We start from the raw sequence: 57671 nt of genomic DNA, 5'->3' as shown, positions 1-57671 counted from the left end.
TCGACCATACGCCGAGTACCGCGGCGGTCTCGAGGTGCCGCCACGACCCGTCGATCTCGATGGCCGCCGCCTCGGCGGGGAGCAGCCCGGAGCGCATGCCCAGGCCGAGCCAATACATCGGGAACAGCTGGGCCAGGCCCTGCACCCAGCCGGGGAGCGCGGTGATCGGGTACCAGATGCCGGAAATGGCGATCAGTCCCATCAGCGGCAGTGTCAGCAGGAAGATGTCGCGGGCGCCGACGATCAGTCCGCCCAGGATGGCGCCGATCGGCAGGGTGGCCAGCAGACCGAGCAGGATCACCCACGCCAGCGTGACCAGGCCGCCGCCGGGCATCGAGAATCCACCGACGATCACGGCACCGATGGTCAGCACCACCACCAGCTGGACGAGTACCGCGGCCGCGGTCGTGCCGATCTTGCCGATGAAGTAGCCGAGGATGCCGTTGGGAATCGTCTTGGCGCGCAGCAAGGTTCCGTCCTCCCGGTCGAGGGCGAGGACCTCGGCGATGCCGTACAGCCCGTTGAACGCGATGATGCTGCCGAGCAGGCCGGGCACCGCGAGTTCACCGAGTGACAGCTCGGTGTCCTGGTAGGTCCGGTCGCGCAGGAAGAAGATCGCTATCAAAAACAGTGTGGGAGTGAGGAACTGGGCCACCAGACTCGTCCCGTTGGTGTAGAGCTGCCGCAGTTCGATCCACATCGCGGCCAGGCCGCCCCTGGCCGCTACCAGCGTGGGATTCATCGCGTGACCTCCTGCAGTGAGCGAACGGGTTCGGCGGCCGTGCCGGATTCGAAACGGCGGACCAGCGCCATATAGGTGTCCTCCAGCGACGCGCGCTGCACCTCGAGGTCCTCGATCAGGTCGCCGTGCTGTTTGAACAGTTCGTGGACGTACTTCGTCGACTCGGTCGTCGTGTGGACGAAACGTTGGCCGTCGCGGGTCCAGCGCACCTCGGCCTCGCCCGCGGTGGCGGCGCTGAGCTCCTCCGGAGAGCCGTCGGCGATGATCCGGCCACCGGCCAGGATCAGGATCCGGTCCGCCAGTTTCGCGGCTTCGTCCAGGTCGTGGGTGGTGAGCAGGACGGTGGTCTCGTCCAGATCGGCCAATCGATGGACCAGATCGTGGAAGTCGCGCCGGGCAGCGGGATCGAAGCCCGCGGTCGGCTCGTCCATGAAGAGCAGTTCCGGTCGGCCGACGATGCCGATCGCCACATCGAGTCTGCGTCGCTGCCCGCCGGACAGGGTGGCGATCTTCGCATCGCGCTGATCGGTGAGCCCGACCAACTCGATGAGTTCATCGGTGTCCCACGGTCTTGTCACCCGGGCCGTGGAATAGGGGCTGTAGTACCCACCCAGATGGCCGAGCAGTTCGGCCACTCGCCATTTCGCGTGGTCACGCCAGGATTGGAGCACCACGCCGATGCGGGCGCGCCAGAGTTCGTCACCGTGTTCGGGATCGGCCCCCAGCACCTCGACCTGGCCGGCCGATCTCCTGCGGAACCCCTCGAGGATCTCGATCGTGGTGGTTTTGCCCGCGCCGTTGGGCCCGAGCATCACGAGCACTTCCCCGCGCTCGGCTTGAAATGTCACATCGTGCAGGACGTCGGTCTCGTCGTACCGCATCCGTAGTTGCGCGACATCGAGAACAGCGTTGTTGTTCGAAGCCATGAGTCCTCCCAGTCATCGACCTTCGATGATTTGTAGCATACGTACTACATTTCATCGTGGCAATGCTTCGCCGAAATGGGACATTCCGAAAACTGTGAGCACTGCTCTTGACTTCGGCTCGTGGAGCGCGCATGCTTGTACTCAACAGAGAGCAGTGCTCACAGTTCAGGAGTGATCAACATGGACAACGCGACCCGCCACCTCCCCCCGACCGGCATCGACCCGATCGTCAACAAGATCGCCAACCTGCTGCCCAGGCTGGGGATCAGCATCATGGGGTCGCGGCTGCTGGCGGTGCGCGGCCGCAAGAGCGGGGAATGGCGCACCACCATGGTCAACGTGATGACGGCCGCCGACGGTGAGCGCTACCTGGTCGCGCCGCGTGGGCACGTCCAATGGGTGCGCAATCTGCGCGTGGCGGGCGATGGCGAACTGCGCCTCGGCCGCAAGACCGAACGGTTCACCGCCACCGAGGTCGCCGACACCGACAAGGTGCCGCTGCTCCGGCTGTACCTGGAGAAGTGGGGCTGGGAGGTCGGCAAGTTCTTCGAGGGCCTCACCAAAGACGCGACCGATGCCGAATTGATCGCTATCGCACCGGGTTTCCCCGTCTTCCGGCTCAGCTAGGGCTTGCTCAGGTATTCGATCGCGGCGGCATAGCCCTGGATGCCGAGGCCGGCGATGACCGCGGTCGCGATCGGGGAGACGAACGAATGGTGCCGGAACTCCTCGCGCGCGTGCACATTACTGATGTGCACCTCGACGATCGGCACCTCCGGGATCACCAGGGCGTCGCGCAGTGCCACCGACGTATGGGTGAGGCCGCCGGGGTTGATGACGATGGCCGACACCTCGCCGCGGGCCTGGTGGATCCGGTCGATCAGCGCGCCTTCGTGATTGGACTGGAACGCGATGACCTTGCGTTCGAATCGGGCGGCGGTCTGCTCGCACAGTGCGACGACATCGTCGAGGGTGTCGGCGCCGTAGATCTCGGGCTGACGGGTACCGAGCATGTTCAGGTTCGGTCCGTTGATTACCAGGATGGGACCAGTGGCCTGCTCGGTTTCCATGCAGGCCACTGTATCCAGGTTGGACCTGTCCCGGATCGTGTGGTGGCTGTGTTTTTGGAGCGCTGGCGCGCTCGAGCGGGCCCCTGGGGGCCCTGATCTTCCCTCCCTCCGGGTACTCCTTCGTCGCACCCTCCGGTCAGTCCAGATCAGGGCGGGGCCCTTTGGGTAGGGACATACGGGCCGTACCCGTTTCGCTGGGGGGCTACAAGCCCGTCGGGCCCTCCGAGCGCAGGTCGTCGACCTTGCGCATGGCTTCGCGGAGTTCGGCCAGCCAGGTTTCGGCGTGTTTGCCTGCGAGTTTGACCGTCCAGGCCAGGGCGTCGGCGCGGGAGCGGGCGACGCCCGCGTCGATCAGGGTGTCGAGGACCTGGCGTTCGGGCTGGCGGAGACGGGTCATCACGGGGACGGCCAGGTGGGTGAACAGGATCCGTTCGCCGTCTACTCGCACGCCCCACGCGACGCTGCGGCCGTAACGCCGCTGGGCCTCGTCGGCGATCTGCATGCGGGCCGGGCGGGTCGACTCGCGGAAGCGGGCCAGCGCGCCTTCTTTCGTGGCCGCCGGGGTGCTCGCGTCGCCGGGGACGGGCAGTTCGCCGACCACGACGATCTCGTCGCGGTCGATCTCGATGTCCACCGGCCCGGTGAACCAGTCGGCGGGCAATCGTCCGGCGAACCAGTCGGGGGCGTCGGCGGGATCGGGAAGGTCGGCTTGCTGCCATCCGCCGGGTCGGCCGAATCCGCGCTCGCGTCGATCGTTCCGCATGGAAATCACCTGCTATCTGTCTTGCGCACGTTGCGTTGATTACAAGATTACGCCGATATCAGCGCGGTGAATTCCGCTCTGCGTGAACGAGCGCGTATCGACTCGGTAAAGGCGATGCCGTGCGTGTGGGCGGAGGCGGCCTGGGTACCCTCGCGTTGAATCGCCGGACAAATGCGAGATCCGCACCACCTGGCGCGGCTGTCGGTACGGTTGACGCAGCAGTTGTTGCCGCTTACTGGGCGAGGTTGGAAAACGGACCCTCATCGGGGCGAGATTTCCGGCACAATCGAGGTGTCGAGGTCGGGGAGTATCCCGACTGACCGGGGCATTGGAGACGGGTCAACTTCCGGTACGGTGGATTTGTTACCGGAGTGGCAAGAGTGAAGAGTGGGCGATATGGATGTGTGGGGATCCCGCCGCTTTCGCGTCCGGGGCGCAATGGCGATCGCGGGGGTTGCGACCCTCGCCATCGCGCTGTGCTCGTGCGGAGTGGGTGGGAAGACGAGCGAGTCGGAGACGGTGGTCCAGCGGTTCACCGAGTACCTCGACGATCAGGACTACGGCAAAGCCGCCGACCTGACCTCGTACCCCGCTGCCGCTTCGGCAACCATGAAGCAAATGTTCGAGGGCCTGCAAACGGGCACCGTCGACTACGAGGCGTCGCAGGTTATCGACCTCGACAAGCAGTCGGCGATCTTCAGCATGGAAGTCGCCTGGAACTTCGGCGAGAAGAAGGACTGGACCTACACACTGCAGGGCACCGTACGCAAGCTCGCCATCGGCTGGCGGATCTCCTGGGAGCCCGCGGTGGTCATGCCGCAGCTGACGAACAATCGCACCGTCAAGCTCGTGCGTACCACCGCGAAGCCGCCGCCCAAGGTTGTCGACCTGCCCGGCGAAACGCTGATGACCGAGCAGACGCTCAACGTCATCAAGATCGACCCGAGCCGCACCGGCGACCTCGTCGGCACCACCAACGCGCTCGCCGACGCCATCGAGCCGGTCGCGCCCCTGATCACCGGGCCGTCGCTGATGCAGCAGCTGGCAGGCTCGCAGGGCAAGCCGATCGTCGCGGTGAACCTGCGTGACGGGGATTTCGCGATCCTGGAACCACGGATGGCCAAGGTGCCGGGTGTGGTGATGGAGAAGCAGCCCAAACTGATCTCGGCCGACCGGCGCACCCGTTCGCCGATGCTCGACGCGCTGCGCGAGGTGTGGCAGGACAGCCTCGAGGCCACCGCGGGCTGGGGTGTGCAGATCTTCGAGGCCGACGGCAGGTTCGTCAACCAGGTGGCTGGATACCAGGGACCGGCCGGGCCGGACATCGCCGCGACGATGGATCAGCGACTACAGCGCGCCGCCGAAGACGCCGTGGTGAGCGCGGGGACCGCGGCCACGGTCGTGGCCATTCAGCCGTCGACCGGCGCGGTCGTCGCGGTCGCGCAGAACTCGTACGCGACGGAGAAGGGACCGATCGCCTTCACCGGACTGTTCCCGGCGGGCGGCACGATGGAGCTGTTCCGCACCGTGGCCGCGGCGATCAAGAACAAGCCGCCGCAGGACGTCACCGTGCAGGAGGCGGCCGAGGCGGCCACCGCGCTCGGCGTCGGCGTCGACTTCAAGGTGGCCGGGCTCGACGAGGTGACCGGGCGGATCAGCACGCCCGGCCGCAGCACCGAGCAGGTGCGTCAGGGTGCGGGCGCCGACGCGGTGCAGGTGAGCCCCTTCGGGATGGCGATCGCCGCGGCGGCCATTTCGCGGGGGTCGGTGGCGCCGCCGATGATCGAGGCGGGCAAGCCGGGCACCACCGATACGCCGGTTCCCGCGCTGCCCCAGCCCGCGGTCGACCGGCTGCGCGCAATGATGAACGAAGGCATCGGCAAGCCCGAAACCGCCGCCCTGCGCGGATTCCGCGATATCACCGCCTTCGCCGCGACGGGCGGCGCCGACGGCTGGCTGCTGGCGACGATGGGCGACCTGGTCTTCGCGGTGCACATCGCCGATGTCGACAGTGGTGACGCCACTTCACGACTCGCGGCCGTGCTGCTGAAATCGCTGGCGACGCCGGAGCCGTAAAAGCGAGAGTTATCACTGCTCAGTGGCTATGAACCCGGTCTCGAAGTCGATCTTGACCGGTTACGCTACGTCGGTGAAGAGATACGCGCCGTTCGGTATCGATGCTCTATTGGTGATCGTCTTCTGCGCGATCGGGAGGCGCAGTCACGACGAAGCCGTCATCGCCGGTCTGCTGAAAACGGTGTGGCCCTTCGGGTTAGGACTGATTCTCGGCTGGATTTTAGCGGTCTACCTCGCACGGAACACGCGGTTCGACGCAACGGCGTTGTGGCCCACCGGAATTCTGATCTGGGCGAGCACCCTGGTCGGCGGGATGGTGTTGCGCGCCATCAGCGGTCAGGGCGTCGCACTGAGTTTCATGATCGTCGCGGCCTGCGTCCTCGCGCTGTTCCTGCTGGGTTGGCGGGCGGCCATTCGCGCGCTGCGTTGATCAGATTCGTCGCTGCTGCTTGAACTCTTGCTCGTATTCTTCGTCGTCGGCCTGTGGTGTGCGGAACAGGAACGCGAAGACGATCCAGCCGACCACGGCGACCAGGATGAAGCTGACCAGCCGGTATACGAACGCGGCCGCGACGGCCTGCGCGGCGGGCAGGCCCGCGGCCGCGGTGAGACTGTAGATCAGCGTCGCGTCCACGTAGACGATGCCGCCCGGCGCGAACGGAATCGACCCCACCGCCTTGCCCGCCGCGAAGGCGATGAGCAGCCCGGACAACTTGGGATCGGCGCCGATCGCGTAACAGGCGGTGCCGAGACACGCCACGTCGGCGAACCGGTGCACCAGCGCCCACACCCCGACGAGCGCCGCGTCCTTCTTCCCCAGATCGACCGACTCGAGTTGCGCCCGGATCTCGGCCAGCTTGGCGATGCCGTGATCGGCGGGTTTCTTCCGCAGCCGATTCACCAGCGCGAGTACCCGCCGCAGCACGGCCTCGAGCGTGCCGGGATGGCGGGCGAGATAGTTGCCTGCGAACACCACCAGGGCGAGGACCACCAGCGAGACGACGAATTTGAAGCCGATTCCCTGTCCGACCAGCGCGGCGCCGGCGATCCCGAGCAGCGCCAGCCCCGCGGCGGCGACCACGCCGGAGAAGACCAGCTGCCAGGAGGCCACGATCGGGCTCGCGCCCCAGCGCCGGGTCTGGCGGTAGGTGAACGCGGTGGAGAAGACCTGTCCGGCGGGCAGCGTCAGCGACATCGCGGTCGCGCCGTAGACCACCGATACCGATTTCCCCTGACTGACGTCCACCCCACCGGCGTGCAGCAGTTGTTTCTGCACCCGCCCGAAACCGCTCATCGACATCGCCTGCAACACGATGCACAGGAACAGCCAGCCCCAGTGGATCTCGGTGAGCGTGCGCCAGGATTCGTGCAGGCGGGGCCACAGGTACACGCCTTCGCCGACGAGCAGCGCGAGGATCACCGCGCCGAGCACCCACTTGACCCACCGAAAGCGGCGGCGGCGGCGCTCGGCCGGTGCGCCTGCTAGGTCGCCGTCGGCCGTCACGGTCTCAGCCTAGTGAACACAGTCGGCTTCCGGCCGTCCGCAGACTGCGCACGGCCGGAGCGAAGGCGCAGGTACGCCCAACGAACGCATCTGTTCTTCCTCGTCCCCGCGCGGCGCGGCGATCGCCGACTTCGGCCAGGCCAGGCGGGTTTTTCTGCGTCTGCCGCGCAATTGGACCTCGTCTCCGGTTATCCAATGTTCTTGCTCGCTTTCGTCGGCGAAGTAGAGCGCGCTGCCCGAAGCGAGAACGCGGCCGGGATGATCTTTGGCCAATTCGGTGAGCCGCGACGCCTCGTTGACGGGGTCGCCGATCACGGTGTATTCGAAACGATTTGCGGCGCCGATGTTTCCGGCCACCGCCAGGCCCGCCGAGACGCCGATGCCGATGTCGAGGCTGGTCACCTCGCGCAGGGCCTCGCGCAAGTCGCGGGCCGCGGCGAGGGCGGCGCTCGGCGCGTCGGGGCGATCCAGCGGGGCGCCGAAGATGGCGAGCGCCGCGTCGCCGACGAACTTGTTGACGAAACCGTGGTGGCTGTCGATCACGTCGACCACCACCCGGAAGAACTCGTTGAGCAGGCTCACCACCTCGGTCGGCGGGCGTTCGGCCGCGGCGGCGGTGGAACCGACCATGTCCACGAACAGCACCGCGACGAACCGGGTCTCACCACCGAGTTCGGTGCCGTAGTCCAGTGCCCGCTGCGCCACGTCCTCGCCGACGTGCTGGCCGAACAGTTCCTGCAGCTTGCGGCGCTTGGCCGCCTCGTCCATCATCCGGTTGAAGCCGACCTGCAACAGCCCGATCTCGCTCCCGTCGTAGACCTCCACCTGCACGTCACGCGAGCCGGCCTGCACCCTGTTGATGGCCTGGGACAACTGCCGCACCGGGTCGGAGATGGAGGAACCGGTCAGCATCGACAGCGCCAGCGCCTGCAGGATCACCACGCCACACAGCAGCAGGATCGAGATCGCGAGCGACTTCGCCGAGAACTTCACGTCCGAGGAGATCTGGGTGACGCACAGCAGCACGATCGCGATGGTCGGCGCGAAGGTGCCCATGCCCCAGGTCATCGCCATCCGGGTGCCGACGCCGGGGGTGAGCGTGTGGTCGAAGGTGCCCTCGGTCAGCGCCTCCGCGGCGACCGGGCGCAGGATGCGTTCACCCAGCATGTAGGTGAAGCCGAACACGATGGTGGCGGCCATACATTCGGTGACGATCACCGCACCCGCCAGTTCGGGCGATTCGGTGATGATCAGTGCGGCCAGGATCCCGCCACCGATGATCCACAGCACCAGGTGCACGATCGACTGCCGCAGCGGCACGTGCAGGGCCGCCATCTGCTCGCGTCTGCTCGGTGGCCCGCCGCGCATCTGCCAGCGCATCACCGGCCGCAGCATGAGCGCCGCGGCGAAGATGCTCAGCACCGCGGCCACCCCGAAAACGAGCAGCGGCGCGAGCAGACCGGTCTGGCGCACCCCACCCGGATCGCCCTCCGGAACCGGCAGGCCGTATTGGATGAAGGCCCACACCAGCACCGCGCCGAAGGCGTTCGCCAGCAGCACAGACGTCAGATACAGCGGCCAGCGCGTTCGCATGGTCTGTTTGACCGCTTCCAGGGGCGCCGACACGACCACCAATCTAGCGTTCGGACCGATAGGCTCTCTCGAGTGACCGACCAGAAGGTAGATTCCGGGACCGCGTCAACGCCGTGGCGCTCGGACGCCGAGGCAGTTCATCCCCTGGTCCGCAAAGCCGCCGCGTGGAGTTGGCGGCTGCTGATCATCTTCGGCGCCCTGCTCGCGGTCGGAATGCTCGTGCAGAAGTTCGCCACGGTGGTGATCCCGCTGGCCATCGCGCTGCTCGCCGCCGCGCTGCTCGCGCCGATGGTCGATTGGATGCAGCGGGTGGGGATTCCGCGTTCGCTGGGCGTGTTCGTCGCGCTGCTGGGGTCGATCGGTCTGCTCGCGGGGGTGCTGACCTTCGTCGTCGAACAGTTCGTCGACGGTGTGCCGGGGCTGTCCAACGAGGTCACCAACAGCGTGCACAAAGTGCAGGACTGGCTGATCAACGGTCCGCCCCATCTGAGCGATCAGCAGATCCGCAGCGCGGGCGACACCATCGTGCGCACCATTCAGGACAACCGCGAGAGCCTGACCAGCGGCGCGCTGACCACCGCCACCGCCATCGGCCACATTCTCACCGGTGCCTTCCTGATCCTGTTCATTCTCATCTTCTTCCTCTACGGCGGAGATCAGATCTGGAACTTCGTCACCCGGATCATCCCCACCGCGCACCGAGAAAAGGTCCGCACCGCCGGTGAACTGGGCTTCGGAACGCTCGTCGGGTTCGTGCGTGCCACCGTCGCGGTGGCCGCCGTCGACGCGATCGGTATAGGAGCAGGGCTGGCGATTCTGCATGTGCCGTTGGCCTTGCCGCTGGCCTCGCTGGTGTTCATCAGCGCGTTCATCCCCATCATCGGCGCGTTCTTCGCCGGGTTCGTCGCCGTGTTCATCGCCTTGGTCACCAAGGGCCTGGTGACCGCGCTGATCGTGCTCGGCATCATCATCGCGGTGATGCAGCTGGAAGGCCATGTGCTGCAACCGCTGCTGCTCGGGCGGGCCGTGAGTATCCATCCGCTGGCCGTGGTGCTGGCCATCACCGCGGGGTTGGTCGTCGGCGGAATCGCGGGGGCACTGCTCGCCGTGCCGTTGATCGCGGTGGGCAACACGGCGATTCGCTATCTGCTCGCCGACAGTCCGGAGGAGGCCTTCGGCGAGCTGGTCGCCACCGAGGAGCGAAAACGGTTCAGCGCCGAACCCGACAAACCGGAACCGCCGGGCCGCTTCGACGTGGCGAAGCGACTGCGCATGGAAGAAGCCGAGTCCGGCGATGCGGACTCACACCGCTGAGCTGAGCTCGGCCGACGCCGCCACCGCGCCGCTGTGGCGGGCGGCGCAGGCGTTTCGGCTGGTCACGCTGCTGTACGCGATCGGTCAGCAGATCGCGTCGGTGTCGTATTACGAGCATCCGCGACTGAGCTGGATGCTGATCGCGGTGATGGCGATCTGGTCGGGCAGTTCGGCGCTGCTGCTGTCGCAGTGGTACTTCCCCGAGGCGACCGGGAAGATCCGCGGCTGGGTGGTGTTCGGCGACCAGGTGGTGACGATCGCGCTGATCGCCTCGACTCGGCTTGTCGCGGACTACGATTGGTACCACGGACATCAGACCCTGCCGACGACGTTGTGGATCGCGAACTCGGTGATCTCGATGGCCATTCTGCGCGGACCTGTCGCGGGTGTTGTCGCCGGACTTGCCATGTCGGCCGTCGTGGTGACCGTGCGGGATCAGTGGGGACAGGACGTCTGGGGCGACGCGACCGCACCGGTACTCGTTTCGGTCGGGTTGGCGCTCGGGTTGGCCGCCAATACCGCTCGACGGGCGCAGGGGCAGCTCGAACGGGCTTTGCGAATCACGGCGGCGGCGCAGGAGCGGGAGCGGCTGGCTCGCGAGGTGCACGACGGGGTGTTGCAGGTGCTGGCGTTCATCAAACGCCGTGGAAGCGAGATAGGCGGGCCCGCAAAGGAACTCGCGCAGCGGGCCGGAGAACAAGAGGTGGCGTTGCGGGTGCTGCTGTCCGAGCAGGCGGAGCTGCCAGATCCGGGGTCGGGCGACGTGGATCTGCGGCCACTGCTGACCGCGCACGCCACGCCGAAGATATCGGTGGCCACGCCGGGCGATCCGGTGCTGGTAGGACGGATGGTCGCCCAGGAGATCGCGGCGGCGGTGAACACCGCGCTGTCGAATGTCTCGCTGCACGCCGGCGCCGACGCGAAAGCCTATGTGCTGCTCGAAGACACCGGTGACGGCTTGGTGGTGAGCGTGCGCGACGACGGTGTGGGGATCGCGACGGGACGGCTGGAAGCGGCCGAAGCCGAAGGGCGGATGGGGGTTTCGCGGTCGATCGTCGGCCGGATCGAGGCGCTGGGCGGCAGTGCCGAGTTGTTGACCGAGGGCGCGGACCTCGGTACCGAGTGGGAATTCCGGATTCCGCGCCATCCGGCGCGCTGAGAAGAGGAGCTGGGCGATGCCGGTGATCACGGTGATGGTGGTCGACGACCATCCGATGTGGCGTGAGGGTGTTTCGCGCGATCTCGCCGAAGCCGGTTTCGAGGTACTGGCGACCGCGGACGGCGTCGGCACGGCCTCCCGCCGGGCCGCGGCCGTACAGCCGGACGTGGTGTTGATGGATATGCAGCTCACCGACGGGAACGGGGCCGCGGCCACCGCCGAAGTGCTGCGGGTGTCGCCGCACAGCCGGGTGCTGGTGCTGTCGGCCTCGGCCGAGCGCGACGATGTGCTCGACGCGATCAAGGCCGGGGCCAGCGGATATCTGGTGAAGAGCGCGTCCGCCGCCGAGCTGATCGACGCTGTGACGGCCACTGCCGCTGGTCAGCCGGTGTTCACGCCCGGGCTGGCCGGGTTGGTGCTCGGCGAATATCGGCGGATGGCGACCGCACCGGCGGCTGCCGATCAGCCGCATCGGCCGTCGTTGACCGAGCGGGAGACCGAAGTTCTGCGGATGGTGGCCAAGGGGTTGTCGGCCAAGCAGATCGCTACTCGATTGAATCTCTCGCACCGGACCGTGGAGAACCACGTGCAGGCGACGTTGCGCAAGTTGCAGCTGGCGAATCGGGTCGAACTCACCCGCTACGCGATCGAGCAGGGGCTCGAGTAGTCGCAGTGATTAGGGGTTTGCCCTGATGTGCTCGGTAGGGGTGTCTGGCTACCCTCGATGACATGGGCGGTCCTGAATCCCTCTTCGTACCCGGTGCCGCGACGGCTGGTCCCGTCGGTGACCGTGAGCTGCGTGTTTCCGATGCCGAACGTGAGCATGTCGGTCAGCTGCTGCAGCGTGCCGTCGGGCTCGGCATGTTGTCGCTCGGGGAGTTCACCGAGCGGATGGACACCGCGCTGGCCGCCAAGACCCGCGGTGAACTCAACGCCGTGCTGGTCGACCTGCCCGGTATGCGGGTGGCGGGCACACCGCAGCCCGCCGCGATGCCGCGCCCACGACACATCCCGGTTCCGGCCGGTGGATCGAATCCGAGCGCGATCCGCAGCCGGTTGTCGGGGGTGCATCGACGCGGGCCGTGGCAGGTGCCGCCGGTGCTGCACCTCAACAACCTGATGTCCGGGGTGACCTTGGACTTCACCGAGGCGGTGATGCAGACGCAGATCGTGGAGATTCAGGTCGACGACTACTGCACGAGCCTCACATTGCTCGTTCCAGCGGCGGCCACCGTCGACCTCAACGGTCTCGATCTGGTGGGGTCCTCGGCCAACAACAAGGTGCGTACGGGGCCGCCGATCGGACCTCTGCACCTTGTCGTACACGGACGTATCCGGTTCGGGTCGGTGACGGCGAAGTATCCGTTGATGGTGCAGTGGCGACGGTTTCTGGGGTCATGATCCCGGGTAGTCGGGGAGACGTCGAGGGCTACCCGGGCTGATTCGGGTAGGAACCGGGGGTTGACGGGGGTTTCTACTCATGTTCGGCGGGTGTCGGGCGCCGACGATGGGGATATGAGTACCGCTATTGATCCCGCGCTCGTAGCGCGGCTCTCGGGGGAGTTCACCGCGCTGGGCGCCAGGATGGGTCAGCTGGGGGGCGATCTGGACGTGCTTTCCGCGCAGTTGCGGGCCGAAGCAGCGCTGCGCGCGGGTGAGGTGGTGCCCTCGAAGTCGAGTGCGCCTGCTGTGGGGCCTGCGGCTGTTGCGGGGTCGCCTGCTGTGGGGCCTGCGGCTGTTGCGGGGCCGCCTGCTGTGGGGCCTGCGCCCGTTGTGGGCCCGCCGACTGTTGCGGGCTTCGGGCCTGGTCACGGCGGTCCGCCTCGGGGCGCTGACCTCGGTCAGGCGGGGTGGGCAGGTGTTGGCCACACAGCGACCTACGCGTCGGCGCATGGAGCGGCTGTGCCCGTGGGCGCGGGGCAGGGGCGTCAGGTTGGGTCCGGGTGGGGGCAGGGAACTTATCCGGCTGGTCGACCCTTCGCGCCGATGCCGATGCCGATGCAGATGCGTGGGCCGGGGCGCGAGGCTCGGGTGCCGTGGTGGCAGCGGGAAGGGGTGATTTCCCGGGTGCTGGCGGTGGCCGGGGTCGGCGTGACCTTGGTCGGCGTGCTGATGCTGCTGGTGTTGGCCGCACAGGCGGGGTTCTTCGGCCCGATAGCGAGAGTCGTTGCTGGGGCGGGTCTTTCGGTGGTGCTCGTCGGCCTCGGGTGGCGGGTTTTCGGTCGGCCCGGCGGCCGGGTCGGCGCAATCGCGTTGGTGGCCACCGGTATCGCCGGGATGTATCTGGATGTCGTTGCGGTGACGGGGTATTACCGATGGGTCCCTGGCGGGGTGGGGCTCGCGGTGGCGCTGGTGGTGGCGTTGATCGGGGTGGGAATCGCGGTGCGGTGGCAGTCGCAGCCGCTGGCCGTGGGGGTGGTGGTGGGGGCCGCGGTGCTGTCACCCGCGTTGACCACCGAGTTGATGTTGCTCGGGTTCCTGGTGGTGTTGCAGGCGGCCGGGGTGCCGGTGCAGATGCGCAGGGATTGGCCGGTGCTCCACGTGGCGCGCACTGTGCCGGTGGTGCTCGCCGTGCTGGGGATGGTGGCGTTCAGCGGGATCGAAGGGGTGATCTCCGGCTCGGAGGCGCAGCAGCGGCAGGGTCTGCTGGTCGCCGCGATCGCCTGTGCGGTGGTCGGTCTGGTCGGCGCGCTGCTCACGGTGCGGCGCAGGCACGATGACATCACCGCGAGTATCACGATCGCGCTGACCGCCCTTCCGGTGCTCGCCGTCGCCGTACTGTTCGACCGAATGGTGAGCGCCTCGATCACCGCGGCTCTGGCCGCTGTCCTGCTCGGCCTCGCGGCCACCGCGGTGATTCCGCGCCTGACGGGAGTGGTCCCCGCCGCGACGCCTCCCCGCCCCGCGAATGCTCCTGATGCCGAGGATGTTCGGCCTGTCGCAGTGTTGCGGATCGCGCGGCACACGGCACTGGTGGCGGGTCTGACCGGTGCCGCAGCTCTGTCGCAGACCTGCGTGGCGGCGACGAGCGGTCACCCTCGACTGCTACCGACCATGCTGTTCGCGGCCGGTCTGGGGTTTCTCGCGGTGGCCGCCGTCAGTCGCACCCGGGTGGCCGCCGGGCTCGGTATCGCGTTCGCGTTGCTCGGTGGGCTGGTGATGCTGGCGACAGCTACGCCGGAAACACTTGCGCTGCAGTGGCTCGCGGAGCGGGAACTCGATGTCGCGACGGCCGTGGCGGCCGTGGTCGGGTTGGGTGTGGCGGCGATGGTGGCGTGGACCGTGCCACGGTTGCCGCGGTGCGACGATCCGGCGCTCGTCACCGGGGTGTGGATCGCGGTGAGTATCGCGGGGCTGTACTACGTGCTGGTCGCCGCGGTGTCCCTCGGCGTATCTCTGGGCGGTGCCGATGGTTTCGTCGTCGGGCACAGCCTCGCGACCATCGTGTGGATGGCGGTGGCCACCGGCTCGCTGTTCTACGGTTTGCGTCGTCTCGCCAGTTCGCCCGCCGTGGCGAAGGTCTGCCTGGTGTCCGGCCTGCTGGTCGCCGCGGCCGCACTGGCGAAACTGTTCCTGTTCGATCTGGCGACACTGTCCGGCCTGGTCCGCGTCACCGCGTTCCTGGCCGTCGGAATCCTGTTGCTGCTCACCGGAACCCGCTACGCACGTGCCTTCGCCGAGGCAGCACCACCGCGCCAGGTCTCCTAGAAACAACGAACCGGCGGGGCTCGAAAGCCCCGCCGGCCGTGTGTCAGCACTGCGAACGTCAGTCGTCCTCGCGTCGGCGCAGCAGTTCGTTCACGCTCACCGTCCGGCCCTCGTTGCCGTGGTGGCGACCCTCGTCCGCGGCCGTACCGCGGCGCGACGAGCGCAGCTGCGCCATCCAGTTCTCGATCTCGTTGCGCGTATCGGCGGGGGATTCCGCTGCGGTGGCATCGGTTTCGGCGGCAGGAGTATCCAGGGACGCATCGTCGGAAGGCTCCGCAGGCGATGCGGGCGGCGTCGGAACAGCGGTGAAACCGGAAGGCGCCTGCCACTGACCGGGGGTGCCGATCTGGTCGGTCGCCGGTGCCTCGCCGGCCGGTTCCCCACTGGCGGCCGATGTTTCGCCGGTTGCCGAATCCGGCTGCCGGGGTGAAGGCGCGGTCTCGGGTCGGACCTCGGTGAATCCGGGCGGCGCGATCTGCGGACGCACCACGTCTGCCGGTCGAGCCGAAGTCGGCCGGTCGCCGGAGGAATCGACGACAGGACGATCACGGTTCGCCTCGTCGGCCGAGGACGGGGTGACCGGAGAGAAGCGAGGTCCGCTGTCCTGGTCGGACGAGGTGAAACCGCGTGGTGTGCCGGGGCCGGTCATGCCGTTGTTCCACGGGGAGCTCGGCTGCGGTTCCACAGGTACTGCGGTGCCGAAGATGCCCTGCGGCGGGATCGGCGACTCGGGTTCCGTTTCCGCGCGAGCCGGACTGCCCTGGTGAGACTCGGCGCGATGCGAGCCGGGCGCCGCTGTGAAGTCAGGGCTCGCTGTATCGACCTCATACGGGCGCGAATCCGTCTCGCGCACAGGGGGATCGGCCTGCTCCGTCGGACGGCTCTGTTCGGTCGGACGGCTCGGCGCGAATGGACGGCTGTGTTCGAACGGACGACTCTGCTCTGACGGACGGCTCGGCTCCGCCGGAGGGGCCGCATCGACCGGATCGGGCGCGGGGGAGTCGGGCGTGACCGGCCTGAGGTTCGACGCGGTCACCGGGCTGAACCCGTTGAAAGTTCCGCTCGACGGAGTCTCGCTCGCAGGCGCGGGGGGTGTCGCGTTCGGGGGCGTGTTCACGATCCTCGGCGCCTGCGGCGGGACGATCCCACGCGGCGGCGGTGTCGCCGTGTTCGGCCTGGCCGGGGGCACAATGCTGGGTCGCGGCGGCGAATCGGCAGGGGGGGTGCCGAATCCGGCGCTGTCGCCGGTCTCGTCGGGGGTCGACACCCGGGGCACCGGCGGAGTCTCACCGATCACGCCGGAGGTGTTGTAGCCCGAAGGCGGCTGTACGCGTTCGGAGCCACGCGGCGGAACCCCGGTGACGATGCCGGGCAGATCGAGGCCGGACCCGGTGTCGACCGGTCCGGGTCGCGAGATCGACGGGCCGGTGGGGGTTTCGGCGGTGCCGTTCGTGCGTCCGCGCCCGTTGGTCGAGCGAGCGGCACCACCGGGGCCGGTTCGGGGATCGCCGAGATCGGCGAGGGGAATGGGGGGTGTGCCGAAGCTCGGCCCCGAATAGCCACGGTCTTCGTCCTCGGCGGTATCCGTGGTCGAATCATCAGGTCCCTGAACGGGATTCGGAGCATCCGGCTTCACGATCGGCAGCACCTGGGTCGGCTCGCCGGAAACGTACTTCGGCAGGTCGGGACCGGAGTCCTCCTGCTTCGCCGTGTCCTCCGGAGCGACTTTCGCCGGCGTACCCGGCTTGACCACGGGCAACTCCCGGGTCGGCTCGCCCGAGGACAACACCGAGGCGCGAGGACGCGTCGGATCGGGCGACATCGGCTGGCGCGAACGGGCAGGTTCGGCGGCGTCGGTGTCGGTGATCTTGTCGATGCGCTGGGTCGGGGCCTCGGCCTCGATCTCGGCGACCGTGCGCGGCCTGCGCGGGGTGCGGGCCAGCTTGGAATCGGGGACCACCGTCATCTGCATGGTCGGCGGGTCGGTGATCGGGGTGGTCTTCACCAGGTCGACCACGCCACCGTGTTCCGGGCGCTCGTCGTCGAGGATGGGTTCGCCGAGGCCGATCTTCTCCTGGATGCGCTTCATCCACTTCGGCGCCCACCAGCAATCGTCGCCGAGCAGCTTCATGATCGCCGGGACGAGCAGCATGCGCAGAATGGTGGCGTCGATGAACAGCGCCGCGATCATGCCGTAGGCGATGTACTGCATCATCACCATGTCGGAGAACGCGAACGCGCCGGTCACCACCAGCAGAATCAGTGCGGCAGCGGTGATGATCCTGCCGGTTTGGGCGGTGCCGATCCGCACGGCTTCGGTGGTCGACGCGCCTTGGGCGCGTGCCTCCACCATGCGGGAGAGCAGGAAGACCTCATAGTCGGTCGACAAGCCGTAGATGATCGCGATGATCAGCATCAAGACCGGTGCGCTGATCGGCTGTGGCGTGAAGTTCAGCACCCCGGCGCCGTGGCCGTCGACAAAGATCCACGTGAGGATGCCGAGGGTCGCGCCGAGACCGAGCGCGCTCATCAACGCGGCCTTGATCGGCAGCACCAGCGAACCGAACGTCAGGAACATCAGCACGGTGGTGGTGACCAGCACGAGCAAGATCATCCACGGCATCAATTCCAGCAGCGTGTCGATGCTGTCGGCCATGAGCGCGGGCTGACCGGTGACGTACATCGTGACGCCGTCGGGTATTTCGATCGAGCGGAGATAGTCGATCGTCGGTTCGGCGCCACCGGTGGGATCGACCAGGGTCGCCGAGGTGCGGAACACCTCGGGGTTGGTCGGCGACTTGACCGGCACCTCGAACGGACCGACCAGCCCGGGAGCCTGGTTGGCTTCCTTCCAGACCTTGCCGATCGCGTTGGTGTTGTCCGAGACGAAGACCAGCTGGATCGGGTCGGTCTTCTTCTGCGGGAAGACTTCGTAGAAGTGCTCGAGTGCGGACCGGGTCGTATTGTCCGGCGGGAGGTACTTCTCGTTGATGCCGCCGAACGCCAGGTCCTTGACCGGGATGATCAGCAACAACAGACCGACGGTGATCGGAATAGCGATCTTGAGCGGGTGCTTCATGACCCAGCGGGTCGTGTTGCCCCAGAAGCCGTTCTCGATCTGCTCGGCGGTCTTGGTCTTGCGGAACCGCTTGAGACCGAGCGCGTCGACGCGGGGGCCGAGGATGCCCAGCATCGCGGGCAGGATGGTGATCGCGGTCAGTGCCGCCAGCGAGACGGCAGCGATGGTGCCGTACGCGACCGACCGCAGGAAGCCCTGCGGGAAGATCAGGATGCCGCCGAGGCTGGCGATGATCATCGTCGCGGAGAAGACAACTGTTCGTCCGGCGGTCATCACCGAGCGCCGCACAGCGGCGGGCGTGCTGTACCCCTCGGCCAGTTCCTCGCGGAAACGGCTGACTATGAACAGGCCGTAGTCGATCGCGAGACCGAGCCCGATCATCGAGACGACGCCGGTGACGAAGATGTTGACCTCGGTGAAATTGGTCAGCACCGTCACGATGCCGGTGGCACCGATGATCGTCAGACCACCGATGATCAGCGGCAGCGCGGCGGCGACGATGCCACCGAAGATGAAGAACAGCAGGATCGCCACCGCGGGGAAGGCCAGCACTTCCATCCGCTTGGAGTCGTGGTCGAGGGTGTCGGTCAGCGTGACCGCGATGGGCTGCAAGCCCGAGACCTCGACGTCGACGCCCGGGATGTAGAAGACGTCTTGCACGGCACGGTAATTGGCCATCATGACCGTGTCGTTGTCACCGGCGATGGCGATCGAGGCGAACGCGTGTTTCTTGTCCTTCGACCCGAACGCCGACGGCACAGCGGGCGCGTCGCCCACCTTCCAATAGGTGCCGTTGATCTTGCCGATCTGATCGGGATGTTCGGCGACAACCCCGGTCAGGCTGGCGACGATCTTCTGCTGGAACTCCGGGTCATCGATCGTTTTGCCCTCGGGGGCGTTGTACATGACGATCACGTCGGCGTTGTGGTCGCGCCCGTATGACCCGTCGGCGATCTCCGCGCCCTTCACCGACTCCGAGCCCGGATCGAACCAGCCGCTCTGAGTCAGGCGGGGGCCGAGCCCCATGCCGTAGGCGCCCAACGCCAACATCGCCGCACCGACGACAACGATGACGACGAAGCGGAACCGGTAGACCAGATCGCCCCAGCGGGTGAACACTTAAGCGACTCCTTGACCAGGGCGAGAAGTGAGTAGCGCAGACAGCGGCCGGAACGGCTGCAGCCAAGCGCCCTCGTCGGGCAGCGACTCGAGACTCACCCGCGGTAGCGGTTCGCGGAACACGCCGGGGATGTCCTCGAGGTCGACGAACCCGAGGGTATCCGAAGTGACCGCCCAACTCGCGTGCTCACGGAATCCGAGCACCTGAGCTGGGATTCCCTTGGCCGCGATGGCTTCCAAGGGTTCACGGAAGGCTTGGCCGTCGGCCGAGGCGACCATGATGCCGGCTAAACCACCGTCGCGTTGCCGGGTCGCGATGTGCGCGAGCATGTCGGCGTCGACATCGGAGTCTTCGTCGATCTTGGGCTTGGCGAACACCGCGAAACCGACATTGCGCAGCGCTTCCACCCACGGGCGGACCACGTCGGCGGTGCCGGGTGCGATATTGGTGAAGACGGTGGCCTCGGCCTCGATGCGCCCCTTGGACGCGACCGAGATCTCGGCGGTGCGGGCCAGCAGCCAGCGGCCGAGGGCGTCGAAGCGGGGGCGATAAGCGGCGGTGGGACGCCCACCGAGGATGGCGCCGAGCCCCATGTCGAGGTTCGGCGCGTCCCAGACCAGCAGGACACGTCGAACATCGGAACCGCTCAACGCCTCGGAACCGGAGCCTGCCTGGGCGGGCACCGGCATCTCGGGGGCGATCTCACTCACGCTCATCTGTCGATCTTCCCCCATATGAACTCGTTGATGGCGCTACCGGCACGCAGGCCTTTGCCTTCGAACTTGGTGACGGGCCGTTCGAAACCGATCGGCGCGGTAGTGCGGTTGGCGGCGCTGTCGCCGCCGGTGGTGTCGTTCAAGCCGGTGAACAGCGGTTCCTTGGAGCCTACTTCGAGAATATGTTCGGCGTAATCCGCGTGGTCGGTGGCCACGTGCAGCACGCCGCCGTGCTTGAGTCTGCTGGCGATCAGGGCGAAGGTCGGCGCCTGGAGCAGCCTGCGCTTGTGGTGGCGGGCCTTCGGCCACGGGTCGGGAAAGAACACCCGAACACCGATCAGCGACTCCGGGGCAACCATGTTCTCCAGGACGTCCACGGCGTCGCCGCGCAGCAACCGGATGTTCTCGATCTCCTCGCGCTCGATCTGCTGGACCAGCTGGGCCAGTCCGGGCTGATACACCTCGATGCCGATGAGATTCAGGTGCGGTTCGGCCTTCGCCATGGCGGCCGTCGCCGTGCCGGTGCCGGTACCGATCTCGATCACCAGCGGCGCCTCGCGCCCGAACCAGGCGTCGGCTTCGACCGGATCGTTGGACACATCGCGCCCGATCACCGGCCAGGTGCGGTCCCATGAGGTCTGCTGATTCGGCGTCAGCGCGCCTCGCCGCGAGCGGAAGCTCGTGACGCGCGGGTACAGCCGGGAGCCGGTGAGCGAGCGCCTGCCCGCGTCGTTCGGCATCTCCGACAGCTTGTGGCTGGTCGGCTCGGCGTGGTTGGCGGCGTCGTTCACGTCGTCCATTGTCCAGCATGCGCGGAGCTACGTCGCAGGCGAGTTCGGGGGACCGCTGATCCGCCCAGGTCGGCAGAAGGTTCGCCCCGCCCCGGCTCGGCGCGGATCTGACACAATGCCCTCCGAAAAGGGGGTGTGCGCAATGCCGACAGCCACTGAATTCGCACAGACACGACCCGCGGACCAGCTCGACGCGCTGATCTCGGTTCTAGGTGCAGGTCGCGGGGGTGATCCGGGGATCGCCGAACAGCTCGCCGCGGCGGCTGCGCGCCGTCGTCGTCCGCTGCACATCCAGATCACCGGGCGTGCGCTGAGCGGGCGGACCACCGTGATGGCCGCGCTGGCCCTGTTGTCGGCGCAGGAGACCGCGCCGGTCGATCAGCCCGAGCTGCCCGACCCGGTCCTCGACGGCGATCTGGTCATCTATGTGCTGGCCGGTGCGCCGCAGGCCGCCGACTACCGCCTGCTCGCGACCGTGCCGCAGGGTCGCGGCGTGGTGGTGCTCAACAAGGCCGACGCGGTGGGCGCGCGCTGGGGCGAGGCCGTGGCCGCGGCACAGCGGCACGCGCAGGAGCTCGGCCTGCCGATCGTGCCGATCGTCGCCTCGGTCGCCGCCAGGACCAGGTCGGGAGCGGTGAGCGCGGAGGATCTGAGCGATCTGCGCAGGCTCGCGGTCGGCCCCGATGTGCCGTCGGTGCTCGCCGCCGATCTGTTCATCGGCGTCGGCTCCGACCAGGAAGCGCGCAGACGGCTGATCGCCAACTGGGATCTCTACGGTGTGGACTGCGCGCTGTCGGCCCTGCGCGCCGATCCCGATCTGCCCGCGTCGGCGATCATCCAGATCTTGCACTCCGCGAGCGGGGTCGATCCGCTGCACAAGCTGGTCCACCGCCGGTACGAGCAGGTGGAAGCGGTGCGCGGCGGCGAACTGCTCGACGAGCTGACCCGGCTGGCCGCCCGCGCGGTCCCCGGCGACGGCGGCCGCGCGCGAGAACTGATCGAGCACTATCTCACCGGAGACGAAGCGCTCTGGGCCGGTCTGTGCGCCGGATTGGCCTGTCCGCAGGTCTCCCACCTGGCCGCCGGCTACCCGTCACCCGCGCCCGGCGACGCCGACGAGGCGCTCGCCCGCGCCACCCGCTGGCGTGCCGTCGTGTCCAGCGACATGCCCCCCGCTGCCCGGCGGGCCGCGCTGCGCGTGCACAACGGCTATGTCAGAGCCTGGGAGCGGATGTCCAGTGCAGGCCTCTGAGGTCCCGCCCGGCCAGCGCTCGGCCGTCGACGCGAGCGGCGATACGAGTGCCGCGTCCGCCGACGACCCCGGTGCCCTACCCGCGGCGGTGGACGCGGTGATCGACCGGTGGAATCCGCAGGGTGGCGCCCTGCTCCGGGCGATGGCCGCCGCGGGGGAGGGCAGCAGCGTCGACTTCTACGCCCCCGACGACGCCAACACCACTCTGCTGCGCACCGAACTCGCCCGCTTCGAACCCCATATCGACCTGGCCGATCCGACCGTGGGCAACGACCCGGCCGCGGCGCTCATCCTCTTCGACGCGGGCAGTGTCCTCGGCGCCGGCATGTTCGCCCTGATCGACCGTCTGCGCGCCGCCGATCAGCGAATCCTGCTCGCCATGAACGGCTTTCACGCCTATCAGGACTGGCGCGCGACCCGCGACCGCAACCTGGAACTGCTCGCCGCGCGCGGCATCACCGACCTCGACATCGTCGCCGTCTCGGCCCGGCTGGCCGCCGCCGCCCGCGCCACCGACGATTCGGCCCTGCTCGATCGCTCCGGCGTGGCCGGACTGCACGCCACCCTGGCCGCGGCCACCGCGAAGGGACCGGCCGACGGTGCCCAGCGCCGCACCGCCGTCCGCACCCGGGTCCTCACCGACACCAGAGCGAGAATCGACGAACAGATCACCGCATTGCGCTCCGGCACGGACACCGCACGGATCAGGGAGGAACGCATCGGACTGGTCGCCGAGCGCGACGGCGGTCGCCAGACCGGTCTCGCCGCCGTGCGCAGCCAGGTGCAGCTCGCCCGCGTCGACCTGACCACCGAGCTCGGCGCGATGGTGCGCGCACTGCACACCCGCTCGCGCGCCGAACTCGACCGCTGCGACCGCGCCGAACTGCGCGCCTACCCACAGCGTTTGCAGCAGGCGGCCGGTGAGCTGTCGGTCTCGGTCGACGCCGTCATCGACGAACGGGTCAGCGAAGCGGCGCGCCGGATCGGTACCGCCGCGCCGACCACCCGGCGCCGCGATCCGGCGCCGCGAGTCGGTCCGGATCCCGGCAAGAGACACCGAGGTGTCGAAGATCACCTCATGATCGCGCTCGGCGCGTCGGCCGGCGTCGGCCTCGGCCGATTGGTCGTGGCGCCGCTGTCGCTGGTCCCGACACTCGACGTGGCGAGCGTCCCGGTGACGCTGCTGCTCGGCGCGGGCGCGGCCTACTGGGTCGTGCGCGCCCGCGGCCAACTCGCCGAGCGCAACCACATGGCCCAGTGGGTCTCCGAGGCATTGGTGAACATCAAAGCCCAGCTCGAACAGCGTGTCGCGGGAGTGCTGGTGGACATCGAGGCCGAATTGGCCGAGCACGTGGTTCGGGAATCGACCGCGCGAGCGGTGGCCGTGGATCGGCGTGTCACCGAACTCGACGCGCTCGCGCGCAGGCTCGTCGCCGAGCGTCCCGCACAGCTGACGGCCTGTGAGCGTGACATCGCCACGCTCGATCGACTGTGAGCGCGGGATTGACCGATACACCGGTGGGTACCTGTTAGGGAGCCCGATGCCATATCGGTCGTCATATCGCGTTAACCTTGAGGCAGGAACCTGGGCGTCCGCTCTTGCCAGTCGATGCGCGGCCACCGTCCGTGTACGGCCTTCCTAGCCGTCTATCGGGGTTGTGCGACGGTTGGTCACTGCGGACGCCTTACCCGCCCATGGTGGCGATCGATGGATCGAACAACCGCCCATCTCAGGAGAGTTTTCATGACCTCAGCGACCATTCCTGGTCTTCGTGGATCCGACGGCACGGCGCCGACCGAGCACAGTGAACTGCTCGCCTGGGTACAGGAAGTCGCAGAGCTCACTCAGCCCGATCGCGTGGTCTGGGCCGACGGCTCCGACGCGGAATGGGATCGCCTGACCACTCAGCTGGTCGAGGCAGGCACCTTCCAGCAGCTCGACGAGAAGAAGAAGCCCAACTCCTTCCTCGCGCTGTCCGATCCCTCCGATGTGGCCCGCGTCGAATCGCGCACCTACATCTGTTCCGCCACCGAGGCCGACGCCGGTCCGACCAACAACTGGGTCGACCCCGCCGAGATGCGCGCCACCATGACCGAGCTGTACCGCGGCTCGATGAAGGGCCGCACCATGTACGTGGTGCCGTTCTGCATGGGCCCGCTCGGCGCCGAGGACCCCAAGCTGGGCGTGGAGATCACCGACTCCGAGTACGTGGTCGTCTCGATGCGCGTGATGACCCGGATGGGCCAGGCCGCGCTCGACAAGCTGGGCGCCGACAAGCCGTTCGTGAAGGCGCTGCACTCCGTGGGTGCGCCGCTGGCCGAGGGCCAGGCCGATGTGCCGTGGCCGTGCAGCGACACCAAGTACATCACCCACTTCCCCGAGGACCGTGAGATCTGGTCCTTCGGTTCGGGCTACGGCGGCAACGCGCTGCTCGGCAAGAAGTGCTACTCGCTGCGCATCGCCTCGGCGATGGCCCACGACGAGGGCTGGCTGGCCGAGCACATGCTGATCCTCAAGCTGATCTCGCCCGAGAACAAGAACTACTACGTCGCCGCCGCGTTCCCGAGCGCCTGTGGCAAGACCAACCTCGCGATGATCCAGCCGACCATCCCCGGCTGGCGCGCGGAGACCCTGGGCGACGACATCGCCTGGATGCGTTTCGGCAAGGACGGTCAGCTCTACGCCGTGAACCCGGAGTTCGGTTTCTTCGGCGTCGCGCCGGGCACCAACCACAGCTCCAACCCCAACGCGATGGCCACCATCGACGCGGGCAACACCGTGTACACCAACGTCGCCCAGACCGACGACAACGATGTGTGGTGGGAGGGGCTCGAAGGCGACCCGCAGCACCTGATCGACTGGAAGGGCAACGACTGGACCCCCGAGTCGGAGGGCCACGCCGCGCACCCGAACTCGCGCTACTGCACCCCGATGTCGCAGTGCCCGACCCTCGCCCCCGAATGGGACGACCCGCAGGGCGTGCCGATCTCGGCCATCCTGTTCGGCGGTCGCCGCAAGACCACCGTTCCGCTGGTGACCGAGTCGTTCGGCTGGGAGCACGGCGTGTTCATGGGCGCCACCATGGGCTCGGAGCAGACCGCCGCCGCCGAGGGCAAGGTCGGCACCGTCCGTCGCGACCCGATGGCGATGCTGCCGTTCCTCGGCTACCACGTGGGCGACTACCTCAACCACTGGATCGACCTCGGCAAGAACGCCGACGCGAACAAGCTGCCGAAGATCTTCTACGTGAACTGGTTCCGTCGTGGCGACGACGGCCGCTTCCTGTGGCCCGGATTCGGTGAGAACTCCCGCGTGCTGGAGTGGATCGTCGGCCGCATCGAGGGCCGCTCGGGCGCCACGGCCACCGCGGTCGGCAATGTGCCTTCGGCTGCCGATCTCGACCTGGACGGCCTCGACGTGGTCGCCGCCGATGTCGACGAGGCACTCGCGGTGAACGCCGACGAGTGGCGCAAGGAGATCCCGTCGATCGAGGAATGGTTCGAGTTCGTCGGCGACAAGCTGCCTTCGGGCGTGCGTGACGAGTTCGAGGCACTCAAGGAGCGCCTGGGCTAGTCGCCCCGCAAACACTGAACCGCCCGTACCGTTTCGGTACGGGCGGTTCTGTTCGTCTCAGGTCGTCGGACGATTTCCACAGTCTCGTTCTGGGTACATCTGTCGGTGTCAGAGAGTCGCGTGTGGCGGCAGCGTTACCTTCGCCTATATTTCCTCTCGAGCTGATACCCCTGCGAGACTCCTGCACCGCCATGCGGTCAACGACGAGATCGACGCTGAGAGGTGGTTTGACGCATGACAGATCTGGTGACCGGATTCGAGTCCGACACCTATTCGAGCACGCCCATGCAGCGCGTGGCGGGCCGACTGGAACGGGCCCTGCCCCCGGGCTGGCGGGTCGAGGTCGTCGACCTACCCGCCCGGGGTGAGGTGGCCGCGCAGCCGGTCCTGCGGGTCCATATGCCGGAGAACTAAGCCGTGGCGTCGGTCCAGCGGAGTGATACGCACGCTGTGGTGTGAGTGCGTATGCCGGACTACTCGGCGGTCCAGCCCATGGGCATGAGGACCGACTTCTGCTCACAGAACGCGTCGAGGCCCTCGGGGCCGTTCTCGCGGCCGATGCCCGAGTTCTTGTAGCCACCGAACGGTGCGGTCGGGTCGAAGGCGTACCAGTTGATCGCGAAGGTACCGGTGCGGATCCGGGCCGCGACCTCGACGCCGTGCTCGATATCGGTGGTCCAGACCGATCCGGCCAGACCGTAGTCGGAGTCGTTGGCGATGGCGATGGCCTCGTCCTCGGTCTCGTACGGGATCACCGAGAGCACCGGGCCGAAGATCTCCTCCTGGGCGATGGTGCTCGCGTTGTCGACGTCGGCGAAGATCGTCGGCTCGACGAACCAGCCGCGGTCCACGCCCGCGGGCCTGCCGCCGCCGAGTACCAGCCGCGCGCCCTCGGCCTTGCCCTTGGCGATGTAGCCCTCCACGCGGTCACGCTGCTTTTCGCTGATCAGCGGGCCGAGCTGGGTGGCGGGATCGGACGGATCACCGGTCTGCATGGTCTTGACGTGCGCGACCAACGCCTCGACGATCTCGTCATAGCGACTGCGCGGCGCGAGGATTCGGGTCTGCGCCACGCAGCCCTGCCCGCTGTTCATCAGCCCGGAGAACGCGAGCACGGGAATGCTCGCGGCGAGGTCGACGTCGGGCAGCACGATGGCGGCCGACTTGCCGCCGAGCTCCAGCGACACGGTCTTGAGCTGCGCACCGGCCAGCGCGGCCAGCTTCCTGCCCACCGGGGTGCTGCCGGTGAAGGTCACCTTGTCGACGCCGGGGTGGCCCGCGAGGTATTCACTGGCCTCGGCGTCGGCGGGCAGCACCGAGAGCACGCCGTCGGGCAGGCCCGCCTCGGTGAAGAGGTCGGCGAGGATGTTCGCGGTCAGCGGAGTCAGTGGCGACGGCTTGAGCACCACGGTGCAGCCGGCCAGCAACGCGGGTCCGAGCTTGTTCGCGGCGAGGAACAACGGGACATTCCAGGCGGTGATCGCGGCGACGACACCGCGGGGTTCCCGTGAGACACGCGAGGTTCCGAACAGGCCGACTCGAGTCTCGTTCCAGGCGAACGTCTTCGCGAGCTCGACGAGGGCGTCGAGTGCCGCGACGGCGGGAATCTGGTTGAGTGTCAAGGCCGCTAACGTCGGCGCGCCCATCTCCGCGGTGAGCGCGGCGAGCAATTCGGGCGAACGCTGCTCGATCAGCCGCGCGACCTTGCTGAGTACCTCCGCTCGTTCCAGTGGAGGCGTTGATGGCCACGGCCCGCTGTCGAACGCGTCGCGCGCCGCGGCGACCGCGGCGTCGACATCGGCGTTCGTTACCGCCGGCACGCTGCCCACGGTCTCCTCCGTTGCAGGGGAGACCACCGAAATGCGGTCACTACCGGCCGGGGTGGTCCACTTCCCGCCGATGAACAGACTGTCGTAGTGCATGAGAACACGTTACAGTTTTGCGGGCGAATTGTCTGCAACCTGTTCTAATTCGCTGCGGCGCAACGACTGTGAAGATGGTGAATTCCAACCTGTCGGTTCGCTTTTCGGGGAAACGCACTATTGCGTTCCGCTGGTGAAAAGGGGATGCTTTAGCTACTGATCAGCTCGCTCGATTCATCGAACATTAACAGCGAATTGGGGAGACCGACTCATGGCTGTGCAAGTGATCGGCCGATCGTTGATGACCAGCGACCAGACCGACCATCAAGCGAAAAGTGTGGGCAGTGGCGGATGGGTTGTCTCATTCCTGCCCGGCCGCACACTCACGATCGAGCAGGCGACTGCCGCTATCCAGGCCGCTGAGGCGGTTGCGATGGTCGGCGCGCTGGCCGATCAGGTCGGCCTGACCACGTTGGAGACCGTGGGCCTGGCGATTCAGGAATCGCCGTGGGTCAGGGTGTTGCCCGAGCCGATGCGGAGGTCGCGGCGCTTGAGCTGGCTGGCGTGATCATGCTTTGGTAGCCACCACCACCAAGTTGCTGACCAGTAACTCGCGAATGACCGGAACTCGGACGAGCCACCAGGCCCAGTGTGGGTGATAACGCGGAAAAATAGTCCGCACGTCGGCTGAAGTCGTTGCTGCCCAGTGCAACCCATCCGCCGCGGTCACCGCGAACAGTGATCGGCCGAACCTGTTCTTCGGTTCGTGTCCGTTCTTGCGCCGGTACCGGCGGGCCGCGTACTCGCCACCGAGGTAGTGCCAGAGGCCGGTCTCGTGCCCACCGAACGGTCCGTGCCACACCGTGTACGAGTACACGATGAGGCCGCCGGGCTTGGTCACCCGCACCATCTCGTCCGCCATCAGCCACGGCTGCGGCACGTGTTCGGCGACGTTGGAGGAGAAGCAGACGTCGACGGAGTTGTCGAGGAACGGCAGCGCCATCCCCGACCCGCGTACCGAACCCGACACCCGCAGCCCGGCCGCGTGCATCTCCGACGGGTCGGGCTCCACCGAGACGTAGCGGGCGCCCACCGCGGTGAACTCGTCGGCGAAGTAGCCGGGGCCGCCGCCCACGTCGAGGACGACGGTGCCGGTGAGGTCGCGGCCGGTGATGTCGGCGTAGAAGTCGCCGATCAGCTGCGCGCTGTCGGTGGCGATGCCGCCGTAGAAACGGGCCGGGTCGGACTGCTCGAAGCGGAAGCTGGTGAGCAGGCGCAGCGAGCGGCGCAGAGAGGCCCGGCGCGCGAACCTCGATCGGTCGCGTCGATGGACGGGCTGCTCGGTTGTCGGCTGGGTGGCGATCGGCACGGGCAGGAGTTTATGGGCAGGCCCTTCGGTCGCGGCTGGTGGTGGGGGCGTTGGGTGGGTGGGTTGGGTTCGTCTTCACGGGGTCGGCTCGGGTGCGACGGGCTGATCTGGGCGGGCGCGGTCGATACAACCGTGTTGCGTGGAGCACACCCGCTAGTGTGGGGGCCGACGTTTGTCTGCCACCGAACCGAATGCGAGCCCCGACCGTGCGTGAAGTCCTCCTACTCTGCTGGCGTGACACCGGGCACCCACAGGGTGGCGGTAGCGAACGGTATCTGGAGCAGGTAGGCGCCCAGCTGGCCGCGCGTGGCATCAAGGTCACCTTGCGTACGGCGGGATACCCGGGCGCCCCCAAGCGTGAGCGGATCGACGGCATCGACATCAGTCGCGCGGGCGGCCGCTTCACCGTCTACCCCCGCGCGCTCGCCGCCATCGTGGCCGGTCGGCTCGGTATCGGCCCACTGCGCGGCCTGCGCCCCGACGTCGTGATCGACACCCAGAACGGCATTCCCTTCTTCGCCACCGCGACGGGTGTGCCCTCGGTGGTGCTGGTGCACCACGGACACCGTGAGCAGTGGCCGGTCGCCGGTCGCCTGGTCGGGCGGATCGGCTGGTGGATCGAATCCACGCTGTCCCCGCGCGTGCACCGCGACAACCAGTACCTCACCGTGTCGCTGCCGTCGGCCGAGGAGCTGTCCGCGCTCGGTGTGGACCGTGAGCGCATCGCCGTGGTCCGCAACGGTGCCGAACCGGTCCCCGCCGCGGTCGTCCCCGGCGACGACGCCACCCGCGCCACCCACCCGCGCATCGCGGTCCTGTCGCGCCTCGTCCCGCACAAGCAGATCGAAGATGCCCTCACCGCGGTCGCCCACCTGCGCGAACGCTTCCCCGACGTGCACCTCGACGTCATCGGCGACGGCTGGTGGGCCCCCAACCTGCGTGCCTGCGCGGACGCACTCGGCATCGCCGACGCCGTCACCTTCCACGGCCACGTCGACGAACGCCGCAAACACGAGATTCTCTCGACGGCCTGGGTCCACGTGATGCCCTCGCGCAAGGAAGGCTGGGGCTTGGCCGTCATCGAAGCCGCCCAGCACGGCGTTCCCACCATCGGCTACCGCAGTTCCCGAGGTCTCACCGACTCCATCGTCGACGGCGTCACCGGCGTGCTGGTCGACGACGCCCCCGCCCTGGCCGCGGCCGCCGGGGACCTCCTGGCCGACCCGGATACCCGCCTGGTGATGGGCGAGAAGGCCAGGGCCCGTGCCAACGAGTTCTCCTGGGAACAGACCGGCGCCGGTGTCTTCGAGGTCCTCGCCGCCGCCGCGCGCGGCCGCACCGTCAGCGGATTGGTCTCCCCGGCCCGGGTCTAGTCGACTCGGTTACCCGCTGCCTCTCGATCTGCTCGCCGGGCGCCCGTCCGGTCCGGGCGCACGGCCGCGGCAATCAGTCCCGTGAGTAGCAGGGCCGCCCAGAGCAGGTGGGCCGCGGCGGAGGTTCGGCGCTGGGCCGGGGTGGCGATGTCGAGCAGGGTGGGGGAAGGCACGCGGTAGAGCGCCAGGTCTTTGTCCTGATACGTCAATTCGGCCGTGGTGAGAGTTTTCTCGGAGGCGCCGAGCGGGCCGGGGGTGGTGCGTTCGATCAGGATCCAGCCGACGCCGAGGGCCGCTAGTTCGGTGGCCGGGGCACCTTCGAGGAGCGCTTGCTCGACGGTGCGGGCGCGGTTGCCCTCTCCGGTCACCGCGTAGCCGCGAACTCGGAGTTCGCCGGTCTGCAGGACATCGTTGGGGAGGATGCGGGGAGCCGGGTCGAGGACGGGAGCTGTTCCGCTGTACGGGAATCGGCGGAACATCCCGGCGGGAAGTACCGCTATGTCGCCGGGAGCGTCGATGTGGTCGACCACCTGTTGCCAGCCCGCGGGGTAGTGGACGGGGCGCACGGCGCCGCCGACTCCCCAGGCGAGGTCGGCCAGCGGGAGGGTGAGCAGAAGAATGAAAAGGATTGCGGCGGGGCGAAATCCGGTCCGGCCATCACGAATCTCCGGCTGCTCGTTGGCGGCAGAGGCTTCCGGGTCGTGCGCCAGTACTCGGCGGGCCGCCACGGTGACGGTTCGGCACGCGGCCGCCGCGCACAGCGCGTAGGCGGGCATCGCCAACGCCACGTACTTCTGCGTATCCCGCAGCAGCCCGGCCCCGGGAACGTGCACCACCAGCCATTCTCCGGCGGCCAGCCCCCAGCTGGTCGCGCCGAGGGCAGGCAGCACGATCGCCACCGCCGCGATCACCAGCAGCGCTCGCCCGTCACGTCCGAGCGCCCATACCGCCCGCACCCCGCACGCGACGATGCCGAGCAGCAAGAGTGTGCCGAGCAGGGCGAGCGGGGTCGTGCGGCTCGCGGGGACCGCTTCGCCGTTCCAGATCCCGCCCAGCCCGGCGAGGCTGCCGAGCGTGCCGAGCCACGGTTCGGCCCGGGCCGCGAACGCCGAGACGCCGGCCGGGTCCGACGGCTCGGCTCCTGATCCGAGCGCGGTCGCGGTCAGCCACGGCGCGCAGGTCACGATCCACAGCGCGACGGCGGGGAGGAAGGCCCGCCGCCCGACCAGCGCGAGCCCGATCACCGCGGCCAGCAACGAGCCGGTCGGCGTCAACCCGGCAGCGGCGAAACTCGCGGTCAGCGCCGCCCATCCACCGAGCGAGGCGACGAATCCGAATCGGCTGCCCGACCCCGCATCGTCGCCGGATTCCGTTCTGCTGGTGGCTGTTCGGATACGCGCGGCGGCGAGCGCGGTCCACGGGAGGGCGGCGTAACCGGCGAGCAGGCTCCAGTGGCCTTGAAGAAGTCGTTCCGCCACATAGGGATTCCACAGCGCGAGGGTCGCGGCGACCAATTGTGCTCCGGTAGAGGCGGAGACGAGCCGTCGCGCGAGTACCGCGGCGCCGTATCCGGCCGACCACAGGGCGACGATCAGGATCGCCTTCACGAGAAGTCCGCCGTCGATCACCGGCGAGAGCACGGCGAGCACGGCGTCCTGCGGAACGGCGCGAGGTGCGGCCGCGCCCACGCCGAGTGCCGAATCGGTGAGGAAGGAACGTGGGGTGCTCACCGCGTCGCGCAGCAGCAGGTAGCCCGATCCGGCGAGCGGTCCGACGATGATCATCGTGAGCAGAGCGCAGTATCCGGCCACCAAGGCCCTTGCTCGCCCGCTACTCGTCACGTCCACGCACCTTACGTCCCGTCGGGCTGCGCCGTGGCCGGGGTCGAATAGGCGCTGTTCGGGGCCGAATCGCTCGAAGGTGAGTCCGCTCGGACTCACATTTTCGGGGTAGGCGTGATGGCGAACACAGTGAAGTGCGACCATGAGGCGTGTCCTCAGTCCGCCGCCCGCCTGTCGTTGCCGATCTGACCTGGGTGACGGCTGGCGCCATGACCGCCAACGTCGCCGGGTACCTGCTGCAATTGCTGGCGGCGAGTTGGTTGGGAGTCGAGGGATACAGCGAGTTCGCGAGTCTGCTCGCGGTGCAGTTGCTGTGCGCGGTCCCGGCCCTTGCCATGCAGAACGTGGTGGCGAGAGAGGTAGTGCGCGGGGCGTCGCTACGTGCGGTGCGGGCGATGATGTGGCGGTGTGCCGCGTTGGTCGCCGCGGTCGCGGTGGTGCTGATTCCGGTGGTGGCCGTGGTGCTCGACGTGGGCGTGTGGGCCGCTGCCGCCGCCCTCGGCGCGGCACCCGCGTTGGTGATTCTCTCGGGTGAGCAGGGAATTCTGCAGGGCGGCAATCACTTCCGCGCGCTGGCCACCGTGCTCGCGATGGCGGGTACGGCCCGGGTGGCGCCCGCGCTGCTCGCACTCGCGCTGGGCGGTGGTGCTGCCGGTGCGCTGTGGGCGGGGGCCGCGGGCATCGTCGGCGCGGCGATCGTGGCCGGTCGCATCGCGCGCTCGACGACCGAGTCGGCGGATCCGCCGACCGATGACAGCGGCGATACCGGAAACAGCCGGGAACCGATGACGAAGACCGTCGGCGTCCTTCCCGTGTTGCGTGCCGTGCAGGTGCAGGCGGCGCTGATGGCGCTGTCCTCGGTCGACCTGATCGTGGTCCGCATCGTCCTCGACGAGGTCGACGCCAGCCGCTACTCGCTGGGCACCATCGCCACCAAGATCGCGTTCTGGCTGCCGCAGGCGGTCGGCGTCGTGCTGTATCCCCGGATGGCCCAGCCCACCCATTCCGCCCGTGCGATCCGCGACGCCCTCTCGGTGCTCTCGGTGATCGGCGTCGTCGCGGTGCTGGGTGCCGCGCTGGCCGCTCCCTTGGCCCCCCTGTTCGCCGGCGCCGACTATGCCCCCATCCAGGGCATGCTGTGGCTGTTCGCCCTGCACGGTGCGATCCTGGCGGTCCTCCAGGGCGCTCTGCTCTCGGCCATCGCGGTCGAACGCACCGCCTTGGCGGCCGTCACCTGGATCGGCCTGGCCGTCGAGGTGACCCTGATGCTCGCCTTCGCCCGCACGATCGAATCCCTGATCGGCACGGCTGTCTCCGTAGCGGCGGTCACCACCACGATCGTCGCCGCCGTCGTTCTTCGCGCGGCCCGCACCCACCCCGCTCCGGCCGACTCGGTCCTGCACTGACCGAACCGGCCGGTTCGGCGGAGGTGTCCCGGAAAAACACAACAGCCCCGGCCGAAGACCGGGGCTGTTGTAGAGCGTGTCCGCCTAGGGACGCTTGTCGATGTCGATCTGCTCGGTAGGCGCGTCGTAGTCCCCACGGGGGAACTGCGTGGTCGGCGCGTCGTCGCCGTCCCACCGAGTAGTCGGGGTGTCATCCGGCGCGGCGGTGGGCGCGGGCGTCGGACGCGATCCCCGCGGACTCGCATGAGCCGCGGTGCCGCCGCCGCGCAGTCCGAGGAACAACCCCGCCAGCAGCGCCAGTACACCCAGCACGCCGAACACGATCGGCACCACACGCCCGAACAGCGAGAGCTTGTCGGTGTTCTCCTTGGCGATGGCGATCTGCGACTCGACGGTCGCCTCGTCGAACACCAGGTGCGACTTCAGCGCGGTGACCTCGGGCTTGTCCCCGGACCGCGCGTAGAACAGGTGGATCGATTCCCCACCCTTGATCACGGTGCCGGTCTGCGGCTCGACCCACAGGTCACGCACGTTGGTGTAGTAGCGCGTCATGGTGACCGGGGTGTCGCCACCCTCCACGCCCCACTTGCTGGCGGGCAGGGTGAGCCGGTTGGTCGGCGACTGCACGACGTCCCAGGTGCTGGTGACCGGCGCCTCCATCTGGAAGCGGTACACCTTCATGTTGTTGATCTCGGTCTCTTCGATGAAGTTCGCGTCGAAGGACTTTCGCACGTTGATGTCGAAGTACGGGTAGGTCTTCTTCTCGGTGCCGATCGGGAAGCGGTAGCCGATGCCGGTGTGCTGCACCGGCTCCATGACGCTGCCGTCCTTGTTCACGGTCACCGCGATCGACCCGTTGGGGTCGGTGTCCACCGGCATGCCGGTGGTGCGCGAGATGGTGACGCGGTCGATGGCGGCGGTGAGCAGGCCGGTATCGCCCTGCACGTCGGTGCGCCGCAGTGTCTGGCCTGCCTGCAGCGTCATCTCGTCGGCGTCGGAGGGCTCCTCGACGGTGACGAAACGCTGGGAGATCAGCGGCACATCCTTGTTCACCACGGCGGCACCGTCACCGGAGGTCAGCGACTTGGAGTCGAGGACGAGGCTCTCCTCGCCCTTCTGGTTCTCCGCGATCGTCGTGATCTCGAGATCGAGTGGAGTCTTGGCGACTTTGCTCACCGTGTAGGTGGGGATCATCAGCGCGGCGACGAGTAATGCCGCGCCCAGACCCACGAGCACGCAGGCGACCGTTCTTCTGGTACCGGCACTCAGTGCCATGCAAACTCTCCTCGTCGTTCGAACACGGATGGCCCGGTGGTCTGGTATTGCACCACAGGCACTCGTGAGCCCCGACACTAACAGCCCAGGCCGCGAAGGTGCGGTGCTGTGCCGTGGAAATCGCCGACACGGCAGACTGGACCCCGATGACGACCGCCACCGCCCCCGTTTCGCGCCCGCGCGCCTTCATTCCCGCCCTCGAAGGGATGCGCGGGATGGCGGCGCTCGGTGTGCTGGTCACGCACGTCGCGTTCCAGACCGGAACGACCGGGGTGCCGGTCCTCGGCCCGATCCTGGAACGCTTCGATATGGCGGTCGCGGTGTTCTTCGCGCTGTCGGGTTTCCTGCTGTGGCGCCCGCACGCGGCGGCCGCGCACGGGCACGGCCGCGCACCGCGGACCTCTCGCTACCTGTTGCACCGGGTGGCCAGGGTGATGCCCGCGTACTGGGTCGTCGTGGTGTTCGTGCTGCTGTTGCTGCCCGGCGCGGCGCATTCGGCGAACCTGCGGGTGTGGGTGTCGAATCTGTTCCTGCTGCAGGTGTTCGTGCCGTTGACGTTGACCGATGGGCTCACCCAGATGTGGAGCCTGTCGGTGGAGATGGCTTTCTACCTGGTGCTGCCGGTGCTGGCCTGGCTGGTCGTGCGACTGCGCGGCTCCGCGGCGCGGTGGCGGGTGCCGGTGCTGTGCGGGCTGGTCGCGGTGAGTCTGACCTGGAATCTGTGGCCGATCCCGACGCCGGAGGCGATCCACGCCGACAACTGGCTGCCCGCCTACCTGCCGTGGTTCGCGGCGGGGATGCTCCTGGCGGAACTGATCCACCTCGTGCGACCCGAGGTCCGGTGGACGCGAGTGCTGTCGAGTCAGCCGCTGATGTGGGCGGTGGCGCTCGCCGCGTTCCTGCTCTCGGCGACCGAGTTCGGCGGCCCGGCCGGCCTGGAACGCGCGCAACCGTGGCAGTACGCGATGAAGATGGCACTGGGCATGATCTTCGGGTTCTGTCTGCTCGCACCCCTGGTGCTGCGGCTGTCCGGCGCCCCGCACCGCTGGCTGGAATCGCGCACCGCCGCGATGCTCGGCCGCTGGTCCTACGGCATCTTCCTGTGGCACCTGGTGGTGCTCACCGTGGTCTTCCCGGTCTTCGGCATCGTGCCCTTCAACGGTGACTTCCTCTACGTGATCACCCTGACCACCGCGCTCACGCTCCCGTTGGCCGCCGCGAGCTTCGCCCTGATCGAGGAACCGGCCCGCCGCTGGGCGGCCCGGTGGGATCGGCGGACCGGGTCCGCGCGAGTCGACGAACACCTGCCGGAATCAGCGCGGCGTCCGGCGGTGCGCTGAGTCTCGCTCAGCGACGGCGGGGGAGCGCCGCCACCCCGACGGCGACGACCGCGATGACGGCCGGTGCCTGGGCCAGCAGCGAGCCGCCCATGTATTCGGTGCCGGAACGCCAGGTCCCGGTCGACAGTGCCGCGGCCGAGGCCAGCGTCCCGAGGCCCGCGAGCCAGGGCAGGGTCCGCTCCGTCAGCGCGGGCCGGAAATAGTTGCAGCCCAAGGTGATCAGTGTGAACGCCGCACCGAACGGCCCGGAGATCACCGCGATCACACCGGTCAGCCCGATCGCCGCGACCCAGCCGACACCCCAGGTGCTCGGTGCGGGCCCGGCGTCGGGCACCACACGTCGGCGCGGAACGGCGAGCAGTACCAGGGGGATCAGCAGCAACAGCCCGCCGAAGATCGCCAGCCGATACCAGCGGTCCGCCGGGAACGAGACGGTGATCTCCCCGTTCGTTCCGGGCGGAACGAGCCAGGCCTGCTGCCAGCCGTCGACGACAACAGGCGACAGCTCCTGTCCGTCGGCGGTGTGCGCCTGCCAGCCGACGTTGGTGCTGAGCGGAAGGACCAGCAGTTGAGTGCCCGGCTTCTGCTCGGTCGGGTCGGCGGGAGTAGGTGCGACTGAGGTGGTTTCGCCGGGGTTGGAGGGTTCGCCGGTTTCACCGGGGTTGCCCGAAGTCTCGTCCGTCGGCGCGCTGGGCGCGCCGGGGTAAGGGTCGGTGCGGGGGAGGCGGAGGCGGTCGACGGTGAAGAGTTCGGTGGGGACCACGGTGAGGTCGGGACGGCCGGGGAGCAACTCGATGTCGGCTGCGTCCTCGGGGCAGGCACGCGCGGAAACCGGTGCACCCGAACGGAGTTCGTCGGCGGTGGCGGTGATCGTGGTGTGCACGGCGCGTCCGCCGATGGCGATCACCGGGCCCGCCTCGCAGCCGATGGTGATGAGCCGGTCGCCTGGAGCGTGGGCGGGATACTCGGGACCGAGCACGTCGACCTCGGCCAGGCCCGCGGGCTGGGTGAGGACGAAGCCGAGTGCGGTGCGGTCGAGCACCTCGTTCCAGCTCTGGATGCTGATCTCGATGCGATCGGTCTCGGTGGGGTACAGCGAGATTCGGGCCGGATCGCCGTGGTCGCGTTCGGGCAGTTCGCGGATCTGCGGGCCGTTGCCCAGGTTCACCGCGACGGAGGTCGCCGTCGCGGGCAAGCCGCCGAGCGCGGTGGTGATGTCGAGTCCGGTCACCAGTGTCGGTTCCGGAAGTTCCAGTACCAGCGTGGGTTTGCCGCCCGCCGGTTCACGCACGGTGGACTCCGGTGCCGTCCAGGTGGTCTTCGGATCGCCGTCGGTAGCGGCGAAGGCGGCGCCGCGCAGGTCGGCGACATCGGCCTGACCCCGTGCCACCGGCCTGGTCGGGTCGGTGAGCAGCGCCTCCAGCGCGGGCCCCGGCCGGGTGCGTACGGTGAGGTCGGTGCCGACGGTGAGTGGTTCCGGCACCGACAGCGTGCGCCCGAAGACGCCCGGCTCCTCGGCGGGCAACCCGAGCCCCTTGCTGCAGTGCACGCGGTCGGGGCCGTCGAAACAGTTACCGCGGCCGGGGAATTCCTGTCCGAGATCCCACCCGCTGACGACGGTTCCCGCGGCCACCTCGGGCAGCACGACCCGGTGCCGGATATCCACGCGCTCCGGCGCTTCCCGGTTGGAGTAGTCGTCGAGCGTGAGTTCGCTGATCCCGAATTGCCCGCCACGAGTGCCTGTTTCGGTGCGAGCGGCGCTGATCATCACCCAGTCGGATTTGCCCGCGGGCAGCGCCACGGACACGGGCTCACCGGGTTCGGTGATCCGCGCCGACACCGTTCCGCGCGGGGTGCGGACCTCGACCCACTTCACCGGATCACCCAGCGCCGCCGCCGTGGTGGTGAAACGCAGCGAGCCGTTGGCGATCGGCTTGTCGAGATCGAGTCGAATCCATTGCCCGAGAGCGGATTCGGAGCCGTTGCTGATCCACGCGGTGCTCGGATCGCCGTCCACGGCGGCCGCGGTGGAGCTGCCGGGCGCCGCTCCGCCGATCTGGGTGGCATCGGCGGCGGAGCTGGACGCGGTGACCTTCGCGCCCGACCATTCGCCCTGCACGAGTTCGGCGCCTTCGACCGGGTAGTCGGGGACCAGGTTGTGGGTGCGCCGGGCGTCGTCGGCGGCGCGGACCGCGGAGTTGTGGTTGTCGACCCGGCCGAAGTCGGACTCGCGATCCATCGGGGTGTCGGTCAGCAGCACGGGCCGCGGAGGTAACCCGGCACGTCGCGCGTCGGCGTCGAGAAGCACCGGCGCCGTGGGGTTCCCCGCGTCGCGGCGCACCCGCTCCAGCACTTCGGGGCCACCCTGGACAACAGGGGTCGACTCCAGCGGGACGGTGTACGCGCCGGGGAACCCTGGCGGCGCGCCGGTGCCGCTGCGCACGTCGACGGGCGTGCCGGGCGGCGGTACATCGACCCGGTAGATCTCGACGGCCGGGTAGGCGGGCTGGAGATCGTTGTCGACCACCAGTCCCGCATCCGCCGCGCGCGGCCCGATGTTCGCGCCGAACGAGGTCACCCTGGTGAGGCCCGGCGAGCCCTCGATCGCGCGGTGCGCCAGCATCGGACGCGTCGAACGCGAGGTCTCGGGGTCGAGGTCGTTGCGCAACACCAGGATTCCGATGCCCTGGTCGGCGAGGGTGGCGGCGAGGCCGGTCGACGGCCTGCCGTCGGCGATGAGCCGCTGCACCGAGTCCATCGCGCGAATCGTGCCCGGCGGGTTCAGGGGAACCGAATCGCGCACGGCCCAGGGGGTACTGGCCAGGGCTTGCAGCGGCTCGTCGCGGGTGAGTCCCCAGATCTGGCTGCCGAACGGCGCACCGGGTACCACCAGTGCGCGGGTGTCGGCGGCGTTGTCGGCCAGCCAGTCGGCGGTGTCGGTCCAGTAGGCGGGGACCCGGTCGTAGGCGCCGCGCGGGGCCAGCCGCCCGGTCCACGCCAGTGAGGTCGCGAGGGTGAGCGCGGCCAGGACCAGCGCGGCGACCGCGACGAGCCGGTCGCGTTCGGGATGGGCGAAAGAGCTGCGCCACACCGGCATCGGCACGGAGGCGGGCAGGGCGACCCGGCCGAGCAGATGCGCCAGCCCCACCACCAGCGGCAGCCGGATCAGCGGTTCGAGCTTGTGCACATTCCGCAGCGGCGCACCGCCGGAGTCGAGGAAGATCCGCACCGATTCGGCGAACGGCCCACCGAGTGTGCCGACATATCCCGCGCAGATCCCCGCGAGTCCCACGCACAGGATCAAGGCGAACCTGCCCCGACAGGGCATCGTCGACCGCGCGAGTCCGGCCATCCCCGCCGCGGCGAGCAAGCCGGTCGCGAGCACCGCGGCGGGCTGGGTCACCAGCACCGCGCCGGCGATTCGTTCGGGCGAGACGAACGGCGTCCAGCTATCGGTCCCGCGCAGCACCTCGCTCAACGCGGCCCACTGCGTCGTCACCCCGGACGACTCGATGAAGTCGAGGAACGGCGGACTCACCTTGCCCAGCAGCAGCAGCGGTACGACCCACCAGAACGTGGCGAGGACCAGCAGTGGAATCCACGCTCGGGTGAACCGCCACCACTGCCGATTCGGCCGATAGGTTGCCCACCACAGTGCCGCGGGCAGGAACGCCGCCACGGTCGCGACAGCGTTCACCGAACCCATCAGCGCCAGCGCCAGCGCGCTTCCCGCCGGTGAGAGCGGGCCGCCGCGCCGCCGTTTGATCGCGGTGCCCAGTGCCGCGGGCGCGAGCAGCACCCACGGAGCCAGCATCATCGGCAGGGTTTCCGAGGAGATCGAGCCGAGCGTGGTCAGTACCCGCGGCGACAACGCGAACGCGATGCCCGCGATCACCCGTGACCCGCGCGAGCCGATGCCGAGCGTTTCGCACAGCTTGACGATTCCCCAGAACCCGGCGAGCAGCAGCAGCGCCCACCAGACGCGCTGGGTGACCCACGCGGGCAGGTGCAGCAGGTGCCCCGCGGAGAAGAACGCGCCGTGCGGGAAGAAGTAGCCGTAGGCCTGGTTCTGGACCTGGCCCATCGGGGCCTGGCTGCTCCACAGGTGCGACGCTCGCGCGAGGAAACCGAGGGGGTTCTGCGCGAGGTCGTATTTGGTGTCGGCGACGGTGAGGCCGGGCGCCTGCGCGAAGGTCAGTACGAAGGCGGCTACTACCGAGCCGACGAGCCAGCGCCAGCCCAGTGGCGCCTTGTCCGGTTGCCCCGATGCGGGGCGCGACGCGCGGGCGTCGGCCTCAGCGGCTGCCGTATTCAGGGGCGTTGAGCAGCGACGAGTCTTTGTCACCGCTGCGGTCGATCGAGGGCGCCGTGTTCTGCTGCACCGCCGCCGTGATGGCGAAGACGGCGATCGCGCTCAGCAGGGCGCCGCCGACCGCGCTGGCAACAGCCGGAACAGCAAACTTCATCGCGCACTCCAATACGCTCGACGACGGGGCCTGTCTCCGGCCAACCTAGCAGGTCTACCGGGCTCGGTCAGTCGTTGGGCAGCTCGCAACGCAGGGCGCTCAGCAGGGTGCGAAGTTTGACGGTCGTCTCGGCCAGCTCGGCGCGCGGATCCGACGCCGCGACGATCCCGCCGCCCGCACTCGCCCGCAGCGTCCGCCGATCGGCGGAGAGCTCGCCGCCGCGAATCGCCACGATCCATTCGCCGTCGCCGTCGTCGCCGCACCAGCCCACCGCGCCGCCGTAGAAGCCGCGTCGCGGTTCGTCGGTCGCGATCGCGTCCAGGGACGCGGTGAACGGGGTGCCGTTGACGGCGGGGGTCGGGTGCAGCAGCAGGGCCAGGTCGAGGGCGGTGGTAGACGGGTCACGCAGCACGCCGTGAATGGGAGTGGCCAGGTGCCAGACCTGTTCGGTGCTCAGGAGCTCGGGCGCGTCGGGGATGCGCAGTTCCGTGCAGACGGGGGTCAGTTGCTGCCGGATCCAGTCGATCACGAAGGCGTGCTCGTCGTGATTTTTCGTGCTGGACAGCAGTTCGCGCGCCTGGGCCGCGTCATCGGCCGGATCGGTGCGGCGCGGCAGGGTTCCCGCCAGCGGATTCAGGCTGACGCGGTCGCCGTGGCGCGCGACCAGCACCTCGGGTGTCGCCCCGATCAGCGTCTCGCCGGATCGTCCCGCCGTGGACAGGTCGACCGCGTACACCGCGGCATTCGGATGCCTGGTGAGCAGATGTGCCGCCAGTACCTCGGGATCCAGCGGCGCGTCGGCCTCCAGCACGATCGACCGTGCGGCCACTACCTTGCGCAGCTCGTTCGCCGGGTCACCCAGTTGCTCGACCAGCTTCGTCACACGCGCGACATGTTCTGCCGCACTGGGTATTTCGGCCACCACGCGGACGCCGGGCAATTCCGGCAGCGCCGCGGGTCGCCACGGTCCCGCCGTGTGTAGCACCGTCTCCGGTTGCCAGAGTGCCGCGGGTTCGCGTGGATCGAAGGGGAGCGCTCCGACGATCAATGTCGGTGCCGCGCCGGACGAGTCGTGCTGTTTCTCGGCCGAATCGGTGACGTGGTCGGGCCGTTTCTGCCACGCACGCAGCGCCGCCACTGCCTGCCGAGGGTCGGAGTACGCCTGGCGCACCCCTGACGTCCGCAACACCGCGTCGGGTCGAGCGAGCAGGAATTCGTTCATGGTGCTTCGACCATAACGCCGCCGATGTGGCGCCGATCCGGGAGAGCGACGGAACTCTCACCGCGCGGCGGCGCCACGAAGATCCGGAGTGGCGAGCCGCTACTGCTGCGGTGGCACCAGGAAGACGGGCCGGTGCCCGTGCTTGAGAACGGCCTCGGCGACGCTGCTGTGCAACAGCGCGCGTAACCCCGTGGCACCGCGCGTACCTGCCACGATGATGTCGACGTCGAGCTCATCGGCGCAGTCCACAATGGTGTTCCAGATCGTGGTGGTGCACTCGGCGGTGCGCGGTTCGGCGTCGATTCCGGCCAGTTCGGCCAGGTGCACGCCCTCGGCGTTGATCTTGCGGGCGTCGGAGTAGGCGATGTCCTCCACCTCCTCGTCGGGCACCCAGTCCGGCTGCATCACCCCGGCGAGCCCGGAGATGCGCGCGGCCTGGCGCACCATCGGTTCCCATGCGGTGAGCAGAATCGCGCGTTCGGCGGTCAGGAATCGTCCCGCGTACTCGATGGCTCGTTTGGCGTGTTCGGAACCGTCGTAGGCGATGAGCATCCGATCGCATGCCATGACGACCTCCTGCGCTGGTCGGAGCGGCTTTTCCCTCAGGTTACCCGCGGATGTGTGTATCAATCCGAACCACCGTGGTGGGGTTCGCGCCGGGAGCGGGCTACCGTGGAGCGCATGCGGAAATCGCCTGTGGTCGTGTTCGCAGTCCTCGCCGCCGTTGCCACCGCCTGTTCGGGAGGTTCGTCGAACGAGACGACGCCCGCGGCGGGTAGCAGCGGAGTGGCCGCCCCCTCTGCCGCCGGAGAGCCGAGTTCGCCAGGGTCGGCGACTCCGACCCAAAGCAATTGCGGCGCAGACTATCTCGCCAAGCTCTCCCAGCGGGAGAAGCTGGCCCAGCTGCTGACCGTCGGCATCACCGGTTCGGCGGACGCGTCGAACGTGGTGAGTTCGGAGCAGGTGGGCGGCATCTTCGTCGGCAGCTGGACTGATCCGAGCCTGCTGGACAAGTCGGCGCTCGACGCGGTGAAAGCGCAGGCCAAGGTCCCGTTGATGGTGACCATCGACGAAGAGGGCGGGCGGGTCTCGCGCGCGAAGAACGTGATCGGCGCCGCGCCGTCGGCCCGTGAGATCGCGCAGACCCAGACCCCTGAGCAGTACTACCAGTTCACGCTGACCAGGTCGAAGGCGCTGAAGGATCTGGGCATCACCGTCGATTTCGCTCCCGATGTCGATGTGAGCAGCCAGCCCGACGACAGTGTGATCGGCGACCGCTCCTACAGCGACGACCCGAAGGTCGTCACCGAATTCGCGGGCGCCTACATCCGCGCGGCCAACGAGGTGGGCCTCGGTTCGGTGATCAAGCACTTCCCCGGCCACGGCTCCGGTTCCGGTGACTCGCACACCGGCGCCGTCACCACCCCGCCGCTGGACCAGATGCAGAACACCGACCTGGTGCCGTTCCGTGAGCTGGTGAACTCCGGCGCGGCGGTGATGGTCGGCCACCTCGACGTGCCCGGCCTGACCGAGCCCGACGTGCCCGCCAGCATCAGCCCGGCCGCGATGACGCTGCTGCGCGAGGGCAAGGGCTACGGCGCCGCCCCCTACGACGGCCCGATCTTCACCGACGATCTCAGCGGCATGGCCGCCATCACCGCCCGGATGTCCATCGCCGACGCGGTCGAGGCCACGCTCGTCGCGGGCGCCGACAATGCGCTGTGGATCAGTAGCGATGCGGTGCCGCAGGTACTCGACCGTTTGGAACAGTCGGTCGCGAGTGGCAAACTGCCCGCCGACCGGGTCGACACTTCCGTACTGCGGATGGCGCGCTACAAGGGCGTAGCGCTGGGCTGCTGATCGCACCCGGCGACTGTGCGGCAAATGAGCGCGGGTGAACTTACCTTGGAGTAAGATAGGTGGTTCACCCTGCGGTAGGAGAGTGGATGGCAGGCGGGACCAAGCGACTTCCCCGGGCAGTTCGCGAGCAACAGATGCTCGATGCCGCCGTCGAGGTATTCGCACGCAAGGGCTTCCACGACACGTCGATGGATGCGATCGCCGCCGAGGCGAAGATCTCCAAACCCATGCTCTACCTGTACTACGGCTCCAAGGACGAGCTGTTCCGCGCCTGCATCCAGCGCGAGGGTCTGCGTTTCATCGAGGCCGTCGCGCCCGCGGGTAACCCGCAGTTGACCCCGCACGAACAGGTCCGCACCGCGCTGGAGGGTTTCCTCGATTTCGTCGACCGCAATCGGCAGTCCTGGCAGGTTCTCTACCGTCAGGCTATCGGTCAGCAAACTTTTGCCGCCGAAATCGACAATGCCCGTGAGCGCGTCATCGAGCTCACCGCGAAACTGCTGGAATCCAGCGCCAAGAACGCCGACCCCGGCACCAATTTCGAGGTCGTCGCGGCGGCGGTGATCGGTGCGGGTGAGGCCATCGCCGACCGGGTCGCGAGCGGGCGGATCGAAGTGGCCGAGGCGGTCGACCTGCTCGACGATCTGGCCTGGCGCGGTCTGGCCGGCCGGAAGAAGATCGACTAGCGGTTGCGCCTGGCCCCGTCGGCTGCGATCGTGCACGGTTGACGTTTCACGACAGACGGGGTGGCAGTGTTCGGTGTGTTGAAGCCGTGTGCGCACGGCGCGGCGAAATATGGCATCGATCCGGGGCAGTGGCAGGCACACATGTGCGGGCTGTGTCTGGGTCTGCGAGACGGGCACGGTCAGTTGGCCCGCGCCGCGACCAACACCGACGCGATCGTGCTCAGTGTGCTCACCGAGGCGCAGTCGGGCGCGAGTGCGCGCACGAGCGCCGGTCCGTGTCCGCTGCGCGGGATGAAGCGCGTGTCGGTGGTCGCCGCGAACGCGCCCGGTGTGCGGTTGGCCGCCACGGCGTCACTGCTGCTGGGCGCGGCCAAGATCGGCGATCACGTCGAGGACGGGGACACCTCCGTCCTCACCCGCCGACCGATGCGGCGGGTGTCGAACGCCTGGGCCGCACGAGCTCAGCAGCAGGCTGATCTGATCGGGCTCGATGTGGGGCCCATGCTGACCGCGATCGCCACCCAGTCCTCGATGGAGTCCCGCGCGGCGGTCGAGGTGATCACGCTCGAGGAACTCACCGGGCCGACTCAACTCTGTGCCGCGACCCTTTTCGGGCACACCGCCACCCTGGCCGGGCGTCCGGAAAACGTTGCGGCCCTTCAGGAAATCGGTCGCCACGTCGGCCGCATCGCGCATCTGGCCGACGCCATCGAAGACCTCGAGTGCGACCGCGCCCGTGGCCGTTTCAATCCGCTGGAGGCCACCGGCACGGATATGCCCCGCGCCTACGATCTGTTGCGCGAGAGTGAATCCCGCATCCGGCAGGCCGCGTCCGAGGCCGAACTCGACCAGCTGCCGACGGTGCGCTGGGCGCTGCTCGATCCGCTGGCGAGCCTGTTGCGCAGCCTCGGTCGAGGTCTCGGCATCGTGGTCGGCCATGCCTGCCGTACTTCAGTTACGGCGCAACAGCATTCGCCGTACGAATTCCCGTCCCCGCCCGGACGGCGCCCGGGCAGACCGGGGCCGTTCAAGGCGAGTGGACTCGTGCTCGGCGTCTACTGCACCGGCATGGCCTGCTGCGTCGACCACACCAGCCCGTGCACCGGCGAACAGAAGGACGCCTGGGCCAAGAAATGCGACTGCGGCAGTTGCTGCGACTGCGGTGAGTGCTGCGGCAACTGCTGCGGCGAGGACTGCTGCTGCGGCGACTGCAGCTGCGATTGCGGCTGCTGACGAAAAAGGCTCGCGCGGTGGCGAATCCGCCTACCGCGCGAGCCTTCTGCTATCGAACCCCTACTCGCACTTGACGATCGGGATGGGGTCGTACTTCACGGTCCGCGTGTGCCTCGACACCTGCGCGCCGGACTTGGCGTCGGTGATCACCCTGGTGTCGGAGATGGTGAAGCCGGGCGCGCCCTCGGAGGCGATGCAGTCCTTGCCCTTGGGCAGCACGACCTCGTTGGGTTCGGTCGGCTTCGACTTCTCACCCGTAATCGATTCCACGTTCACGGTTTTGGTGCCCCACAGCCGCACGGTGATCTCGGAGCCGGTGGCGACCGCCTGAATGTAGACACCGGTCGTGCCGGTATTGCGGAACGCCAGGTCGATCGCACCGTCGAACACCGTCGCCTCGCGCGCGGCCGGGTAGCGCGAGATGTAGTAGCTGTGCTCGGTGTGTCCGCCGTCTTCCATCCCGGCGAAGTAGGCCGCGTTGTAGAGCGTGGTGGCGAACTGGCTGATGCCGCCGCCGACCGCGGTGCTCGGCCTGCCCTTGTCGATGATGCCGGACTCCACATAGCCCTCCGCCGCGGTGCGCGGGCCGGTGAACTCGTTGAGCGAGAACGTATCTCCCGGCTTGACCACCGCACCGTCGACCTTGGCGGCGACCGTGCGGATATTCACCCCGGAGGGGCCGCTGAAGCCGCCGGTGGTGAACTGGCCGATCGTCTCGTTGACCCCGAGCGCGTTCGCCGCCTCGGTGGTGAGCTTGGGCTCGATGCGCTGATACACCACCGGACTGGTGCGCGGGCCCGGCTGCGTGAGCAGGGCGGGCAGCTTCTCCAGCGTCTTGGGCCAGTCCACCTTCTCGCCGACCACGGCGGGCACCACGGTCGGTTTGCCCGCGCCGACGGTGAAGGTGGCATCCTTGGGTTCCACCTCGGACTTCGCCAATTGTGGTGCGAGCAAGGCGATGACGGCGTCGTTGTCGAACTGGGGTGCCAGTCCGCCGTTGCCGTCCGGCACGAAACCGAGCACGTCGGCGATCTGGCCGCCGGTCAGCGTGGCCTGAACATCCTTGCCGGACACAGTGATCGGTGACGCGACGGCCGGTGTGGCGATGTCGCGCACCGCCGCCTGCACGGCGTCGGCGCGCACGGCGACCGGCGCGGCCACCACGGGCAGATCCAGTTGGCTGGTCGCCGCCCAGCGGTCGGTGATCGTGGTGCGCGCGGCCTCGGTGTCGAGCACCCGGCCCGGCACCGGCGCGACCGCGACCGGCCTGCCGTTCTCGAACCGCACCGTACCTTCGACAGTCGGATTGTCGTGGACGCGGAAGCTCTCGAGCTGTGCGTCGAGGGCCGCGGTGTCGACGGTGCTCGACACCGGAACCTCGCGGGTGCCGAAGAGTGAGATCAGTCGGCTCACCGGGTTCAGCGGCTGGCTGCCGACGGCGTCCCAGGTGCGGTCGTAGTCCACCGACAGACCGGCTGTGGCGGGCACCATGCTGGCCTGCACATCGCCGATCCGCACGGGTAGGGGTCGCTCGGCCTTGGGCCCGAGTTCGGTGTGCAGCAGCGCGTCGGCTTCGGCCTGGTCCATCCCGCCGATGTCGATACCGGCGACGACGACGCCGCGCGCCACCTCACCCGTGCTCAACGCGAGGTCGGCCAGGTAGGCGGCGGTCCCGACGGCCAGCACGGCGCCGACCGCGATCCCGATCCGCTTGACCAGCTGCTGGTTGCCCGGCGGGGCAGGCGGGGGTGGGCCCGCCGGGCCGGGGGTGGGTGACCAGCGATCGCGGGTCACGGTGTTCAAGGGCTGCGTAAGGGCGGTGGTGTCCGGATCGAAAGTGCGATTTGATTCGAGCAGCTTGCGTAATCCGACCTCGCCCCTTCGGTCGGCCGGTTGTCCGGCGGTCGACTCGCTGGGCACGGAGGTCCTTCCGTTAGGTTGGCCCCGAATGTTTGCGGGGTCCGGCCCGAGGGTAACGCGCTTCGGCGCGCTCGGCAGCTCGGCAACCGGGTGGGGGCAGCAGAAAGGCTCCGCGTAGTTGCCGGGTCGGGGGTCTGGCAACTACACGGAGCCGATCTGTTTATCGGGGCTCGGAGCGGGGCGTTACAGCCCATTCGGAAGAATTTCGGCGCGCGGGCCGACGCCGCCAGGACCGACGACCCGGCGGCGCGAGACAATCGGGGTGAGACTCGACACCACGGACCGGACGAACGAGGAGAACTGATGCAGCTGGGAATGATCGGCCTCGGCCGGATGGGTGCCAACATCGTGCGCCGGATCGTGCGCGACGGGCATACCGCCGTCGGCTACGAGCGTCACCCAGGGCCGATCGCCGAGATGGAGTCCGAGCTCGGCGGCAAGTTCCGCGGCACGACCGACCTGGCCGAGTTCATCGGCATGCTCGAGGTGCCCCGCGTGGTGTGGGTGATGATTCCCGCCGGTGCCACCGGCAAGGTGATCGAGGACGTCGCCGAGCTGCTCGAGCCGGGCGACATCATCATCGACGGCGGCAACAGCCGCTACCACGAGGACATCAAGCGCGCGAAGGCATTGGAGCCCAAGGGTATTCACTACCTGGACATCGGCACCTCGGGCGGCGTGTTCGGCCTACAGCGCGGCTATTGCCTGATGATCGGCGGAAACGCGGCCCAGGTCGACTACCTGGAGCCGCTGCTGGCGACCATCGCCCCCGGCTACGAGTCGGCGCCGCGCACCCCTGGCCGCACCGGTGAGCCGTCGCAGGCCGAGAAGGGCTACCTGCTGTGCGGTCCGCACGGCGCGGGTCACTTCGTGAAGATGGTGCACAACGGCATCGAATACGGCGCGATGGGCGCCTACGCCGAGGGTCTCAACATCCTGAAGCACGCCAACGCGGGCTCGGAGTACCTGCACGGTGAGCACTCCGCGGAGGAGACGCCGATGGAACACCCCGAGTACTACATGTACGACCTGGACATCCCGGCCATCACCGAGGTGTGGCGTCGCGGCTCGGTGGTGGCCTCCTGGCTCCTCGATCTCACCGCGTCGGCCCTGGTCAGCGACCCCGACCTGGACTCCTACAGCGGCCGCGTCTCCGACTCCGGCGAAGGTCGCTGGACCATCGACGCCGCCATCGACACCGCGGTCCCCGTCCCGGTCCTCTCCGCCGCCCTCTACCAGCGCTTCTCCTCCCGCGGCCAGGCCCTCTACGCCGACAAGATGCTCTCGGCCATGCGAAAGGCGTTCGGCGGCCATAATGAGCTGCCGCAGAAGTAGCCAGACGCGTATATCCCGAAAGGCGTTCGGCGGCCACAACGAGCTGCCGCAGAAGTAGCCCCCTAGACGCCCGTAACCGGCCTTTCGTCGCCAGACGGAGGCCGGTTGTCGCGTTTCCGGGTCGATTCGAGTGGATCGAAATCCTCGGATGCTACCCGCGCCGGAGAGTAAAACAACGATGTTCCACAAAATAAGAACACGTTCTTCTTTTCCAGGACAAGCGTCCAGTCGGACCTATACCTTGTGGTCAGAGGGGGGAAAGCCCACCTGATGAGGAATTCGCCCCGGTCGTCTCGCCCGGGGCTTTGGAGGAAAAGCATGTTCCGGACTTCGCGTATCGCCGCGGGCGTCGCCACCACCGCCCTGGTCGTCGCCGGTGTCGGTGTCGGCCTTGGATCCGGCGTCGCCGCCGCCGACGCCACCTGTGCGGTGAGCAGTCACGCGCAGAAGAAAGACGCGAGCACCGTCGGCGTCACCCACGTCTACGACAAGATCGCGAGCGCCGAGCAGATCGGCGTCGGCACCTCGGTCACCTACAAGGTGATCGTGGGAACCACCGGGATCGGTAACCCGTACGTCAACACCATCACCGACTTCCCGCCGGTCGGCTTCGGCGCACCGACCAAGGCCACCATCACCGCCTATCACGCGATCGGCGGCCAGGTCACCGAGGACGTCACCGCCGAGCCCAACGCGGGCGGCTGGAAGGTCACGAGCACCGGCTGGTTCGTCAACTCGGGCAACCCGGTCACCCTGACCATCACCTACCCGGTGCCGAGCAGCGTCAAGACGGGTCAGATGGTCACCAGTGGTGGCGTCGGGGTCGCGGGCACCGTGGGCGTCGGCAATGAGATGCCCGGCCTCACCGCCTGTTTCACCGCGCGCGGCGCCAACGCCGGCGAGACGGTGATCGGCAGCCTCGGTGACAACGGGCTGGGTTCCGATGATGGCCAGCTGAGCTCCACCGGCTCGCTGAGCGACATCATCTCCGACGTGCTGGGCGATCTGATCGGTAGCTGATCGTCTGGCACCTGGTCGCCGGGACGGTCTCGCGCTGCCGTCCCGGCGAACCATTCTCTGTGTGGCGCACTCTTTTCGAACTCTGTGAGGACTCGTGTTCCCCTGTAAGCGGACGGTGCTGACCGCGCTCGCCGTTATCGCGCTGTCGGTCGTCGCTATCGGAACGGCCGGTGCGGACGGATCGCGGCTGGATCGGATCGAGCGGCCCGGCCAGCGGCAGCAGACGCTGCACGTGTACTCCGCGTCCATGGACCGGGTGATTCCGCTGCAGGTCATCACGCCGCACGACACCAGCGCGCCACGTCCGACGCTGTATCTGCTCAACGGCGCGGGCGGCGGCGAGGATATCGCGAACTGGTACAACCAGACCGACATCGTGCAGTTCTTCGCCGACAAGAACGTCAACGTCGTCACGCCGGCGGCGGGCGCGTTCTCGTACTACACCGATTGGCTGCGCGACGATCCGAAGCTCGGCCGCAACAAATGGCAGACCTTCCTCACCGAGGAACTCCCGCCGATCATCGACGCCACCCTGGGCACCACCGGCGTGAATGCCATCGCGGGCCTGTCGATGTCGGCCACGGCGGTGCTCAACCTGGCCATCGCCGCCCCTGATCGTTACCGCGCCGTCGGCTCCTACAGCGGCTGCGCCTCGGTCGACGATCCGGTCAGCCGCGCCTATATCGATTTCGTCCTCGCCCGCGGTGGTGCCGACCCCGCCAACATGTGGGGCCCGCCCGGCGACCCCGCCTGGCGTGCGAACGACGCCTACCTCAACGCGGAACGCCTGCGCGGCAAGGCGATCTACCTGTCCAGCGCCAACGGGCTCCCCGGCGCCGCCGAAACTCTCCCGCCCGGAGCGACGCCAGGAAAGGTCATCGGCATGACCGACCAGATCCTGCTCGGCGGCGCCATCGAAGCCGCCGCCAACCAGTGCACCCAGCGCCTCGCCGCTCGCCTCGCGGAACTGAACATCCCCGCCCATACCGAATTCCGCGCCGCCGGCACCCATACCTGGCGGTACTGGGAACAAGACCTGCACAACTCCTGGCCACTTCTCGCCGCCGCTATCGAAGCGAACTGACAGTCGGTGTGCAACTCGAACGTCTTGTAGCACTGAATAATTCGAGGTGTCAAGCCCATGGAAGCTATAGATAACGCTCGTATCGAGGCACCCGATGTGGTTATCAGCTTCGCTCGGTTTTCCATTGAAAGGCTTGTTATGCACCGTCGAATGATCCGAGTCCTTGTTGCCACCGCGGCTGTCGCCGGTATCGCCGCAGGCGCGCCAACAGCGCTCGCCGCCCCCGCGCAACCGACTGTGGTAGCCGAATCGGGGTCCGCCGGAACCGGTTCCGCCGCGATCGACATTCCACTCGGCTTCCTCAAGCTCATTCTCTGCGGGCCGTGGGCGTCCACGGAGCCGCACCCGAACCCGACGTGCCGCTGAGGTCTGACAACGAAACGGCGGGTGTTCTCCGAAGAATCGGAGAACACCCGCCGTTTCTGTGCGTGATCAGCGCGGACTAGCGCTCGATGATCGCCACCACACCCTGGCCGCCCGCGGCGCAGATGGAGACCAGCGCGCGGCCGGACCCCTTCTCCGCCAGCATCTTCGCGGTCGAGGCGACGATGCGACCGCCGGTCGCGGCGAACGGGTGGCCCGCGGCGAGCGAGGAGCCGTTGACGTTGAGCTTGCTACGGTCGATCGAGCCCAGCGCGCTGTCGAGGCCGAGGCGCTCCTTGCAGTAGGCGTCGGACTCCCACGCGGCCAGGGTGGCCAGCACCACGGAGGCGAACGCCTCGTGGATCTCGTAGTAGTCGAAGTCCTGCAGGGTCAGGCCGTTGCGGGCCAGCAGGCGCGCGACCGCGTAGGTGGGCGCCATCAGCAGGCCGTCGGGGCCGTGGATGTAGTCCACCGCGGCGACCTCGGAGTCGACCAGGTGGGCCAGCACCGGCAGGTTGCGCTCGGCCGCCCACTCGTCGGTGGACAGCAGCACCGCGGACGCGCCGTCGGTGAGCGGGGTCGAGTTGCCCGCGGTCATGGTGGCGTCGCCCGCCTTGACGCCGAACACCGGCTTCAGGGTCGACAGCTTCTCCACGGTGGAGCCGGGACGCAGGTTGTCGTCGCGGGTCAGGCCGAGGAACGGGGTGATCAGGTCGTCGAAGAAGCCACGGTCGTAGGCGGCCGCCATGTTCTTGTGCGAGAGGTAGGCCAGCTCGTCCTGCGCTTCGCGGGCGACGCCGAATTCCTTCGCGGTGATGGCGGCGTGCTCACCCATCGACAGACCGGTGCGCGGCTCGGCGTTCTTGGGGATCTCGATGCCCAGCATCGAGGGGCGCAGCTGGCCGACCAGCTTGACCTTGTCCTTGGTGGTCCGGGCGCGGTTGGCGGTGAGCATCCACTCGCGCATGTCCTCGCTCACGCCGATCGGCGCGTCGGAGGTGGTGTCGGCGCCGCCGCCGATGCCGGACTCGATACGACCCAGCGCGATCGCGTCACCGACGGTGACGATCGACTGCAGGCCGGTGCCACAGGCGAGCTGCAGGTCGTGGGCCGGGGTGTAGGGCGAGAGCTTCGAGCCGAGCACGCTCTCGCGGATCAGGCTGTGCTCGCCGACCTTCTTGAGCACAGCGCCGCCGACGACCATGCCCAGGCGCTCGCCCTGCAGACCGAACCGGCTGACCAGCCCATCGAGGGCGGCGGTGAACATGTCCTGATTGGACGCCTTGGCGTAGGCCTTGTCGGAGCGCGCGAACGGGATGCGGTTGCCGCCAACGATGGCAATCGGGCGCTGGGTCTTCGCGGCCTTGGCAGGCTTAGTTGCGGCCTTGGCCGTCGCCGAGCGGGCTTTGCTTGTCACTCGAGTTCTCCATGGTCTCGTCGGTTCCGGGTAACGCCGGCCGCTGGAATCGGCCCCCGTGCGGTCGCGGCGTCGTATCGGTTTACATTAAACTTACTCCGGAGTAAGTTCGTTGTCGACACCGTACCCGCAAGTGTGCGCTCACACGGGGGACACTGGGCGGAGCACGGTCACCACACTCGTCGAGCACAGAGAAGGTAGGAACAGTGGCAGCCAAGAGCAAGGGTGCACCGAACCTCTACGGATCTTTCATCCACTCCGCCCCCGGCGCGTTCCTCGCGAGCAAGCTGGGCCTCCCGCAGCCGGCCGAACTGCGCCGCTACAAGGCGGGCGAGCCCGCGCTGCCCGGCCCGGTGCTGCTCGGCGGCAAGGGTCGCCTGGCCGAGCCGGTCCGCGCGCTGCTGTCGGACTACACCGTCGCGGACTCGCTCGAATCGGGCACCAAGTACGGCGCGCTGGTCTTCGACGCCACCGGCATCGATTCGATCGACAAGCTCGCGCAGCTGTTCGAGTTCTTCCAGCCGGCCATGCGCAGCCTCGCGCCGTCGGGCCGTGTCGTGGTTCTGGGCACCACCCCCGAACTGGTCGGCTCGGTCGACGAGCAGATCGCCCAGCGCGCGCTCGAGGGCTTCACCCGTTCGGTCGCCAAGGAGCTGCTGCGCGGCGCGACCGGCCAGCTCGTCTACGTGCACCCCGAAGCGGGCGCATCCGCGACCGGCCTCGAGTCGACCCTGCGCTTCCTGCTCTCCGGTAAGTCGGCCTTCGTCGACGGTCAGGTCATCCGGGTCGGTTCCGCCGACTCGGTCGCCCCGGCGTCGTGGGACAAGCCGCTCGCGGGCAAGGTCGCCGTCGTGACCGGTGCCGCGCGCGGTATCGGCGCCACCATCGCCGAGGTGTTCGCCCGTGACGGCGCCACCGTGATCGTCGCCGACATCCCCGCCGCGGGCGAGGCGCTGTCCGACACCGCGAACAAGATCGGCGCCACCGCGCTGGCCCTCGACGTCACCGCGCCCGACGCCGCCGAGCGGCTGGCCGACTTCGCCACCGAGCGTTTCGGCGGCATCGACATCGTCGTCCACAACGCCGGCATCACCCGCGACAAGCTGCTCGCCAACATGGACGAGGGCCGCTGGAGCTCGGTGATCAATGTCAACCTCGCTGCCCCGCACCGCATCACCTCCGGCCTCGTCGCCAAGGGCGTGCTCAAGGAAGGCGGGCGCGTGATCGACGTGTCCTCCATCGCGGGCATCGCGGGCAACCGCGGCCAGACCAACTACGGCGCGTCCAAGGCGGGCGTCATCGGCATGGTCGACGCCGAGTCCCCGCTGCTGGCCGAGAAGGGCATCACCATCAACGCGGTGGCGCCCGGCTTCATCGAGACCGCGATGACCGCCGCCATCCCCGTCGGCACCCGCGAGGCCGGTCGCCTGATGAGCTCGCTGCTGCAGGGTGGCCAGACCGTCGACGTCGCCGAGACCATCGCCTACTTCGCGAGCCCCGCGTCGAACGCGGTGAGCGGCAACGTGGTTCGCGTCTGCGGTCAGAGCCTGATCGGCGCCTGATGACTCAGACGATCACCCTCACCGAGGTTCCCAAGAACGGCGGCCTGTACGCCAAGGCGGCGCTGGGCGCCATCCCGCTGCCCGCTCCGCTGTCGGCGCGCAAGCCCACCCTGCCCGACCGTCGAGTAGTCCTCGAGGGCGTGCGGGTCGACCCCGACCATCTCGCCGCGTACTGCCATGCCACCGGCCTGCGTTTCAGCGACACCTTGCCGCTGACGTACCCGTTCATCCTCAGCTTCCCGCTGGCGATGCAACTCGTCGTCGCACGGGATTTCCCGTTCAGCGCGGTCGGTGCGGTGCACTTCGAGAACGTCATCGAACGCACCCGCGAGATCTCGGTCGCCGAGCCCCTCGATTTCTCCACCCATATCGAGAACCTCCGCGAACACCCGAAAGGTCTTCTGGTGGACGCGATCACGGAGATCAGCGTCGGTCGTGAACTCGTCTGGCGGCAGGTGACCACCTTCCTGCACCAGCAGCGCACGTCGCTCTCGGGCGGTCCCAAGTCGGCGCCCCCCGCCGATGAGGTGCCCCCGCCCCCGTTGCGCGTGCAGCGCGTGGATCAGAAGATGATCAACCGCTACGCCGCCGCGTCCGGCGATCACAACCCGATCCACGTCTCCGGGATCGGCGCGAAGGCAATGGGTTTCCCGCAGACCATCGCCCACGGCATGTGGTCGGCGGCAGCGATCCTCAGCACGATCGAGGGCCGCGTCCCCGAAAAGGCCACTTACGCGGTCAAGTTCGGCAAGCCGATCTTCCTTCCGTCCTCGGTGAACATCTACGCCGACCAGGTCGGATCCGGCTGGGATCTCTCCATCCTGCATCCCAAGAAGGGGTACCCACACCTCACCGCAACCTTGCGCTGAGTCTCCACCGGCAAGGGCCGCACACTCCAGGGGGGTGTGCGGCCCTTGTTGGTTTCAGGGCGCGGTGAATCGGTCGTCACGAGGGATTGTGTTCGGGGCCTTACGCTTTCGAGACTCTCGCCGATCGTCATCCCGATAGGTGTCGTTACGGGCAATTGCTGTGACTTTACTCATCGACATTAAACGATTCGCTATGAAGTTGCCCTAAGGCATTCCGGTGCCCATTTTGGTCTACCGTCCGGTGTTTTCTTCTGCGTGCTAAGAAATTGCCCGGGGCGCGGAGGGCTGACTTTGTAGTGTTGCCCGGCTGTCAATACCGCGGGCTCGCGCCACCGGGCAACTATTCGGCATCTGAACACCGTGGTGGCCGAATTTCGAGCATTCCGGTTCCTCTGGAACGCGTGTAGAACTTCTCTTGCCCAGCGATCGTTCGGTCGCGTCGGCGGGTTCACCTGATCCAGATCCGTGGCGAGAAGTGTTGTGGAGGAAGCGTTGTGAACAAGATCAGTCTTTCGAATCGGGGGATTCTGCGCGCGGTTGCTCTCGTGGGGGCGGCGCTGTCGCTGGTCGCGAGCGCCGGCGCGGTGGCAGGCGCGGACACCGGAAGCGGTGAGACCGGAAGCGGGGTAATCGACACGGGCAGCGGGATTCTGGGGGATCTGCTCGACACCGGCAGCGGAATCCTCGGCGGTAGCTCGAGCGGTGGGTCGTCCGAGAGCGTGCAGCCGTGCAACCGCTCGACCAAGTCCGGCGGGGCCGGCGTCACCAACACGACGCATCAGCTCGGCGTCACCGGACCGACCTCGTTCGTCCTGACCTACGAAACCCTCAACATTCCCGACCGCATTCAGGTCTTCTACGAAGGCGGGCAGGTGCTCGACACCGGCTACGTCGGAGACAATGCCAACCAGGGCACCGGATCTCGGGTCGTCTCGTTGCCCGCGGGGTCGTCCTCGACGGTGAGCGTTCGGGTTACAGGCCCGAACGACACCCAGTGGGAGTACACGGTCAACTGCCCGTCTTAGCGCGACCGGTCCATCCCGGTCGATATCGCACGTGTCGGGGCCGCATACCCGAAAAGGCATGCGGCCCTGAGCAAACAGCTATCTGGCAGAAAACTGACAGCACATATTCCGGTAAGCGCAGCGCACGGCGGGAAAACATGAATATGGCTGCCGCCCAATCGGTTACACACCGGAACTCGTTACAGGTTTTCATGGTGATATCAATCATGGACTAAGCCGATCAGTAACTGGGTATACAGCAAGGTTCGGCACAAGCGTGATGCTCTGCCTCGATCCTTCGCTGCGGGGATCTTGCCGCGGTTCGCGTGATTGATCGATCGTCCAGCGGTAATGATCTTGTTCGAGCTCCCGTTCGTTGTGCCGAACGGCGGTCTTCGAGCAATCGATATGAGATCCCCGAAACGAGTTCTGCCGTCAGGCACTCAACGGGCAAATGCGCAGCAATGGTTCGGCGAATGCCCCGAATGTCGCGGGCTAGGGAGCCGCCGCCGACCGTGTTAGAAACTTTCAGTCGGCAACAAAGTCGGCAATCATGGTTAATACCAAGGGGTTTCATTTCATGAAGAAGATTCGCACGCTCGGCTTCGGCATCGTCATCGCCGCCGGGATGGCCGTGTTCGGCACGGGCATCGCCACCGCGGACGAGGTCCCGCCGGTTGTCACCGAACCTGGCACCGGCGGCACGGGCGAGGAGGCCACCACCGGTTCGGCCGGCAGCCTGGCGGCGATCCTGAAGGCGCTCACCAGCGGCTCGTCGGCGGCGGAGGACCCGGCGGACACCGAGACCGGCACCGAGGTCGCCGACGAGACCGAACCCGGCACCGGCGGCACGGGCGACGACGCCTCGACCGGTTCGGCCGACAGTCTGGCGGCGATCCTGAAGGCGCTCACCAGCGGCTCGGCAGCGGCTGAGGAGACCCCGGTGGAAACTCCCCCGGCCTCCTGACGCAGTACGCAAACGACGAATGCCCCGCGATGAGCGGGGCATTCGTCGTTCGAGCTCAGCTGTGTCTGGCCGCGCGAAGTCCGTTGACGTAAGCGGCGACAATTCGCAGATCACCTTCGGACAACCCGGAGAGATCGACGATTCCCTCGATGGATTGCGGCCGAACCTGCTCCGTCTCGATCGGGTCCAGCCCCGCCTGTGTCAGCAGCGGTTCGGCATCGAGACCAACCGCCGCCGCCATGGCCTGCAAGGTCTCGGCCGTGGTGCTGGCGGGGACCTTCTGTCCGCGCTTGTACTGGGTCCCGTTCTCGACCTGTGTCCACAGGCTCGTACTGATCCGTGCTGCTTTCGCGGCGCGGTCCATCGACATCTCGCGCTCCTTGCGAGCAAGTCGCAGGGTGGCGCTGACCTCGGCGGGGACCACCGCGCTCCGTTGTCTCACCATGCATCGAGGGTAGCAGATTGTTTGCACTGATGCATGAAGTGTATGTAGTCATCGGCTGCGAATTTGCGAATCGAAATCCTGCACCGGATGTAGACCGTAACAGCGAATAGCGAGTTTGTTTGTGGCGGTATGTGACTGGGTACAGCACTCTGCCGCCTCGGCTTGACAGACGCGTTGCAACAACGTTGCATACAACGGGTGTCCGATTGTGGGTCCCAGTAGGAGCCACTCCTGGACACCGCCCGGGGGCGCGCCACTCGATTTCGGCCGCGTAGCAGGGTACGACCGGGGCTCCGGCCCGCTATCGACCGAAGGAGCAAGTACATGGGCCCATACGATGCCGTCACGGCGTCGAACCGCATTCG

General features: G+C 68.1%; 45 protein-coding genes and 1 pseudogene (1 of these 46 running past the window's edge). 26 read left to right on the top strand and 20 right to left on the bottom strand.

The features are described 5' to 3' along the window. Both ACWDXS_RS16430 and ACWDXS_RS16425 read right to left on the bottom strand, forming a co-directional pair. Positions 1-742: the 5' portion of an ABC transporter permease gene (locus ACWDXS_RS16430; RefSeq protein ID WP_449966456.1), read on the bottom strand. Its footprint begins 107 nt before the window's first position; the window shows 742 of its 849 coding nt (coding positions 1-742); its start codon is at positions 740-742; its stop codon lies off the left edge, out of view. Next, positions 739-1668 (bottom strand): ABC transporter ATP-binding protein, encoded by a 930-nt coding sequence (locus ACWDXS_RS16425; protein WP_379311834.1) that lies wholly within the window; start codon positions 1666-1668, stop codon positions 739-741. Before ACWDXS_RS16425 ends, ACWDXS_RS16430 begins: the two co-directional genes overlap by 4 nt. Positions 1669-1848: 180 nt before the next feature. Here ACWDXS_RS16425 and ACWDXS_RS16420 point away from each other — a divergent pair, with 180 nt between their 5' ends. Continuing rightward, entirely contained in the window at positions 1849-2295 is a 447-nt protein-coding gene (locus ACWDXS_RS16420) for a nitroreductase/quinone reductase family protein (RefSeq protein WP_449966452.1), read from the top strand. Here ACWDXS_RS16420 and aroQ read toward each other — a convergent pair. Both aroQ and ACWDXS_RS16410 read right to left on the bottom strand, forming a co-directional pair. Next, positions 2292-2738 carry a type II 3-dehydroquinate dehydratase gene (gene aroQ / locus ACWDXS_RS16415; protein WP_449966449.1) on the bottom strand — a complete coding sequence of 149 codons (447 nt, stop codon included), beginning with the start codon at positions 2736-2738 and terminating at the stop codon, positions 2292-2294. The two genes, ACWDXS_RS16420 and aroQ, sit on opposite strands and share 4 nt — an antisense overlap. A 202-nt stretch (positions 2739-2940) precedes the next feature. Continuing rightward, a complete protein-coding gene (locus ACWDXS_RS16410) occupies positions 2941-3501 on the bottom strand; it encodes a hypothetical protein (RefSeq protein WP_378635010.1) in 561 nt (186 codons plus the stop codon). A 396-nt stretch (positions 3502-3897) separates the two neighbouring features. On the opposite strand from ACWDXS_RS16410, the gene ACWDXS_RS16405 reads away from it, so the two are divergent. Beyond that, the gene (locus tag ACWDXS_RS16405; protein WP_449966445.1) at positions 3898-5577 is read left to right on the top strand and encodes an NTF2-like N-terminal transpeptidase domain-containing protein; all 1680 of its coding nucleotides are present in this window, start codon (positions 3898-3900) and stop codon (positions 5575-5577) included. A gap of 73 nt (positions 5578-5650) precedes the next feature. Beyond that, on the top strand, positions 5651-6007 hold the full coding sequence (locus tag ACWDXS_RS16400) for a DUF3054 domain-containing protein (RefSeq protein WP_378989213.1): 357 nt from the start codon (positions 5651-5653) through the stop codon (positions 6005-6007). On the opposite strand, the gene ACWDXS_RS16395 is transcribed toward ACWDXS_RS16400, so the two are convergent. Together ACWDXS_RS16395 and ACWDXS_RS16390 are read right to left on the bottom strand one after the other, a co-directional pair. Then, a complete protein-coding gene (locus ACWDXS_RS16395) occupies positions 6008-7081 on the bottom strand; it encodes a lysylphosphatidylglycerol synthase transmembrane domain-containing protein (protein WP_378989212.1) in 1074 nt (357 codons plus the stop codon). A gap of 9 nt (positions 7082-7090) precedes the next feature. Next, positions 7091-8707 (bottom strand): adenylate/guanylate cyclase domain-containing protein, encoded by a 1617-nt coding sequence (locus ACWDXS_RS16390; RefSeq protein WP_449966440.1) that lies wholly within the window; start codon positions 8705-8707, stop codon positions 7091-7093. Positions 8708-8746: 39 nt separating this feature from the next. Between ACWDXS_RS16390 and ACWDXS_RS16385 the strand changes: the two genes are divergently transcribed. From ACWDXS_RS16385 to ACWDXS_RS16365, 5 genes are all read left to right on the top strand, one after another. After that, a complete protein-coding gene (locus tag ACWDXS_RS16385; protein ID WP_378989211.1) occupies positions 8747-9988 on the top strand; it encodes an AI-2E family transporter in 1242 nt (413 codons plus the stop codon). Further along, complete coding sequence (macS, locus tag ACWDXS_RS16380; RefSeq protein ID WP_449966436.1) at positions 9969-11147, top strand: MacS family sensor histidine kinase; 1179 nt, start codon at positions 9969-9971, stop codon at positions 11145-11147. Before ACWDXS_RS16385 ends, macS begins: the two co-directional genes overlap by 20 nt. A 16-nt stretch (positions 11148-11163) precedes the next feature. Further along, entirely contained in the window at positions 11164-11814 is a 651-nt protein-coding gene (locus ACWDXS_RS16375; RefSeq protein WP_378916257.1) for a response regulator, read from the top strand. A gap of 62 nt (positions 11815-11876) precedes the next feature. Continuing rightward, a complete protein-coding gene (locus ACWDXS_RS16370; RefSeq protein ID WP_378653837.1) occupies positions 11877-12548 on the top strand; it encodes a DUF1707 SHOCT-like domain-containing protein in 672 nt (223 codons plus the stop codon). A 585-nt stretch (positions 12549-13133) separates the two neighbouring features. Further along, on the top strand, positions 13134-14855 hold the full coding sequence (locus tag ACWDXS_RS16365) for a DUF2339 domain-containing protein (protein ID WP_449966431.1): 1722 nt from the start codon (positions 13134-13136) through the stop codon (positions 14853-14855). A gap of 1612 nt (positions 14856-16467) precedes the next feature. Here the strand turns inward: ACWDXS_RS16365 and ACWDXS_RS16360 are convergent. The 3 genes and pseudogenes from ACWDXS_RS16360 to trmB form a co-directional block, all read right to left on the bottom strand. After that, a pseudogene (locus ACWDXS_RS16360) lies at positions 16468-19053 on the bottom strand (MMPL family transporter); the annotation flags it as partial. Then, the gene (locus ACWDXS_RS16355) at positions 19054-19770 is read right to left on the bottom strand and encodes an NYN domain-containing protein (RefSeq protein WP_082844190.1); all 717 of its coding nucleotides are present in this window, start codon (positions 19768-19770) and stop codon (positions 19054-19056) included. Beyond that, positions 19767-20570, bottom strand: a complete 804-nt coding sequence (gene trmB, locus ACWDXS_RS16350; protein ID WP_449966426.1) for a tRNA (guanosine(46)-N7)-methyltransferase TrmB — start codon at positions 20568-20570, stop codon at positions 19767-19769. The genes ACWDXS_RS16355 and trmB overlap by 4 nt, the downstream gene beginning before the upstream one ends. A 133-nt stretch (positions 20571-20703) precedes the next feature. On the opposite strand from trmB, the gene ACWDXS_RS16345 reads away from it, so the two are divergent. The 4 genes from ACWDXS_RS16345 to ACWDXS_RS16330 all read left to right on the top strand — a co-directional run bounded on the left by ACWDXS_RS16345 (position 20704) and on the right by ACWDXS_RS16330 (position 25801). Continuing rightward, on the top strand, positions 20704-21813 hold the full coding sequence (locus ACWDXS_RS16345; RefSeq protein WP_378989207.1) for a hypothetical protein: 1110 nt from the start codon (positions 20704-20706) through the stop codon (positions 21811-21813). Further along, complete coding sequence (locus ACWDXS_RS16340) at positions 21800-23308, top strand: hypothetical protein (RefSeq protein WP_449966422.1); 1509 nt, start codon at positions 21800-21802, stop codon at positions 23306-23308. The genes ACWDXS_RS16345 and ACWDXS_RS16340 overlap by 14 nt, the downstream gene beginning before the upstream one ends. Before the next feature lie 249 nt (positions 23309-23557). Then, positions 23558-25387, top strand: a complete 1830-nt coding sequence (locus ACWDXS_RS16335) for a phosphoenolpyruvate carboxykinase (GTP) (protein ID WP_378989205.1) — start codon at positions 23558-23560, stop codon at positions 25385-25387. A gap of 234 nt (positions 25388-25621) precedes the next feature. Then, entirely contained in the window at positions 25622-25801 is a 180-nt protein-coding gene (locus tag ACWDXS_RS16330) for a hypothetical protein (protein ID WP_378989204.1), read from the top strand. A 59-nt stretch (positions 25802-25860) separates the two neighbouring features. On the opposite strand, the gene ACWDXS_RS16325 is transcribed toward ACWDXS_RS16330, so the two are convergent. Then, positions 25861-27309: an aldehyde dehydrogenase gene (locus tag ACWDXS_RS16325; RefSeq protein WP_449966417.1), complete on the bottom strand. Its 1449-nt coding sequence runs from the start codon at positions 27307-27309 to the stop codon at positions 25861-25863. Between the two features lie 211 nt (positions 27310-27520). Between ACWDXS_RS16325 and ACWDXS_RS16320 the strand changes: the two genes are divergently transcribed. Beyond that, positions 27521-27817, top strand: coding sequence for a hypothetical protein (locus tag ACWDXS_RS16320; protein ID WP_056823697.1), 297 nt, complete (start codon positions 27521-27523; stop codon positions 27815-27817). On the opposite strand, the gene ACWDXS_RS16315 is transcribed toward ACWDXS_RS16320, so the two are convergent. Then, a complete protein-coding gene (locus tag ACWDXS_RS16315; RefSeq protein WP_449966413.1) occupies positions 27818-28618 on the bottom strand; it encodes a methyltransferase domain-containing protein in 801 nt (266 codons plus the stop codon). It lies immediately after the preceding gene. A 206-nt stretch (positions 28619-28824) separates the two neighbouring features. Between ACWDXS_RS16315 and ACWDXS_RS16310 the strand changes: the two genes are divergently transcribed. After that, positions 28825-29991, top strand: coding sequence for a glycosyltransferase family 4 protein (locus tag ACWDXS_RS16310; protein ID WP_378989201.1), 1167 nt, complete (start codon positions 28825-28827; stop codon positions 29989-29991). On the opposite strand, the gene ACWDXS_RS16305 is transcribed toward ACWDXS_RS16310, so the two are convergent. Beyond that, positions 29988-31832, bottom strand: coding sequence for a hypothetical protein (locus tag ACWDXS_RS16305; RefSeq protein ID WP_449966410.1), 1845 nt, complete (start codon positions 31830-31832; stop codon positions 29988-29990). The genes ACWDXS_RS16310 and ACWDXS_RS16305 overlap by 4 nt on opposite strands. A gap of 209 nt (positions 31833-32041) precedes the next feature. Between ACWDXS_RS16305 and ACWDXS_RS16300 the strand changes: the two genes are divergently transcribed. After that, positions 32042-33238: a polysaccharide biosynthesis protein gene (locus ACWDXS_RS16300; RefSeq protein ID WP_449966407.1), complete on the top strand. Its 1197-nt coding sequence runs from the start codon at positions 32042-32044 to the stop codon at positions 33236-33238. Between the two features lie 84 nt (positions 33239-33322). On the opposite strand, the gene ACWDXS_RS16295 is transcribed toward ACWDXS_RS16300, so the two are convergent. After that, on the bottom strand, positions 33323-34513 hold the full coding sequence (locus ACWDXS_RS16295) for a DUF3068 domain-containing protein (RefSeq protein WP_378989198.1): 1191 nt from the start codon (positions 34511-34513) through the stop codon (positions 33323-33325). 146 nt (positions 34514-34659) lie between these two features. On the opposite strand from ACWDXS_RS16295, the gene ACWDXS_RS16290 reads away from it, so the two are divergent. Further along, positions 34660-35853: an acyltransferase family protein gene (locus ACWDXS_RS16290; RefSeq protein WP_449966403.1), complete on the top strand. Its 1194-nt coding sequence runs from the start codon at positions 34660-34662 to the stop codon at positions 35851-35853. Between the two features lie 7 nt (positions 35854-35860). Here ACWDXS_RS16290 and ACWDXS_RS16285 read toward each other — a convergent pair whose 3' ends face one another. The 4 genes from ACWDXS_RS16285 to ACWDXS_RS16270 all read right to left on the bottom strand — a co-directional run bounded on the left by ACWDXS_RS16285 (position 35861) and on the right by ACWDXS_RS16270 (position 42108). Next, positions 35861-40168, bottom strand: a complete 4308-nt coding sequence (locus tag ACWDXS_RS16285) for an alpha-(1->3)-arabinofuranosyltransferase (RefSeq protein WP_449966999.1) — start codon at positions 40166-40168, stop codon at positions 35861-35863. Continuing rightward, positions 40149-40319 carry a DUF2613 domain-containing protein gene (locus ACWDXS_RS16280; RefSeq protein WP_022566695.1) on the bottom strand — a complete coding sequence of 57 codons (171 nt, stop codon included), beginning with the start codon at positions 40317-40319 and terminating at the stop codon, positions 40149-40151. Before ACWDXS_RS16280 ends, ACWDXS_RS16285 begins: the two co-directional genes overlap by 20 nt. Positions 40320-40386: 67 nt before the next feature. Next, positions 40387-41541 (bottom strand): isochorismate synthase, encoded by a 1155-nt coding sequence (locus ACWDXS_RS16275; RefSeq protein ID WP_449966396.1) that lies wholly within the window; start codon positions 41539-41541, stop codon positions 40387-40389. A 99-nt stretch (positions 41542-41640) separates the two neighbouring features. Beyond that, on the bottom strand, positions 41641-42108 hold the full coding sequence (locus ACWDXS_RS16270) for a universal stress protein (protein ID WP_387446135.1): 468 nt from the start codon (positions 42106-42108) through the stop codon (positions 41641-41643). A 114-nt stretch (positions 42109-42222) separates the two neighbouring features. Between ACWDXS_RS16270 and ACWDXS_RS16265 the strand changes: the two genes are divergently transcribed. From ACWDXS_RS16265 to ACWDXS_RS16255, 3 genes are all read left to right on the top strand, one after another. Next, complete coding sequence (locus ACWDXS_RS16265; RefSeq protein ID WP_379311883.1) at positions 42223-43401, top strand: glycoside hydrolase family 3 N-terminal domain-containing protein; 1179 nt, start codon at positions 42223-42225, stop codon at positions 43399-43401. Positions 43402-43487: 86 nt separating this feature from the next. Continuing rightward, on the top strand, positions 43488-44087 hold the full coding sequence (locus ACWDXS_RS16260; RefSeq protein ID WP_378989192.1) for a TetR/AcrR family transcriptional regulator: 600 nt from the start codon (positions 43488-43490) through the stop codon (positions 44085-44087). A gap of 60 nt (positions 44088-44147) precedes the next feature. Further along, a complete protein-coding gene (locus ACWDXS_RS16255) occupies positions 44148-45320 on the top strand; it encodes a DUF5685 family protein (protein ID WP_449966391.1) in 1173 nt (390 codons plus the stop codon). A gap of 60 nt (positions 45321-45380) precedes the next feature. Here ACWDXS_RS16255 and ACWDXS_RS16250 read toward each other — a convergent pair whose 3' ends face one another. Beyond that, a complete protein-coding gene (locus tag ACWDXS_RS16250; protein ID WP_449966388.1) occupies positions 45381-47114 on the bottom strand; it encodes a VanW family protein in 1734 nt (577 codons plus the stop codon). A gap of 429 nt (positions 47115-47543) precedes the next feature. Here ACWDXS_RS16250 and gnd point away from each other — a divergent pair, with 429 nt between their 5' ends. From gnd to ACWDXS_RS16235, 3 genes are all read left to right on the top strand, one after another. After that, a complete protein-coding gene (gnd, locus tag ACWDXS_RS16245; RefSeq protein WP_378653866.1) occupies positions 47544-48575 on the top strand; it encodes a phosphogluconate dehydrogenase (NAD(+)-dependent, decarboxylating) in 1032 nt (343 codons plus the stop codon). Positions 48576-48893: 318 nt separating this feature from the next. After that, positions 48894-49595 carry a hypothetical protein gene (locus tag ACWDXS_RS16240; RefSeq protein WP_387446137.1) on the top strand — a complete coding sequence of 234 codons (702 nt, stop codon included), beginning with the start codon at positions 48894-48896 and terminating at the stop codon, positions 49593-49595. Positions 49596-49710: 115 nt separating this feature from the next. Next, positions 49711-50679 carry an alpha/beta hydrolase gene (locus tag ACWDXS_RS16235; RefSeq protein WP_449966996.1) on the top strand — a complete coding sequence of 323 codons (969 nt, stop codon included), beginning with the start codon at positions 49711-49713 and terminating at the stop codon, positions 50677-50679. A 442-nt stretch (positions 50680-51121) separates the two neighbouring features. Here the strand turns inward: ACWDXS_RS16235 and ACWDXS_RS16230 are convergent, their stop codons facing one another. After that, positions 51122-52459: an acetyl-CoA C-acetyltransferase gene (locus ACWDXS_RS16230; RefSeq protein WP_449966384.1), complete on the bottom strand. Its 1338-nt coding sequence runs from the start codon at positions 52457-52459 to the stop codon at positions 51122-51124. A 206-nt stretch (positions 52460-52665) separates the two neighbouring features. Here ACWDXS_RS16230 and ACWDXS_RS16225 point away from each other — a divergent pair, with 206 nt between their 5' ends. The 4 genes from ACWDXS_RS16225 to ACWDXS_RS16210 all read left to right on the top strand — a co-directional run bounded on the left by ACWDXS_RS16225 (position 52666) and on the right by ACWDXS_RS16210 (position 56861). Next, positions 52666-54021, top strand: coding sequence for a 3-oxoacyl-ACP reductase (locus tag ACWDXS_RS16225; RefSeq protein WP_378989186.1), 1356 nt, complete (start codon positions 52666-52668; stop codon positions 54019-54021). Beyond that, positions 54021-54890 (top strand): MaoC family dehydratase, encoded by an 870-nt coding sequence (locus ACWDXS_RS16220; protein WP_379315043.1) that lies wholly within the window; start codon positions 54021-54023, stop codon positions 54888-54890. The genes ACWDXS_RS16225 and ACWDXS_RS16220 overlap by 1 nt, the downstream gene beginning before the upstream one ends. A 503-nt stretch (positions 54891-55393) precedes the next feature. Continuing rightward, the gene (locus tag ACWDXS_RS16215; protein ID WP_378989530.1) at positions 55394-55915 is read left to right on the top strand and encodes a hypothetical protein; all 522 of its coding nucleotides are present in this window, start codon (positions 55394-55396) and stop codon (positions 55913-55915) included. Between the two features lie 559 nt (positions 55916-56474). Beyond that, entirely contained in the window at positions 56475-56861 is a 387-nt protein-coding gene (locus ACWDXS_RS16210) for a hypothetical protein (protein ID WP_378989184.1), read from the top strand. 55 nt (positions 56862-56916) lie between these two features. Here ACWDXS_RS16210 and ACWDXS_RS16205 read toward each other — a convergent pair whose 3' ends face one another. After that, positions 56917-57306 (bottom strand): helix-turn-helix domain-containing protein, encoded by a 390-nt coding sequence (locus tag ACWDXS_RS16205; RefSeq protein WP_449966380.1) that lies wholly within the window; start codon positions 57304-57306, stop codon positions 56917-56919. Positions 57307-57671: the final 365 nt, after the last annotated feature.

This window comes from Nocardia sp. NPDC003183 (genome assembly GCF_053590715.1).
Note: the sequence above shows the minus strand (reverse complement) of the source record. Positions and strands in the feature narration are given on the sequence as shown.

Bases quoted from the DNA above. Each gene is read 5' to 3' on its own strand.
- ACWDXS_RS16425 (WP_379311834.1), bottom strand. From the start codon at position 1,668: ATGGCTTCGAACAACAACGCTGTTCTCGATGTCGCGCAACTACGGATG.
- ACWDXS_RS16420 (WP_449966452.1), top strand. From the start codon at position 1,849: ATGGACAACGCGACCCGCCACCTCCCCCCGACCGGCATCGACCCGATC.
- aroQ (WP_449966449.1), bottom strand. From the start codon at position 2,738: ATGGAAACCGAGCAGGCCACTGGTCCCATCCTGGTAATCAACGGACCG.
- ACWDXS_RS16410 (WP_378635010.1), bottom strand. From the start codon at position 3,501: ATGCGGAACGATCGACGCGAGCGCGGATTCGGCCGACCCGGCGGATGG.
- ACWDXS_RS16405 (WP_449966445.1), top strand. From the start codon at position 3,898: ATGGATGTGTGGGGATCCCGCCGCTTTCGCGTCCGGGGCGCAATGGCG.
- macS (WP_449966436.1), top strand. From the start codon at position 9,969: ATGCGGACTCACACCGCTGAGCTGAGCTCGGCCGACGCCGCCACCGCG.
- ACWDXS_RS16375 (WP_378916257.1), top strand. From the start codon at position 11,164: ATGCCGGTGATCACGGTGATGGTGGTCGACGACCATCCGATGTGGCGT.
- ACWDXS_RS16370 (WP_378653837.1), top strand. From the start codon at position 11,877: ATGGGCGGTCCTGAATCCCTCTTCGTACCCGGTGCCGCGACGGCTGGT.
- ACWDXS_RS16365 (WP_449966431.1), top strand. From the start codon at position 13,134: ATGCCGATGCCGATGCAGATGCGTGGGCCGGGGCGCGAGGCTCGGGTG.
- ACWDXS_RS16355 (WP_082844190.1), bottom strand. From the start codon at position 19,770: ATGAGCGTGAGTGAGATCGCCCCCGAGATGCCGGTGCCCGCCCAGGCA.
- trmB (WP_449966426.1), bottom strand. From the start codon at position 20,570: ATGGACGACGTGAACGACGCCGCCAACCACGCCGAGCCGACCAGCCAC.
- ACWDXS_RS16345 (WP_378989207.1), top strand. From the start codon at position 20,704: ATGCCGACAGCCACTGAATTCGCACAGACACGACCCGCGGACCAGCTC.
- ACWDXS_RS16335 (WP_378989205.1), top strand. From the start codon at position 23,558: ATGACCTCAGCGACCATTCCTGGTCTTCGTGGATCCGACGGCACGGCG.
- ACWDXS_RS16330 (WP_378989204.1), top strand. From the start codon at position 25,622: ATGACAGATCTGGTGACCGGATTCGAGTCCGACACCTATTCGAGCACG.
- ACWDXS_RS16325 (WP_449966417.1), bottom strand. From the start codon at position 27,309: ATGCACTACGACAGTCTGTTCATCGGCGGGAAGTGGACCACCCCGGCC.
- ACWDXS_RS16320 (WP_056823697.1), top strand. From the start codon at position 27,521: ATGGCTGTGCAAGTGATCGGCCGATCGTTGATGACCAGCGACCAGACC.
- ACWDXS_RS16300 (WP_449966407.1), top strand. From the start codon at position 32,042: ATGACCGCCAACGTCGCCGGGTACCTGCTGCAATTGCTGGCGGCGAGT.
- ACWDXS_RS16295 (WP_378989198.1), bottom strand. From the start codon at position 34,513: ATGGCACTGAGTGCCGGTACCAGAAGAACGGTCGCCTGCGTGCTCGTG.
- ACWDXS_RS16290 (WP_449966403.1), top strand. From the start codon at position 34,660: ATGACGACCGCCACCGCCCCCGTTTCGCGCCCGCGCGCCTTCATTCCC.
- ACWDXS_RS16280 (WP_022566695.1), bottom strand. From the start codon at position 40,319: ATGAAGTTTGCTGTTCCGGCTGTTGCCAGCGCGGTCGGCGGCGCCCTG.
- ACWDXS_RS16275 (WP_449966396.1), bottom strand. From the start codon at position 41,541: ATGAACGAATTCCTGCTCGCTCGACCCGACGCGGTGTTGCGGACGTCA.
- ACWDXS_RS16270 (WP_387446135.1), bottom strand. From the start codon at position 42,108: ATGGCATGCGATCGGATGCTCATCGCCTACGACGGTTCCGAACACGCC.
- ACWDXS_RS16265 (WP_379311883.1), top strand. From the start codon at position 42,223: ATGCGGAAATCGCCTGTGGTCGTGTTCGCAGTCCTCGCCGCCGTTGCC.
- ACWDXS_RS16260 (WP_378989192.1), top strand. From the start codon at position 43,488: ATGGCAGGCGGGACCAAGCGACTTCCCCGGGCAGTTCGCGAGCAACAG.
- gnd (WP_378653866.1), top strand. From the start codon at position 47,544: ATGCAGCTGGGAATGATCGGCCTCGGCCGGATGGGTGCCAACATCGTG.
- ACWDXS_RS16240 (WP_387446137.1), top strand. From the start codon at position 48,894: ATGTTCCGGACTTCGCGTATCGCCGCGGGCGTCGCCACCACCGCCCTG.
- ACWDXS_RS16220 (WP_379315043.1), top strand. From the start codon at position 54,021: ATGACTCAGACGATCACCCTCACCGAGGTTCCCAAGAACGGCGGCCTG.
- ACWDXS_RS16210 (WP_378989184.1), top strand. From the start codon at position 56,475: ATGAAGAAGATTCGCACGCTCGGCTTCGGCATCGTCATCGCCGCCGGG.
- ACWDXS_RS16205 (WP_449966380.1), bottom strand. From the start codon at position 57,306: ATGGTGAGACAACGGAGCGCGGTGGTCCCCGCCGAGGTCAGCGCCACC.